Source organism: Cohnella silvisoli, from assembly GCF_021190915.1.
GTDB lineage: Bacteria > Bacillota > Bacilli > Paenibacillales > Paenibacillaceae > Cohnella > Cohnella silvisoli.
This window is the reverse complement of record NZ_JAIOAP010000025.1, coordinates 1-57671: the sequence shown is the minus strand read 5'-3', so window position 1 is coordinate 57671 and position 57671 is coordinate 1. Positions and strand designations below refer to the sequence as shown.

The window sequence follows — 57671 nt, the reverse complement described above, 5'->3', positions numbered from 1 at the left end:
CATCGCCGCCTTACCAGACATGAATTTCATTGAATCCGGGCCGAAAGTGATCGCCATTTTGCCGCCCATACTGCGCATCACGCCTCCGCCCGCGCCGCCTCCGCTATCCGACGGCATCGAGATGCTGCCTGACTTATACCCGTCGATAACCGATTGGAAGATCGACTTCCACTCCGGCGACTCGATCGATACCGTCCCGGCATCCGCATCCGCATACGTCAGCCCTTTCGCCTCGCCGATCGCACGTATGAGATCAAACGGATTCGTCGTCTGGGTGGACTGAGACAAACCGAGCAACGCGTCGTCTCCGTCTTTCTTCACGGGGAATCTCGCCGCCAACTGCATGACTTCTTCCCAACTCATCCCGTCCGTAGGGTAAGGAATGCCATATTTATCGAACATGTCTTTGTTATAATAGAGCGCCTGAGTAGAGAAACTCGGGCTGAGGCCGTACAGCTTGCCTGCCCCGCGCGCTTTGAGCAGTTCGATGACGGAAGGATGAAAGCTATCCAGATCGAACTCGTCCTGTTTAACGACGGCATCCAGATCGTATAGCAAGCCTTTGCCGGCCAGTTCCGCATATTGTTCTTCCGTCAAGTACAATGCGTCCGGCTGCTGCTCCTTGACAAGCTTCTCCATCTCAGCCACCGGGACCTCCGCATTGAATACGGATTCCGTCGAGATAACTTCCAATTGAATATTGGGAAACATCGCCTGAAAAGCGTTGCCATACTGCATGTAAAAGGCCTCTTCGTTAAAATAGGCAACCTTTAACGATCCCTTATCCTCCCTGTCTAAACTGTTTAATCCCGACTTATCTTTGCCGCCCGACGACGTACAGGCCGACAACGCAACCGCCAATGCGAGCGCCCATATCAGCAAACCCGATTTCTTCCCCAATTTGTTTAACACTTCTATCACCCTCTACTTTTAATTGATACATTGCCAAGTATGGTTGCGGATTCTTAGAAATCGGTTAGAGAAGCTGAACGTTAGCTTAAGAGATACTGAAAAGAGAATAAAAAAAGCTGCAGCAGGGAATTACTCGAAAAATCCGATTAACTCGGGTGCGGTAGCGGGCTGCGGCAGAGAATTACTCGAAAAATCCGATTAACTCGGTGCGGTAAGGGGCTGCGGCAGGGAATTACTCGAAAAATCCGATTAACTCGGGTGTGGCAAGGGGCTACGGCAGAGAATTACTCGAAAAATCCGATTAACTCGGGTGCGGTAAGGGGCTGCAGCAGGGAATTACTCGAAAAATCCGATTAACTCGGGGGCGGCAAGGGGCGACGGCTGGGAATTACTCGAAAAATCCGATTAACTCAGGTGTGGCAAGGGGCTTCGGCAGGGAATTACTCGAAAAAACCGATTAACTCGGGTGAGGGGCTGCGGCAGGGAATTACTCGAAAAATCCGATTAACTCGGTGCGGCAAGGGGCTGCGGCAGGGAATTACTCGAAAAATCCGATTAACTCGGGTGCGGTAAGGGGCGGCGGCAGGGAATTACTCGAAAAATCCGATTAACTCAGGTGTGGCAAGGGGCTGCAGCAGGGAATTACTCGAAAAATCCTGTTAACTCGGGTGCGGCAAGGGGCTGTGGCAGGGAATTACTCGGAAAATCCTGTTAACTCGGGTGCGATAAGGGGCTGCGGCAGAGAATTACTCGAAAAATCCGATTAACTCGGTGCGGCAAGGGGCGGCAGCAGGGAATTACTCGAAAAATCCGATTAACTTAGGTGTGGCAAGAGGCTGCAGCAGGGAATTACTCGAAAAATCCGATTAACTCGGGTGTGGCAAGGGGCGACGGCAGGGAATTACTCGAAAAATCCGATTAACTCGGGTGCGGCAAGGGGCTGCGGCAGAGAATTACTCGAAAAATCCGATTAACTCGGGTGTGGCAAGGGGCTGCGGCAGAGAATTACTCGAAAAATCCGATTAACTCGGGTGCGGATTAAAAAACCTCCGTCTCGTCGAGAGGTCGGAGGTTTTCCGGTTAACATTGACAAATCCTTTACTACAAAGGCAATGTAATATAAACACGCGTACCGGTTGAAAGCTTGCTTTCCAGCCGGATTTTGCCTCCATGACGCTCAACGATCCATTTGGCAATGGCTAGGCCCAGACCGGTACCGCCTTCTTGCCGCGTTCGGGCTTTGTCGCCGCGGTAGAACCGATCGAACACATGAGGCAAATTGTCAGGCGAGATGCCTATTCCGGTATCCTCTACTTCAAGATGGACGGAGTGAGTGTATTTTCGGCAAACAACGCGGACAACGCCGCCCTCCGGCGTATATTTGATCGCATTGTCGAGTACGGTCACGAGCAGTTGGTGAAGGCGCTCTTCGTCCGCAACCATGGGGACAGGCGAGTCTATCCCGCAATGCAGAATGATGTCCTTGACTTCCGCCAGCATCTGCATCTTATTCACGCTTTCCTGGACAATCCGGTCGAACTGAACCGGTTTTAGCTCCAACTCGAGTTGATTCGAATCCGATCTAGCCAATGTCAGCAGTCCGCCGACTAGCTTGCTCATCCGCCGTGCTTCCTGCAACACGTTGGAAATATGTTTGCTGTCCTGCTCGATCGTATGATCGGGATGACGCAGCAACAGCTCCGTATGAGCTTGGATGACGGATAGCGGAGTACGCAGTTCATGGGAGGCGTCCGAGACGAACTGCTGCTGCTTCTCTAGAGAGAGCCGGATCGGGATAAGAGCTCTATTCGCCAAATAATAGCCAGCTGCAACGGCGACGATAAGCCCCAAGCTGCCGCCGATCAGCAAAATATCGCGTAATCGGTGGAGCATGCCGATTTCCGCGGAGACGTTGCTAAGCAACTGCTGCGTTGAGATTTTGTATGAGGTTCCGTCTGCGCCGATCAGCCCCCCGACGATGTCCGGGTTATACACATTCAGCACTCGGAAATACTGATCGCTTATCTTCACGGTCTGCGGAGAAGAACCGAAAAGTTTCGGTTGGAGCTGCTTAAGATGTTCCTCGCTAAATTCCGTGCTCCCCGGCATAGGAACCGGCTGATCATCCTTTGTCCAATACAATTGGATAATCGGCCGATCCATCTTACCTACGCGAAACAGGAATGCTTTCTGTGCGGGAATCGCCAGAGAAGGAACGTCCAGAGAAGGAACTGCCTGAGAGGAAACAGACACCGAAATATTGTCTCTCATGCTTGTGATAGATAGGTCGATTTGCTCAAAGAGCATCTTCTTCATAATGATGAAAACGAATAAATTCAACGAGATTAGAATGACTGACAGAACGGCGGCGTTGCGGATCGTCAATTGGATACGACTACGATTAAACATCAGCTTTTCTCCTTCAGCATGTAACCGACTCCGCGGATGGTATGGATATAACGGTCGCAATCGGAAGGCGCCAATTTTTTACGCAAATAATGGACATAGACGTCCACGACGCCCAATCCCGCTTCCGAGTCGATTCCCCACACCCGGTCAAGCAGCTGTCCTTTCGTCAGTATCTGCTCCCGGTTTAGCAGAAAGTACTCCATTAGCTCATACTCTTTCAACGTAAGCTTGAGAGGTCCGCCTTTTGCATACCCCTCCATGGATTGGCATTTCACGGTGAGTTGTCCATAATGGAGCTCTCCGTCCGGAGCACCTAGGGACAGCCGGCGCAACAATACCCTGATTCGCGCTAATAGCTCAGGTGTTGCAAAAGGCTTGACCAAATAATCGTCGGCACCGGAATCCAGTCCTCTGACGCGATCTTCCACGCTGTCCCGCGCCGTAAGCAGCAGGATGGGCATAATGATCCCTTGCGACCTCAGCTCGGAAAGAACCGACAAGCCGTTCATGCCGGGAAGCATAATGTCCAGCACGATCAGATCATGGACGCGCTGCTGTGCTAAATACAATCCATCCGAACCATTATCCGCTTCATCCACTTGGTACGCTTCTTCCTTAAGCACCGTCACCACCGCGTCGAGCAGCGGGCGGTCGTCTTCCACTACTAAAATTCTCAATGGGTCTGCCCCTTCATATCAGGCTTATTTACGTATAGTCAGCAGACCTATTCTAATGTACGAACCTTAACGAATACTTAGAAACTATTAAATGTATCCTGAAGTCCCTTTTTGAGACGAGTTGGAATATAAAAAAGCGCTAGCCGCTGGGGCTAACGCAGGAAAGTAGAAACATGTTATCATCCTTGGAATCTATCAGGGAACACCCGACTCAAATCGATATCCATGCAGGAAAATAGGGGTGATGTCATTCGACCGGAAATGAGATGAGTTTCAAACAGATCAAATTTGCCGTTGTTCAGGATGAACTGATCAATTGTTCGGTGAACCGGGTCAACGATCCAATATTCCTTAACGCCATAACGTTCGAATTGACGTTTCTTGCGAACCTTGTCGTTGTGGCTAGTAGATGGCGACAAAATTTCCACAACGAGGTCCGGAGCGCCTTCGATCCTCTTCTCCTTGATAATCGCCGCATTCTCATGAAGAATATACACAAGATCAGGTTGAAATTGATTTTCCGCATCCAAGTATACGTCAATCGGAGAGTACAGAATCGTCCCGTTTGCATGACAAGTATGGTACAACATAATGTACAATGATCCGGAGATTTGCTGATGGGTCACAGTTGGAGCAGGCTTCAATTCATAACGAATTCCTTCTACGATCTCATAACGATCCTCTTCCATCCCACACCGCCTTTCCGACTTTTATTTCCAGTTTAGCAGATCGGACATGTTACTGACACAATTCTCTTCTATATTAGATCTCATGCGGAAAAACGAATATCTATCCATTCCAAGCGATCTGCTTGTATAATTCAGAGGGTATGCATAATTCGAGGAGTGGAGTCCAAGCCATATGCAAACAAGAACGCTTAAACGAAAAACACTGCTTAGACATTGGACTTTTAGATATGTAGTCACTCTGTTCCTGGGCTTGTTTATTATCGGAATCGTATCTGTCATCTGGATTCGGCATACGACCATGAACGAAAGAATGCAATCGCTGCAAGGCTTTTCCAAAGAAGCAGCACAATATGTCGTAAACGAGAACGGAGTCATCATCATTCCCGCGCAGTTCTACGAATGGATCGATAGGACGCAGCGCACGTATAAAATTCCCAGCCAATTTAGTCTAACGGTATTCGATGGCACAGGAAAAACCCTATTCTATAAAGCGGGACCTGGACAGAACAATCCGAATCCGGATCCTAACAGCAGGAGTTCCTTATCCGCATTCGATCCTATATTTCCATCCGCGCCTCCTCTGATTGATCGAATCCACGCTGCAAAAGTGGATGGAATGTATGCCCTGTCCACTCCCGTCCATTACGGGGAGTCCGTTATAGGTACAGTAGCCATTTCCTATTCCTATCAAAGTCTTACCAATGTGGATAGCCACTACGGTTTAATCGCGGCTCTGCTTTCCTGCTCCGGCTTGTTAGGTTGGGTCATTATTTATTTGCTAACGGTTAATTTAAGGAAGCCGATAACCCAGCTGTCTTCGGCGTTGAAGAAAATAGAAGACGGGGAATACCGGATGACCGTGCAGGAGAACGTTAAAGAGAAGGAAATCCATGATCTGCTTGTTTCCTTCAAAGCTATGGCGATACGGCTGGAGCAATTAGAAAAGCTGCGAACCGATCTGCTTGCCGGGGTAACCCATGAGTTAAGGACGCCCATTACTTCTATTCACGGTTTGATTCACGCCGTACGGGATAAAGTCGTGACAGATTCGGAAGCCGAGGAATTTCTCGACATTTCTCTTAAAGAAAATGCGCGGCTGCAGCAAATGGTATCCGACCTGCTCGATTTTAATGCCTTTGCCTCCGGGAAAATAAACATCCACAACGAATCCATCGACCTCGGAAAATTTCTTGCGGAAATCGTCTATCAATGGGGGCTTGTCTATCAGGACGATGCGATAGAACTGTACATTGATATCCCTGATCAATCGTTCATTGCACAGGGTGATGCCAGTCGAATCCAACAGATCGTTATCAATTTGTTGAACAATAGTAAACAGGCGCTTAAGGAGCGCGGGAAAATTATCGTCTCCTTAGCCAAGCACTCGAACACCGCAATTGAAATATTGGTTAAGGATGATGGCACGGGCATACCTGAAGACGAGCAAATTAATATTTTTGAAAGATATTATCACGGCGAGAAAAAAAAGCTTACCGTCGGCGGTCTAGGACTCGGCCTTACCTTCAGCAGAATGCTGGCAACCGCGATGAATGGCCAACTTAATCTGAAAGAAAGCTCTCCGCAAGGTACCACCTTTCAGCTCCTGTTACCTAGTGCGAGTTCGTTCGTTTCGTGAAAACAAAAAACGCCCTTCGTCCGCTTGGGACGAGGAGCGCTTGCTCGCGGTGCTGGTTGATTATCGTTGATTTCTACTTCTTGCCGACAAACCGAATATCATCCAGCCAAATGGCACTGGTCTGGCCATGCCAGAAGCTCATTTGCAATTGTCCAGGAGCGGTTAATGAAACGCCCGCCGCTTTTAGATCGATGACGATGTCTTTATACTCTTGCGTAATCGGGTCGCCCGTCCACTCGCTGAACTTTTTCTCCACCTCGCCGATTTTTAACATAAAGCCGTTTTGTTCCCCGCCAGATGCCCCTTTGATACGGAGCATCAAATACGGATAATCGATCAAGTCGGTCTCGACGCTGCTGCCGAGCCAGCCGTTCCCTTTGTAGGTCAGCTTCAACGCTCCATTGTCTATCTCCCCGCCGTCAACCACGAAGCTGTTTGCTCCCGCCCATTTACCTAGATCATTGGTGCCGGGCCAAACCGGATTGTTGTCGAAGTTATCTAGAGACAGGCTCTTCATATCCGAACCGTTCGGATCGATGTTTACAATCGGCGCTTCTTTCGGTTGTTCGGCTTGTTCGTTATCGCTGATTCCAGCCGTTCCGGCAGTCAACGTGATCCGATCCAGGTCAGGCGTATAGCCCTTCGTGTTGAAAATCCGAATCGTGTTGGCTCCGGCTTTCAAACTCACCGCCAGCCTGGATACAGCCACAACATCCCAACCTCCGCTGGGCTTGAACCGGAAGGGTACAGGTTCCGCCGCGTTTACGCCGATTTCGGCGGAGCGGAGTTCTCCGGCGATATAATGCATGGCGAGTGTGTAAGCTCCCGCTTTGTCAACGATTACGTCAAACGTAACGGCTCCGTCGTTGTTACCAATATACCCAGCTTTGTAGCCCCCGGAGCAGGACGGACACTCTGAACGTACCGCGGCTCCCTTCAGCTTGCCGGATTCGGTTTCATACGAAATGGATGCATCGGGGACGATTTTAAGCGGTCGGCTCGGCAACGAAGCCGTACCCTTGACATCGATCGCCTTCACTGTGTACACGTAGATCACACCTGCTTTTACACCGCCGTCTTTATAAGACGTCCCTTTTACGGAGCCTATTTTGACACCGTTCCGATAGATTTCATACTGAATCGCCTCCGTACCGGTGTCAGCTGCGCTCCAGGATAAAGTTACGCTTTGGCTTGTCGTGGATACTGCAAGCAGGTTGAGGGGCATCCCCGGAATGGCAGCTTGGCCCGTTCCGTCAGATAAGGGGACAAGGTCGTCGTAACTTGCCTGGATCGGAGCGGTAAAGACCCGTCTTTCCGAATCCAGCTTAGCCCCCGTCCATTCCGTCAACCATTTAAGAGGCACATACATTCGACTGTTAATCCCCCAAGGCTTGACTTGCTTATCGTCGGCTGCCACAATCACATTCTTTCCATTCAGGATCAACCGGAAGCTCCGCTCCGATTGTACCCACTCCACTGTGCCGCCCATCCCTTCAATAAACGGCCGGACCGGCACGTAGGTGACGCCATTTCGGTCAATAGTGGAAACTTCCCATTTCATGGTGGAACCGGATACTTTAAAGTCGGTCAACGACAGCCAATTTTTCAAATTTGCGTCCTGTTCTTTGTTCGCAAATTTCAACGGTTTGCCCTGTGCAAGCGGATTTACCGCTCTCATGACCAGAGTATAGTCCCCACCAGGCAGAGCCAGATTGGGAATCGTATAGTCCATTGTTCGGTCTGACTCTCCCGGAATGACTTCCGATAGCTTCCAGCCGGCGGCCTTCCACTTTCTGACCAATGCGCCTTTACGGGTGACCGCTCCCAATTCGATGTCCCAATTGTAGTAAAACGGCGCAACGCCGGTGTTACGCATCCGGATGCTGACGGGCAGCGACCCGTCCCTGCTGGCGGCGGGCACTTTGACCGCCGACACGGACAATTCATAACCTAGCTTTTTGGATCCGGCGAGCGCTCTATCATAGGCATCCCCACTCGTGGGGAACGCAGCCAGAAAAAGCTGATGGGCGTTCAGCCAGGAGGCATGGGTCGTCTCTACGCTCGTTGCAAAGCTTTGCACCACCTTGTTTGGATCCACCGGACTATCCACCGAGGTATTGTTCAGAACCGAGCCGTCCATTTCCGCCGCGGTTTGATCCCCGTCCGGGTTTGCCCAGATCGAAGTTTGAATGGCCGGACGAAGCTCTCCGCCGATCGGTTCTTTCTTCCAAACCTCCGTGGCACCGTAATCCTTCAAACGGTTGTAAAAATAATAGCTTTCCGTACCCAATGTCTCATAAGCGAAAGAGTCGTCATGAAAGCCGATATTTTGCTTGACGTTGTTTGAATCCGGATATCGTGTCAACAGCTTGGTGATATCGAACGCGTCGTCGAATGCCTTGTGGACGTCGTTCTGGGTTTTGGGGGAAGCCATCCAGTCCGAATTCGGCCACGTATGCCATTCGCCCCAAAAACCGATCAATCCCGTTTCGATAAATCCGATTCGCGGGTCCCCGTCGTATTTTTCCCCGAACGTATGGATGAAAGAGGTGAGCGCCGCGACAAGCTTAGGATCGTCGTAGTCAGGAGAGTGGACTTTGACATTCCCGAGCTCCGCGATCGTTTCTTCACGAACCTGCAATCCTCCATCCAGCAAAAACTGCGGAATCCCGGAGCTTCTGTCAGGATAATCCAGATAGAACCGGAACACAGCCTGGTGTCCTCTTGAAGCAATTGCGTTCAGAATCGGCTCTAAACCGGTATCAAACGTGTAATGATTCGGCCCGTCCATCACTTCTTTTAACGGGATGTAGAACCATTCCAAACTGTGAGGAAAAGCAGGCTTTACTGCAGAATCATAGACGCTCGTATACGGCATGAATCCTTTCAAAGGATTCTCAAGCAGTTCCGGGGAGGAATTGTCCGGGGTCAAGTTCACCCACGAAGGTTGGCTAGCCGGATCATTATCGGCGGCTGCGAAATTCACCCCGAAGGAAAAAGCAACGATAACGGACAGCAATCCTATTCCTGTTCTTCTCCTCATCTTCTTCAACATGATTTGCACCTCCGCATTAATTATGTTTTACCTTCCGCGATTTTCTCGTACCATGGCAGCCTGGATAAGGGCGAATCCGTCTCCCACTCACATGGGCCTGTTACAACTATTCCATCGTCGCCCATCCACCGGCCATCGGGAATAACTACCTTTCGCTTCACGGCCCCCTTTTCAAGAACAGGAGCGACGAGAATCTCGTCACCTAGTAGAAATTGGTCGTGAATCCGTTCATATCCTTGTCCCGGAAATACGTAATCCATCGCTCGCATGATCGGTTCGCCGGTAAGTGAAGACTGTTCGGCGAGGGCGACAATCCGGTCCCCCATACGCAAATGGAGACGCGCAGCCTCCACGCAGTAGAACAGATTCTGCTCATTCAGCAGACGCCAAGGGGCCGCGGAAAATTGCATCATAGGGAACAAGGCGGAACATTGCGCATAACGAACGAATAGCTCCTCATCGAATGAAAAGTCGGGATGAATGAAGCTTTGAATGTCTCCTCCCCCGATCATATCCGGGCAGTTAAAGGCATATCCCGCCAAACCCTGGGCCAGAGCGCACGGAATTAACGTAGCCAGCCCCTCTTGTTCCCATTGATGATATTTATCTTTCAACCTCTGGACGATCGGTCTGCCCGCCAGTTTCCAGCATGCCCGGTATTCGTTCAATGAATAGGACAATCCCACCTCGCCCCAAGTCTCGCAATGCCGGTTTTTATCGGCTGGCTTTGCGGATAAATCGGAATCTTCGTAAAATTCCGGATCGCCTCCGTCGAATTTAAACCCGTCAATTCCATAACGGCTCATCAACCCATTCAAACGGCTGCGGAACCAGGCAACCGCTTCCGCGTTCGTGCAGTCCAGAAGTGCGCTGTAACCGCTCCACCATTTGCGGATGGCGGTTTCTCCCGTACGATCCTTCAGCAAATACCCCTTGTCTTGTAGCATCCGGAAAGTTACGGTGTCCGGAGTAATGAACGGACTGACCCACAACATCACTTGAAACCCCATCCTGTGCAAGGTATCTGTCAAAACCGCCGGATCGGGAAACCGTCCGGGGTGAAATTCAAGCGAGCCGTAGGAGTCGTGCCAATTGTCATCGATCATGAGCACTCCCGGAGGAAATCCGTTCTGAAGCAATTGCTGCGCATAAGCGATCACTTTATCTTGCGAAGGTTCATACATCATTTCAATCCACAAATTATATTGAGGGGCTTGGAACAACAGCGGCTCAGGCATTGCGCCGTCGGGTGGAAAGAATTGCCCCGAAGCAAATTGGAACGCTTCTTTCAAAGTGCTGCCGTGCTGTCCGAACTGAATATCCCCCTTGCTCCAAATCCACAATATTCCTTTATTAAAGACATAGCGAAACGGTGCATCCGACCATATATACCGGCCCCGATTGGATATCAGAAATGGAACGCCCTGATTCATATCCAAACTGACAGAAAGGTCGCGTTCGAAAGTCAGGTTGTTAAAGGGCATCCTCACCCCATCGTTGACGGCCCCGCCCCACCAGCATTCTTGTTCGAACAACTCGATTGCAGTCTCTTTAACGCTCATAGGCTTAATACATCCTTTCATCCTTACCGCCCGTCTCCCGGATACACATTACGGCATCTCCAAGACGGAGATGCCGTAATGGCACATCGATACGGATTACGGACCTTTATTGTCCTAGTAAGGTATTCAATTGCTGTTGAATATCCTCAATCAGTTTTTCTTGTCCAGCAGCTTTTTTCTTGTCGATCATCGTCTTGTAGCTGCTTTCCACATCGCCTTTGACAAATCCCAGTCTTAGAGGCAGCTCGTATTGGTTTTCCACGTCTTTAAGCGCAGCTTGCTGGGACTTCGTGTTTTCCAAATTCGGAGCGAAGTTGTTCAGCTTCGTATTTATCGCGCGTCCCCGGTAAGAGGTTTGCACCGCATCGTAATTGCTCAATCCGTCGCTCGGCGACAAGTAATACTTCTCATTTCGCCATCCCCACGGGCAAGCGGCATCGGGCGGATAGCCTTGGCTGGCGGGCAGCAATACCAGCTTACCGTCCGCGCTTACGTCCCAATGCTTCCCTTTGAGTCCGAAAGTCGTCGTCTGGTTATACCATTCGTCGTTCCGGAGCAGGTCAAGCAGCATTAACGCGCGTTCCGGATTTTTGGACTTGGGGTTGATGGCCATCGCATTCGCCATGAATGAATTTGCTACGACTTTTTTTGTAGTGTTGGCGGGATAGAAGCGTACATCCCATTCCGGATGATTCGCTTTAACCGTTTGATAAGTGGCGTTGGCTTCCAACAGGTTAGTCAGGAAAGCCGCGCTTTTGCCGCTAAGGAAAGAATCTTTGGACGTCACTTTATTGACGAGGGCGTTTTTGGAAATATAGCCTTTCTTGTTCCAATCGGCCATTCTCTTGTACAGATCGATGGCGCCTTGATCCGGATTCGCAATATCGTCAATGATCTTGGCCCCGGGATCGTTCAAATCCACCCTCAACCCGAGATTGCCCGGCTGATACTGTTCTCTCAATTCCTCCAATTGCGTTTTGGCGATGATCCAATTGTCATAATTCGTCCCTTCCCAAGGAACCATGCCCTTCTCATTCTTGACGACGGCATCCAAATACTTCTCGAAATCATCAATTGAGTCGATGGAAGCGATGCCGTATTTGTCCATCAAATCTCCGCGAACGACATAACCGTTGATCGTAATTTCGTGATAGTTCATGGGAAGCGCGTACTGTTTGCCTTCAACCTTGCCGGCCTCGAGCACTTCCGGCAAATTGTCCGAATGTGTTCTGGGTGCATACTTTTGCAACACATCGGGAGTAATCTCATAGAACGCACCTTTGCGCGCATTATCGGCGAATTGCGCCCAAGTGGCGGTTATAATCAGATCAAAATCGTCGCCTGTCGAGAACAGCAGCTGGTATTTCTGGGACCAATCCGCCCAGGACAGGAACTGTACGTCTACTGTCGCATTAATGTCCTGCTTCAGCTTTTTGTTGAGTTCGTCGTATACCGCTTTGGCGTCCGGAGCTCCGTCGCCGATCAACACCATTTTCAGCTTCACTTCTTCAGAAGTATCGGGGCCGGTCGGCTTCGCTGACTCGCCGGATTGCACTGCGGCGGGTAAAGATGCATCTGGAGATGCCGGCTGCGACTCGGAACCGTCGTTATTGCCTCCGCTGCACGCGCTGATGATGGAAACGAATAAAGCCAATGCCAGTAAAAGCGGGAACTTCTTTCTAACCTTTTTCATTTCGTTAAAACCTCCCCATATCGTTTTTATATAAAATCAGTCTCCTGATTTTATCCCTTAACTGCTCCCAAAGTAACCCCGCTCACGACATACCGTTGCACGAACGGATAGACGAACATAATGGGAGTAATGACCAGCACGGTCATAGACAGCTTGACCGTTTCTTTCGGCAATTCGGTCATCGGTATGCCGGTTTTTCCTGCCAGATTATTGAGCGCTTCCGCTTTGTTGACCAGGTTATACAGGAAAAGCTGAAGCGGAATCAAATTGTCTCTGCTGATGAAGAGCATGGCGCTGAACCAGTCGTTCCAGTAAGCCAAAGCGATAAAAAGCGATATCGTCGCAAGCCCCGGTTTGGCGATTGGCAACACTAGCTTCAAGAAGATCGTGAACTCGCCTGCGCCGTCGATCTTGCCGGATTCGACAATCGCATCGGGTATCGAGCGGAAGAAGCTTTTCATGATCAGAATATAAAACACGTTAAAGAGCAAAGGAATGATTAGCGCAAGAAAGTTGTTTCTCATATGAAAGGTATTGACCATCATGATGTACCAAGGAACAAGTCCGCCAGTGAAAACGGACGTCAAATAAATGTAGAACGAAATGACGTTGCGGTATTTGAAATCCCTGCGCTGAATCACATAAGCCGTCATGGCGGTCAGGAATACCCCGCATGCGACTCCGACGGCAGTCAAAGCGACCGAAACAGTCATTGAAAGGATGATCGCCTCCGGCGCCTCGAACATCATCTTGTAGCCAGCGACGGATAAATTTCTCGGAAGCAACTCGTAGCCGTGCCGAATGACATCTTCCTCACTGGAAAAGGAACCGGAGAAAATGAGCCATAACGGGAGCAAACATGCTAAGGAAAGGCAGCCGAGATACAGGTATCCAAGAACTTGGAAGAGAGCCCTGTCTTTGGATCGATGCCGCATTTCGTCCCTCCTTCTAGAACAGCGAATAATCGGGTTGAATCTTTTTCACAATGAAGTTGCTTAACATAATGATTGCGAAGCACAGCGCCGACTGGTACAAACCGGCGGCGGCAGACATTCCGATGTCCTGCGAATGGATTAAGGACCTGAACACATAAGTGTCGATGACGTCCGTCGCATCGAACAGCAAACCGTTATTGCCGATGATCTGATAGAATAGGTCAAAGTTCCCGCGGAAAATATTGCCGATAGAGAGCAGGAGCAAAATCATTATCGTAGGAATCATCAACGGAAGCGTGATGGTCCGAATGCGTTGGAAGATGCTCGCCCCGTCTATTTCCGCAGCCTCAAACAAGCTTCTGTCGATGCTGACGATAACCGCAAGGTAGATTAAAGAGTTATAGCCGATATATTTCCAGTTGTTGAAAAATACCAGAATGTATTCCCAATAATCCGTATTGCCGTAGAAATCTACTGATCCGATGCCAAAATACTTCAGCATGCCGTTAATGGAACCGAAATCATAGTTGAATAAATTGTAGACAAACGATCCGACAACAACCCAAGAAAGAAAGAACGGGAATAGCAGCGTCGTCTGCATGAACTTTTTGACATACCGCCCTGCAGCCTCAGCCACGACTATGGCCACAAGAAGCTGTAATATCAATCCGCTCACGATAAAAGCTACATTGTAAACAACCGTGTTGGAAGTGATCAGCCAGGCTTTGCCCGATTTGAAAAAAAACTCAAAGTTCCTGAGTCCCGCCCATGGGCTGCCGAATATCCCCGAGTCGAATCGGTAACTTTTGAAGGCCAGCACCATACCTGCCAGCGGTAAGTATGAGAAAAGAAAATAATAAAGCACTGCCGGCAGTACCATAAGAAAAAGAACCTTATTTTTTGTCCACTCCCTAATCAACGAGCTTTTGCTGTGCATGTTTCACCTCCCCCTGATGACGGACAACTTGTGCAGACTGTTTGTCTACTCTTTATTATAGAGCGCTTACAAATCACGCAAAGGGTGATAAATTATGAATCGGGCGGTCAATCGTATAGACTTCTTCAGATGGAAAGAAAGCGATTGCAGATGAAGAGATTCATAAGATATGATGACGAAAGAAGGGGGGAAATAAGATGTATAAGCTCATGATTGTAGACGATGAATTCAAAACCCGTCAAACGTTATACCGCTACGTTCCATGGCTCAATATGGGGATTACGAGTGTGGAACAAGCGGAGGATGGGAAGCAAGCATTGCAAAAATCCATAGCCTTCGCGCCTGACATCTTGTTGACTGACGTCCGCATGCCCCACATGAATGGCATCGAGCTCGCGAAGGAGCTGCGTACCCTTCTTCCCCGTTGCAAGATCATTTTTTTAAGTGCCTATTCCGATGTGGAATATCTTAAAAATGCGATTAAATTGCAAGCGTTCGATTATATTGAAAAGCCGTTAGATCTGGAAGAAATCGAGTGTGTAATCAAATCCGTCGTTTCCGCTTGCTCGGAAGATCAGCAACAATGGGAGATGGAGAAGAAGCTGCAAGAACAGGAAGATGAACAATTGATGGTTAGAAAACAGCATTTGGCCCTCTCTTTATGCGGAATCGGCGAAAAGCGGGAACCCGGAACAATGACCGTAGATCTGGATCACAAGGACATACGTTTTCCATTGACCGGTACTTTCGTTTCCATCGCCTTTCAATACCGGGCTGCCGAATGTTTCAGTGGAGAACTCTCTTACCGTCCGACCCCGGAGCTGCATCAGTTGGAGTGTCAGTTGTCCGATCTGGGATTCTGCTGCTTAACCGGTCCTATTAAGCATGGGCACTGGGTGATGCAGGTCAGAATGCCTTCGCCGTTAGCCATTCCCTCTCTTCGACAAGCCGCCCAAGGCTATATCGAGGATTGCCGGAACAAACTGACGGACGTATTCGTAGCCATCGGCGGGGCTGTCGACGACTTATTTTCCCTGCCTTCCTCCTACAAGCAGGCATCTTCCTTATCCAAACGCTCATTCTATTTGGGGTATTCGCAAGTTCTGGTTTTTGAAAACGATTCCTCTCCCGTTTATTCTTTCGATCCCCTTCTTACAGAACAATGGTTTCACCATCTTCGAAAAGATCAATTTAAGGAAGCTGAGAATCAGATTCGTCAATTCGTCTCGGAATTGCGGCTCTGTCCGGATACACCGGTAGAGCAGATCAAAAATGTATTCTATTCTCTATTTCATCAGCTCCGCCAATGGAATCAGAAATCCGCGGGCTTATCCGTCCGCGTTAGCGCCCAACGTCTGTCGGACGCCGATCTGATGGATTCCCTGTCCACTTTGGACGAATACGAGGAGTTTCTTCTCAGGGAATTGCAATCCGTTTCATACGAGGAACGGGGTAAAACCGGAAGCATTGTTTCCCGAATCGCCCATATTATACGAGAGCAGGCTGGCAACCAAAATCTCACGATTAATTCCATCGCGGGACAACTGTTCCTTACTCCCTCATACATTTGCCTGTTGTTTAAGAACGAGACCGGCATGACGGTCAATCAGTATTTGACGTCCGTTCGAATGGAAATGGCCAAAGCACTAATCGCCCAGCACAAAATTCATGAGGTGGCCAAACGGGTCGGTTACACGGACACCAAATATTTCACGAAAATATTTAAAAAAGAAGTCGGCTGGACGCCTTCGGAATACAGGGAGCGCCTTCGTCCATGATGCGCCTGTTCGACTTTCTCAAGCTTCACCAAAAATGGATGCTCGCTATCTTCAGTCTCATCGTTGTCCCCTTGGTGGTCTACACTTATCTCTCCTACACCAAGATGGCGGATTTAGCCAAGAGTCAAACGATTCAGTTAGCGGAGCAAACGACGCAGAACACGGCTTCGGAGCTCGGATTTCTGACGGCAAGTTCGATTAACGCGCTAGACTTCCTCAGCTTGGACCGCAGCATGAACGAGATGTTATCGCGGGAACCGGCCAATAATGACATCCCGCTGCAGTTGCGCGACTATGCCAACATCGTGAATTTCGCCAATACGCTTCAGCGCAACAAAGACTTTTATCGGATTCGGTTGTATGTACACGACGACTTTGTCTATGCCAATGACCACATTAATTTATTCGGGATGTCGCAAGCTTCGCGCGAGCAATGGGGAAACGAGTTGATCCATTCCGGACAAACGGCTTATTGGTTTGTCCCGGGAAAGGGTGAGCAATCAGGCGGCACGCCGCCGCTCGTCTCGGTGGTCCGAAGAATGCTGAATTTGGACAACTTTACCCTTATGATAGGAATTTCAAGAATCGATATCCTGCAATCAACTCTTACTGACAAACTGACCCGCACTAAAATCACGGACACCGGTCTAGTCTATCTTCAAAACGCACGAGGGCAAATCATCGCACGTTCGGATCCTGAGCGCGGATCGGACGGGATACTAGATGCGAAAGAATGGCAGAGCTTGCCCGCTAATGAATGGAATACCCGGCATATCGGCAACAAATCCGTCATGTTATCGCATCGAGCGATAGGAAAGAGCGATTGGATGCTGGTAACAGTCATTCCCGTCAACGAAGTGCTTGCCGGAATTACGGCGCTTCGTGATCAACTGATCGCCATCTTGCTGTCTATCGTGCTGATCGCTTATTTTCTGGCCTATTTGACATCCAAAGCTGGCACCAAAAAAATTAAATATTTGATCAAACGCATGAAACGGGTGCAGTCCGGCGATCTGAACGTTATTATTACCCGCTATGGAAAAGACGAAATCGGAGAACTTGTCGAGAACTTTAATTTTATGATCTTGAAGTTGACGGGTCTCATGAACGAGCATATTCAGCTCGGGATTGAACTGCGAAGCGCCGATCTGCGCACGCTTCAAGCACAAATCAATCCCCATTTTCTATACAATTCGTTGGATCTGATTAACTGTACAGCCATCGAACACAAAGTTCCGGATATAACGACCATGGTTAAAGCACTTACTAAATATTACAAGCTCGGCTTGAGCAAGGGAATGAACATCGTTTCCCTGGAATCCGAGCTGGAGCATGTGAAAGCGTACGTCCAAATCATGAACATGCGCTATACCGATGCCATCAAACTGGCCATCGAGGTCGACTCCCCCCTTCTGTCATGCCGCATTCCTAAAATTACGCTTCAGCCGTTGGTCGAAAATGCCATCCTGCATGGCATTTTGGAAAAGGCAGAAAAACGCGGTACAATCCGAATCACCGGCAAACAGGATCGTGCTGCAGTTTATCTTTATATAGAGGACGACGGAGTCGGGATGGACGCTGAAAGGCTTAGCACGCTCCTTGACTATGATCATCAAGACCCCAATCATAGCGATAACGGTTTTGGTGTCAAAAACACCCATGACCGACTTAGGCTCGCCTATGGAGATTCCTACGGGTTAGGCATCAAAAGCGAACACGGGAAGGGTACGAGCGTAGAGATTCGCTTTCCCTCCGATCTGGATTATGAGGAAGAGTGAAAACAGATGCAGAAAACTGGCTATCCATATTCTGAACGGATAGCCTGTTTCTGTTCTGCATAAAGCGCTTGGTGGCGGGTCAAATCAGTTTGGCACGAAAATAATGTCCCTTAAGTAATTCGCATCGTACAGAGCTTGGGTTACAGGCCGTTGTCCGAGCGTCGTGCCGTATACTCCCGCATGGGCTAACCAGGACAAATGACTGCCGTTATTTCCTGCGGAAGACATCGAGTTGGTTTTCATGGCGTAATACCGACCGGAATCGCTCCCTGTCGAAACGGACAAGGTATAATCGGTGTTGACGGAAATATTAAGATCAGCAATATCGAACGTCTGCCATCCAGTCGTACTGCTGAAATTCAACGTGTATGGCCCCCCAATCAGGGATCCGTCCGAGTTTTTCCAGTCGCAGCTTCTGAATGAATTCATGATTCCAGGTTTTATCGTCCTGATTGCCGTTCTCTGCCTTTCCGATCAGTGGAATCCGCTCAGGCGTCACACCAAGGCCGATGACGATTTGCTTTAAATCCGGACGCCCATCCTTGTTATAGCCATGGGTGATCCGCAAGTTCCTCCGTATCCGGGTAATCACAATACATCGAGAAGGACCTAGTGTCGTTATGAAAAGTCGTGAGCGGAAGTCCGAGATGCTTCAAAGAAGCCAGCGCCAGACCGGAATACACCTTCCAACCTTCCGCCTCGTAGAGGACATCGAGAGTGCGAGCTAGAGCATCATCATTGAAATCGCTAGCCTTTCTCCCCGAACCAAACAGAAGCTCAACATCTAATTGTTCGTAGAACTCTTCAACACGGTATCGGGGTGTACGCGAGCATAAGATATTGATAATCAGCGCTTTTATGTGAGTACCCGGAGTCACTTTCCAATAAGAAGGATGCCTGTCGACTGACTCGTTGATTTTTTTCTCCAGTCCACTTTCATCACACAGCGCAGCGATTAATTGGCTGGGTCCCGCTGCGATAGATATCATGGATTTGATCTGCTATCATTTATTTGCTGCGGAAAGTGGGCTGTTCCATCATCTCGAAAGATTCGGATTAAACGAATAGAAACCGCCAACCTCTCGCAGATGGGCGAGTATTGGCGGTTTCCCTTTGTTATGCTCTATTCCATTCGAAGCCGACCTTATTCAGAAATGCTCTTGCGAGAACGGCGTGTCCCGCTTGCGACGGATGCACGCGATCCCAAGCCAAGGTAGCGGAATATAAATCCTTGAGCACCACGTTAAACGCCGCTTGGGTATCCACGAATAATACCCCGGTTTCCTCGGCGATTTTCCTTACGATAGCTCCATACTCATCCATCGTTCGGCGCATCGCGTCCTGCTCGTTGCTCTCCAGGTAGAAAGGCGTCATCAGAACCACGTTGCGAACGTGCGGCTTCGTTTGTGCCACTAATGCACGAAGCGTTGCTTCATACTTATCCGCGTAAACATGCCAATCCTTAATGAACGGGGTATCGTATTGGCGCCACACATCGTTTGTTCCAATCATAACCGACAGCCAATCCGGCTTCCTGTCAAGCACATCCTCCTGCCATCTCGCCTGCAGCTCGAGAACGGTATTGCCGCTTATCCCCGTATTCACGACACGAATGCCCAGTTCTGGATATACGGCTTGCAGCAAAGCATCAACCATGGATACATAGCCTTTCCCCAAAGCTCCGAATAACCCTTCTCCCGCAGGCTTCGCTCTCTCGCAGTCCGTAATCGAATCTCCGATGAAAAGCACCTTTTGACCTTTTTGCAACAACATTGTCTTCTCTCCCCTAAACGAATCAATTTTTCATCATGACGTGACGGTTTGATGGAGTCATCTTGTTCACTCCTTGTTGCTTTCCCGTCAATATTTGATATTGTTGCTTAAAACCATGCCGGAGCCTGCATTGTTGACGATGTTAAGCACGTCCTTGCCTGCGGACCCCGAGATACTTGATCCGGTGACGCCTGGCGAAACGGTTAACTGCGCACCTGTGCCGCCCGGATTTTGGAACCAGACGCTATTCCACTGGGTCGTGCCTCCCGTAATGACATTCTGACCCGGGTAATAAATACCCTGGAATACCGAATTCCCGCCTGTCACGGTGATGCCCGGGTTGTCGTAAAAAACTTTCGCGCTGGTGAAGTTGAAAAACTTGGCGGTTCCGCCATTCATCTGGATATGCCTCGAGTTTGCAAAATACGTAGATGTCTGGGAATTAACGACATTCAGGCCGGTCGTCCCGGTGGCATCAACCACGATATAGTTAAACGCTCCGTCCGCAGAATTATTGATCGCAGTTACATTGCCGCCGCTTCCCCCTTGCGCCACATATTTATAAGAGGTATTCGCACCGAATATAAAGTTGTTCAGCATATGCTCATTGTCCGTTTTGCCGATCAAATAACCGGTTTGTTCGCTCCATGTAAACGGGAAGATGAAATCAAAAACGTACTCCTCACGGATTCTATTGGGAAGTGTCGTTCTGACCGCGTATCCCGCGTTGAAGAGCGTGTCTTCCACCCAGCCTTCCGAACTGTTTCCAATCGCAATGGCATTTTTAAATGAACTTCCCTTCACATTACTGATGTAGTGATTGTCAGCGGAACCTGTTGTATAACCGAAATCGATTCCTTTGTAGGCATTTACGAAATTCAAATTAATCGCATATACGCCGCTCGCATTTCCCCTTATCGCCCACGGATAAGTCATGAACGTACCCGACGGACTAATGCTATTCGTTTGTTCCGGGTAGTAAAACGTGAGGCCCCTTACTCCCGAATTGGTTCCGCTGAGCGTAATAAAAGCCGTATCGCTGTCCGGCGTAGCGGTTCTGCGTCCTTCATATGCGGATAACACCGAGCCCATTGCATCGCCCTTATGAGGCACATCCTCAACCCCTCTAAGCTCTACGTTGGCGGGAACGGTCAGGTGCGTGTTGATTTTGTATTGTCCTGCAGGTAAAAACACGGTTCCCCCGCCAGCAGTGCCGGCAGCATTCAACGCGTTTTGTATGGCCGCCGTGTCGTCCGTTACCGCATCTCCCTTCGCGCCGTAAGCGGTCTTCACGTTATAAATGTTCGTATTTGGCGGTTTGGGAAGCGACGTTTTGAACGTATGTCCGGTCACGCCATGCTGGGCGAAAGTATATCCGGTATGCTGCACCTTTACATCCCCAGCGCTTGAATTATCATAAAAGAAGGTAGAACTGCCGGTAAAAGTATTGCCGAGCAAAGCAGCCGATGAAAGCGAACCGGACAGGTTGACGGCCTTCTTCGATGAGGTAAGCGTTGGCGTAAACGTGCTGCCCTCAACTGTTAATGAGCCGTTATTCGCAGTGATGGCATAAATTCCGGTCCAATTGTCGAATGTGCAATTGTTGAGACTGACAAAGGAACTTGTCGTCAATTGCAAAGCGGTAGCAGCTCCTCCGCCAATCGTGGAATTGTTGAAAATAAATGGCGCAGGGATATTGTTGTTCAACTGCACAGCCACCGGATTCGTTCCCTGATTGGCCTTAAAAGTGGAGTTCGAAAATACGAATCCGACTTGGGGACTCGCCAGATAGTCTACCTTCAAGGCTACGTTGCTATTTTGGACGTCAAGCCCGAAAAAGGTTCCGCTGCCGGCCGTCCGGGATCCGTTGACAACATGAACGCCTATTTGATAATCATGTAGCGATATATTGTAAAACTCGCTGATCTCGATATCGCCTATTTCCAATCCCTTGCCCTGCGCTCTGGTGAAGGTGTCCAAGGCTGTTCGGCTCTGCGGGTTAAACCCTGCGGGAGCATCGGCCCAATAGGAATTGTTAAACTTGACATTGACGACCTTGCCTACATCTGCAGAATTGTATAGCCTCATCGCCTGTTTGAGCACAGTGCCCTTGACGTTGTTGAAGTAGTACTCTTCCCCGACGGATAGATAGGCTGTAGTATTGGATCTGTAGGCACTGATGCCCCGGTACGAGTTGAGCAATGTAACATTCTGCACCGTTTGATGCATGTAATCCTCGACATGATAAGCACGTCCTGGCAATTCTATCGTATAAGGGTAAGAAACCGGACTTGCGGCAGACTGGTTGGGATAATAAATGGTGACTCCTTTGAGCCCACCGCTGCCGCCAATCCGGATCAAACCGGGCAGTTCCAGTGTGCTGCTAGGGACATTCGCCATAATAACGGTTCCGTAGTTCGTCCCTGCATCCGGATCTTGCCAATCGCCTCTCAGCGTCACATGTGCGGGAATAGAGAGAGAATCCGTTATTTTGTATTTGCCAGCCGGCATGAACACCACTCCACCGCCGGTTGCGTAACAATCGTCCAAAGCTTTCTGTATAGCTAAAGTTGCGTCGTTTACACCGGTGCTGTCGGCATTATACGGAGCCGCCGTAACATTGTACGATGCAATAACGATATCGTCGGTCGGGTACAGAGTCGTAATAACACCCGGATTCGGGACATCGGAAATTGGCGAGCCGTAAACTCTGAATTCCTGAATTCTCGCTTTGCCGTCCCCCCCGGTCTGAGTGCCCTGCGTAATGTTTAATCTCACATACCTGCCGACTACGGAAGCGAAACCGCGATCCGTCGCTTTTTCCGTATTCCCGCTAACCGTATCAACATCCGTAAAAGTCGTCCCGTCGTTACTGACCTGAAGCTTGAAATCCTTCGTATTGTTTAGATCGTTCCCCCAGTTGGCGCCTGCATGCTTAACGACCCACCTGTCGAGCGTATGCTTCTGTCCGAGATCCACAGTTAGCGATTGGGTTCCGGTTCCGGATGAACGCCAGCCCGTGCTCAAATTATCATCGACCGCGCTGCTTGGCAGCGTTCCCGCGTCTGTCGAACTGGCCGTGACGATTTTCTTTGAGGTGACAGGCGTATCCTTCCCATAGAGGTCTCCGTACAGCCCGAGGTCCACTAGTCTTACGAACCCATCTGAACCGGGCTGCGTGCCCTCCGTAATGTAAAGTCTGAAGTACCTTCCAACCGCTTCGATATTCCGATCGGTAACGGCAGCCGTATTGCCCGTGACGGTATCTACATCGGTGAAATTCACTCCGTCGCTGCTCACCTGCAACTTATATGCCCTTGTATTATAGGCTGCCGGATCGCCTCGGACGGAAGCATTCCAAACGACCCACCGCTTAACTTTATATACTTTGCCCAGATCGACTCTTAACCAGTTCGGGGAAGGAGCATTGCTCTGCCAGTAATTGTACGATCCGTCCACCGCATTCGCCGGCTCTACTCCAAGCTGGAAGGAGCTGGCCGTTACGGGTTTATTCATCGAAATGCTCGCTTCCGAGGAGGAGAATACTTCAAACTCGCGAATTCTCACGAAACCGTCATAGCCGTCCTGCGTACCCTTTGTTATATATAGCCTCACATATCTGGCATTCACGTTCACATCCAGATCTGTTATGCCGGCGGTATTGCCGGTTACTATTGCGGCATCAGTGTAAGTGACTCCATCCAAACTCGTCTGCAATTTGAAATCGCGCGTATTATACGCCGGCAAATCGTTGAAAGAAGAGGAGTGCCATACCGCCCACCGCTTAATATTGTAAATCCCCTGCAAATCGATCTCAACCCAATTCGGAGAAGCTGCTCTTGAGTGCCAATATCCGGTCAGGCTTCCGTCTTCCACATTTTTAGGCCCGCCTACTTGCAGCCATGGGTCTCCGGTAATGTAGGATGAGCTCGCTTGAGGGATTCCATAGAGAGCGGTCGGAATCATCGTTGTCATGGCCGAAGCGGACGTATAAGCAGAAAGTTCAACCGTATTCAGAGTAGCATCAGATGCTTCTTTGAATATCACTTTCTTGACGTTTCCGTTGCCGTCCGTTACCACGATGTTATCGTAATACGCAATTCCAACGTTATTCGGGTCGTCGTTTTCTCCGGCTGCCATCCATTTCGCAGCGACTTTACCGATCATGGAAGCGGGAACGGCAAGCTTCCGATGATACCAGTCCTTATAGGCCAAAGAGGATATGTCCGATGTAGGATGACCGTAAATTCCATTCTGATCCGTCCAAACAACATCTCTGAAATTGAAGCTGTCCGTAGTCGTGACATCAATGCCTCCCAGCCCCGCTGAATAGTTTTCCAACTGGGTGTCATACTCGATATAATCTCCGGTCTGGAAAGTGTAGGCTTGATTTGAGAAGCTACGATATAAGTAGTGGTTATTAACGGTGCCATCATTGGTAACCGCCAATCGCAGAGCTGTGCCTATGTTTTCTTTGTCCAGGTTGTCAACAACCTTTGCCAGGGAGGATGACGAAGTATAAGCGTTTAGTTCTACGGTATTCAAATTGGCGTCCGCAGCATTGCGGTAAACGACCTTCCGAACCGTTCCACTCCCATCCGTGATCGAGATATTATCGTAACGCGCCGCATAGACATACAAAGGATTATCAGCCTCGCCGGCTGCGAACCATTTAGCGACTGTCTTGCCAGTCAAGGAACTTGGGATAGCAAGTTTTCTATGGTAAACGCTTTTATAAGCATAAGCGGACAGGTCAGCTGCAGTATGGCCGGAAAGACCGTTCTGATCCGTCAAGCCGGAATCTCTGAGATTTTGGCTTGTTGTCGTCAAAATATCGAGCCCTCCGATGCCCGCGACCCGTTGATCAATGCTTACATCGTATTCGAGATAATCGCCGGTTTGAAACGTATAAGACGAATTCGAAAAACTTCTGTAGAGATAATGGTTGCCTGTACTTCCATCGTTCTTCACGATTAATTTGAGCGAATCTCCTAACGGAGGTGCGGCAACCGCCGTACCTTGCACACTATAAATCGAGAAAAACGGAATGAGCAGTATTGCCATCATCAAACAAACAAGGATCGTGGACATTGGCTTTTTCATCTCATTGGTCCCCTTTCGATTTGAATGCATAGTAAACGCTATCAAAACATAGTGAACGCTTTCATAGATGAGGAAGAGATTAGCGAAAGATTGCGCCAATCTCCATGCATCAAAGAATGTATCGATCAATTCAACTTAGCCCTTCACACCTCCCGATAATGCCTCGACAAAATAACTCTGAAATCTAAGGTAAATGACGACTAACGGAACGGATGTGATCAGAATAGCGGCAAACATGTAGTTGTACTCCACTGTATAAGTACCCCTGAAATCGAGCAGCCCGAGGGGAATGGTAAAGAGCTCTTTATTTTTCAGCAAAATTAATGGTCCCAGCAAGCTGTTCCAGTTGCTCACGAACGCAAATATTCCCAAGGTAGCAAGGGCCGACTTAATAAGCGGAAGCAGCACAAGAAAGAGATGCTGCCTGTCGTTGCAGCCGTCAATTGTTGCCGCTTCGCTAATTTCCTTCGGCAGCGTCCGCAGAAAGCCTACCAATATGAACACATTAAACGGCAGGCCTGTCGTAGCCCCCATTAGGATCGGACCAAGAAGGTTATTATAGAGATGGAGTTTCATGTACAGCTGCAGCAAGGTTACGAACCCTACGCCTGGAATGAGCATGCTGCCCATAATAATCGCATAGAAGAGCACTCCGATTTTCTTGTGGGCAATTTTATGCAGGCAGAAGGACACGATAATTGCGTTTAAGAGACTCAGTATAACTGCCGAACCCGTAATAATAACGCTATTAAAGCTGTATTTGGCAATGTTCCCCCGAGTAAATGCCTCAACGAAGTTTCCAATAATTGGGTATTCAGGTAAACCAAGCGGGTTTGTCGTTACCTCCCCTGCCATTTTCAATGAGGTTACGATAATAAAATAGATTGGCGCTATAAGAAACAGCGCATAAGCATATACGACCAGCCTTCCGCCAACGCTGCCGGTTACGTTTCTTTTTCTCAAGTTTTATCCCCCCCTTTAATGAATCGAATCTTCCACTTTTTTGGTGACGACGTACTGAATCAGAAAAACGATAAAGAGAATGGCTCCAAGAAATACGCCAATTGCCGATGGAAGCCCTAAATTCGACCCCAAAAGCCCTTGGTATATTTTCACGGCCCAGGTGTCGAACTCGTTTGCAGATCCCACACTGGAGCCAAGGATAAGGATATAATCGACGGCCAAAGCGCCAGTCACGACCGTTAATAGCGTAATTCTGAGCAATGCGGGCATCAGAAGCGGCAACGTGACTTTACGAAACTGCTGCATGGAAGTTGCCCCCTCTATTTCGGACACTTCATACAAATCTTCGGGTATCGTCTGAAGCGCAGCAGTCAAGATGGTCAATGGATACCCAATATTCGCCCAGATATGCACCATCACGATGCAAAAAATGGCCCTTACCGGTTCCCCGAGCCAATTAAACGATTCAAGACTTTTTATTCCGAGTGCACTGAAGATTTGATTCAACATACCCAGATTGGGGTCGAACATGTAACCCCAGGTCAAGCCTACCATGACCGACGAAAATACGAGCGGCAAAAAGAAAAACGTGCGAAAAAATCGGTTTTGTCTCGTATTTCTTTTCAATACGACCGCAAGAAATACCGAGAGGACAGTCTGAATAACGAACAGAAACAGGACATACAGCACCGTATTTAATAAACCATCTTTGAATGCGGAGCTCCGATAGAAGGTTTCGAAATTTTGCCATCCGACAAACACCTTGTTCGGAGAATACCCATTCCATTTATAAAACGCCTGCGGGAATACCTCAAGATGAGGCCATATCGAAAGAACGAACCACACTATAAGTCCCGGAAGCATAATCAGCACATACTTATAGGTAGATAATTTCTTTCTCAGGCTGCTCTGCACAATACAACACTCCTTTAATTAAGGCCCTATGATGCATGCCATCAGGAGCCTGCATCATAGGGTTAAACATCATTCTATTACTTTACATTCTTAAGATCTGCCTTCTTAAGCAATTGTTCGAAGGCGGCTATTTCCTTGTCCACATCTGCACCTTTGAACAAAATGTTCGTTTTCATTTCTTCATAGTCCACCTGATAGCTTTCCATGTTCGGAGTGGCGAAGATCGGAAAAACATGAACTTCTTTTTCCATCTGGGCCGCAAGAATATCTGCGCCCGAGAAATTCGCCTCTACATCCTTGACGGTTGTCGTCATTTTCGCATTATTGACATAGAAGGTAGCGTTCTCAGGCGAGCCCAGGAAATTCACCCATTTCTTGGCGGCTTCGATATGCTTCGACTTTGCATTCACGACGGAAATCTGCGCAGGTTCCGCATAACCGACTTGTGTTCCTTCAAGCGTAGGAATCGGGAAAATGCCTACATCGATCCCCGGATAATCCGTCTCCTTGGTTCCGAAAGTCCAAGTCCCGATAATAACCATAGGGGCTTTCTTTTGAGCAAAAAGCGACAACGATTGCGGATACTTCACCCCATCGGAATTCGTGTACAACAAACCTTGTTTGTTGTATTCGGATAGAGTCTTCAGAGCCGTATAGATCTTCACATTATCTCTAATCGTCTTAATGCTGCCATTGTCTATTCCCTCAGCAAACGCCTTATAGTCCGCAGGACTCATCAGTTCATTGGCAATGGCGTTGAATAACCAAACAGCCTTCACATCGGCTCCGGCGTAGGCAATTCCGCCCTCGCCCTCGGCTTTAAGCTTATTCACAATACTAACGAAGTCATTCCAATCCTTAGGCACGTCAACATTGTGATTCTTAAATATCTCCTTGTTATAGATCACGCAGATCAGGTTGACCGCATGATTAAATCCGTAAATTTTACCGTCAATGGTTGTTAGCGCTTTGGGCCCGTCCTGATAGTTAGCCACGAATGGCTGATCCGACAGATCGGCAATGACCCCGTCCTTAGCGAAATCCGTGTAGTTCGTATTCGGATGCAGATCGAAAACATCTGGAGCCTGTCCTGAAGCTATGTTAGCTTTCAGCGTCTGGTAGTAGGCGCCAGCGTCCTTGTTCGTATCGAATTTCACAGTAATCCCAGGGTTTTCTTTTTGGAACTTATCGATTAATTTCTTGAAAATCTGCTCATCTTCAGCTCTGAATGTAGAATAAGTAATGGTGACGGGCTCCGTGTTTGCCTCTTGCGTCGATGCGGACTCTCCCGTACTCGGCTGCGTTTCTTTCGTTTCATCCTTCGTGCCGCCGCAAGCAGCCAAGGAAAATAATAGGACGAAGCAAAGCGCGGAAACGAGCCATTTGGACCGTTGTTTTCTGATTGTCATTTCTCGTACACCCCTTCAATTTGAATGATTGCCTCTCGCGAATGTAATCGCTTTCTATAAAGTTCATTTTTGTTTCGGTTGGCAGGTGTCTATCCATCAATCCAACAACCATTCCCCAACCATTTCTCAATCACCTCCGATATTTATACAAATATACAACTAGTATTATTGTATATAACGAATATACCACTTCAAAAATGGAGTGTAAAGAACTATTTCAAATAGAATAATAATTAGAGAAAATCATGAATAATTACACCAACAACAACTGAAAATCAATTAAGATCCCTGTACATCTAGTTTAACAAGTTGTATATTTGTTATAAAAATTAGTTACCTGCATTAAGGAGCGAAACAAACGATGGCTAAAGCTTCGCAACGAATCCCGCTTTACACCCAAATCCGCAAATATATCCAGGACCAGGTCACCCAGAAAATATGGCTTCCTAACGACCGGATTCCCTCCGAGAATGAGTTGGCCAACCAATTTGGAGTCAGCCGGATAACTGTGAAAAATGCGCTTTCCGAGCTCATTGAGGAAGGCTTGATTTTCCGGGTGCAAGGTAAAGGTTCCTTCATATCTCCAACCCCTTCCGGGGAACCGCTTATTTACCGTCCCGACCCTGCAAACCTTTCAAGTAAACCGTTGATTGCCTATCTCATGCCCCGTCTGGAAAATATGTTTACTGCCCGATTGCTTAGCGGCGTTGAAAGCGAGCTGTCCAAACAAGGTTACCGCCTGTTGTTTTGCCGAACTCTTGATTCTTTGGAAATCGAAAAAGAGATGCTGCGGGAAGTCGTACAGCTCGGTGCAAAAGGGATCATTATCTTCCCTGTAGAAGGAGAGACTTATAGCGATGAGATTTTACGGTTAACGTTAAGTGAATTTCCGCTTGTTGTTTTAGACCGTTATCTGAGGGGCGTCGAAACGAATTGCGTCTGTTCCGATAATGTAGAGGGCGCGCGTGCAGCAACCTCTCATCTTGTTGAGTTAGGGCATATAGGAATTGGATTTATTTCAACATCCTGCCAAGGAACAACCAGTATAGAAGACCGATTAAGCGGTTACGAGAAAGCTTTGGCTGACCATAACATTCACGTAAACCACAACCTTCGTCTTGTTCATTTCGATAACGAACAAGTAAATACGATTTTACAAGAGGGGAGTGCCAATGAAGACGTAAAGCGTGAAATGCAAGCATTTCTCAAGAAAAATTCTGAGATGACGGCTGTATTTGCGATTAATTCAGCGGTCGGACTGACCCTCATCGAAGCAGCCACAGAGCTTGGGCTTCGCGTGCCTGAAGATTTATCCGTCGTTTTCTTCGATAACTATGAACTATCGGCCCTATCTAGCATTCCTCCGACCTGCGTAAGCCAACAAGAGAAAGAACTTGGAATGGAAGCAGCCAAACTGCTTGTTTCGATCATCGATAACCCCAAACAAGACAGAAAAAAAATACTGCTCCCAACCAAACTTATCGTGCGAAAATCGACCGCGCCAAACAGAGTGAAAGCAATACGATAATTTAAAGGATACCGACAAGCGCTAACCGGCAATTGGTTCCCTTGCAATCGGGTCTATCGCCGTGTATGACTTCCATTTCAAATTCGTGCGTCCCGTAGATCAAGTCCTCCGCTACCGTATACATCCTGTACCAGCCGTCATTACCGCACCAGTCAGGACGCTCCCGAACCGAAATCTCCCATGGTCCGTTATCTAGGCGATACCGGAGCTCCGAGGAAGTTTTGCCGAAGTCAAATCCCAACGACAAGCCCCGGCCCACGAAGCTGAATTTTAACTTCGCGCCGATTGCCGATGTTTCAAGCACCTGATCCATCCACTCCAAATGCGGCCAACGTCGGATGACCCAAGGTCCTTCGGTTTCCAATTCGGACAATGGCAAACTTGAAGCCTTCTCCCAGTTGTCCGGATTAAGCGGAGTCGGCAGCGAAAACTTTTCGTCCGGCTTAACGGCATGCCGCGACTCCGACAGCTCGTTCTCCAGAAACGCGATTACGCTTCGGGCATAACTCAAACTTCCTCTCTCTGTCGGGTGCAAGCCGTCAGGAAGCCATTCTTCCCAGCGCATCCTTCCCCGCCGCACCTCTTCGAGCGCGTGCATCCCCATCCCTACCGAACCTATTCCATAGTGTTCCGCCAGATCTTCGAAATCCGCGACGGACGCAGGCGTTCCGCCTTCGCTCATCTCGCGGTAGAAGGATTGGCGGAACGTATGGACGATCACGACATCCCTGCGGCCGTCAACCAATAATTTTCGCAGAAGCCCTTCCCTTGTACGCATCCTTTTTTCACTCGGTTCGTCTTCGTCGTTCACGGAGTAATCCACAAAAACCAGGTCGCATTCCCGTTCGATCAATTCATGCTCGGCCCGAAACACGGCCAGTTCGCTGCCCGTCGCCCCGATGGCGGCATTTTCTATAAATAACCGTACATGCGGGTAACGCTCCTTAAACCATGCAATGACGGGCTCGGGCCAGTTATGGCGCGTTCTGGCATCCGTAATCGAACCGCCGATAAATCCCAATCGTACCGTACCGGAGTCCAGCGCTTGCTGTGTATTCCGGAGAGGTCCTCTATGTTTCCAAATTTGCTCATTCATCATTCGCTCATGTTTCCTTTCAATTAACGATCTATTTGTTTATTGATCCTTAATTGGCGCACTTCCCTTTCTCCAGTGCCATTCACTTTCTTCCCGAAATCTTGACACCCAACCTTCAGGCGGCTTCTCCCAGTCTCTAAAATCTAAAATGGCTTTGCAAAATTGTTCCGAATGTTCACTGGATGGCTTTTCAAGTAATGTGTCGATTATTTCTATTAGGTTATCCGGCTTTTCTTTCGCATTTCTTAACTCCCACATAAACCATTTATGATATGGATATAGAATTTTATTATGTGCTAATATCATCCTGCCTCCATACATCACCAGTTCATTAGTTGCCCACATAAGCAAATATTTATCGTTTCGTTTTTCTGCCTCTGGAATACCGCAACGCATTGCTTCCAAATGAGCATAAAATGACTGTATCTTCTGCTCTTGTTCACTATGTTGATATTCTCTTATTTTGCTTATTACATTCTCGAGTTCTGGGATTTTGGAAAATGCAATAAACGCACCTATAAAAGCTGCTCTCGAAGGTTCATTTCCTCTCTCTGCAATTTCATGCAGGAAATTAATATCAACTACCGAACCATCGATATATCCGTCAGGATAATCAGATAAATCTGTTCGAAAGTAATGAAATTCCTTAGTTTCTTGTCTTCTTTTGAATTCTTCTTCTGTAGCTATAACAATAACGTCAACATCCGAATTTTCGAGTTCTCTCCCTTTTGCTATAGAACCGCCTATTATTAAGGCTAGATATCGACTATCATTTTTCATTTCATTTACTAATTTCGATATGGTTTGTTTATGATGTTCTTTCACAGAAACACCTCGGTTTAGCATTTTGTACTTGCGGGTTTCACATAACGTCTATTTTACCGCGAATTTCGACCAACCATTTGTGCAGATCATGCCGAAGCCTCGAAACCACATCAGGATATTGATGCATAAGATTGATTTGTTCACTAGGGTCGACACTTAGATCAGATAGATGAACGGGCTCTGCAGCCGTTCGTGAAATATCGAGCTTACCATCCAACACAAGCTTCCAATTCCCCTCGCGAATAGCCGATTGTCCGTTATATTCCCAAAAGATTTGTCGTTCTCTCATTTCAGCTTCACCGCGGAGAACGGGCATGACATCAAAGCCGTCTAGACTACTGCAGCCGCTATCAGGCACTACCCCTGCCAGTTTCAGAAAAGTCGGGAAAATATCAATCATCGCAAACGGTTCGGACTTCACCTGCCCGCCTGAAACATACGCAGGAAAACTCAGAATCGCCGGTTCGCGTATGCCTCCTTCGAACAGACTCGCTTTGTGTCCTCGGAAAATACCTGCACTGCCTCCGTAGTATAGATCTTCAGTGCCGTCAAGAAAATTGCGGGATTCAGTGGACGGACCGTTATCGCTGGAGAAAAAAATAACGGTACTCTCGGCATGCCCGGTTTTCTTTAATTGTTCCATTATCGCGCCTACGCCATCATCGACAGCGGAAATCATCGCAGCCATTATGCGACGGTCCGGCGGCAGTCCGGGATATCGGTCTACATATTTAGCAGGCGCATGCATCGGATAATGCGGCGCATTGTACGGAACGTACATGAAGAAAGGCTGCTCCTCTTGCTGCCCGATAAACTGTACGGCTTTATCCGTAATTACATCCGTCAAGTAACTGCCGTTAAGCCATACTTCCTGATCGTTATGCCATAAATCATGGACAGGATTAATTCCATCGCCCTGTCCCCAATAAAAAATATGCGAATAGTAATCCACGCATCCCGCAAGAAATCCGAAAAATTCATCGAAACCATGGGTATTCGGATTATTATCCGCCGATACGCCAAGATGCCATTTTCCGAACAAGGCTGTTCTATAACCGCTGGATCGAAGCGCTTTCGCGAGAGTTGTCTGATCATCCGGCAGCCCGGATGTTCCCCGTTTTCCGCCAAGAATTTCGCATACTCCGGTTTTGGCCGGATATTTGCCCGTTAGCAGGGACGCCCGGGAAGGCGAACATACAGGCGAATTAGAGTACCAGTCGGTGAATCGCACCCCTTCGCTTGCCAATTGATCCAAATGCGGCGTTTGGATGACATCAGAACCGTAGCAACCCAAATCGCCATATCCCAAATCGTCGCAATAGATAATAATAAAGTTCGGCCTTTTCAATATATTCTCTCCCCATGGAGGTTTCGTTTGTATCTATAGTCGAGTTTTTACGGAATCCCGAACGACTATTTGCGGTTTCAACGAATACTGAAAGGTCAAGTTTTTTCCTTCCCTGCATTTCATTAAACCATCTATACAAAGCTTGCTCATTTCATCAACAGGAATATTAACGGTCGTAAGCGGAATGAAATCCAGCGCTTGAAGCTCGATATCATCGTATCCAACGAGCGAAACATCATCCGGAACGCGAATTCCCTTTTCCCTCAACCCCTTGTAAACGCCCAGCGCTACTGTGTCATTGATCGTCACGATTGCCTCCGGGAGCGAATTGCCGTCCTCCAAAAATCGGATGATCGCCCGATATCCGTCATGAAATGTATAACCGCATTCCTGAAACACGTTCGGCCCTACAGGGATATTCGATTCCTCAAGCGCTTTTCCAAAGCCCTGGTAACGAATCTCCGTTAAATAATCCGAAGGGTAGCCGCCGAAATAGATCATCTTGTTCAGATTGTTATCCAGAAGATAACGGGTTATCTGGTACGATCCATCCTCCAAATCCGGGATTACGAAATTTGTCTTGTGACTGTTAAGCGAACGAAGCGGAGACATAATGACCAACGGCACTTTAAATTTCTGAATGCGCGAGATCACTTTATGCATATTCTCTTCCTGGTTAAAAGCAAGTCCCGTGGCAAGTATTACTGCGTCCACATTTTTATTAATGAAGTTGTCCACAATGCTCAGCAACGTGCTCGAATGCCCGTCCGTGTGCCCAAGAAGAAGATACAGGCTATTCTTCCGAGCGTAATATTCGAGATGGCGAATGATGGCTAACGTGTACGGCACGGAAAGATCCGGTACGATTAAGCCGACAATATTCGTCTTTTTTGCCAACAGTCCTTGAGCGAGCGAATTCGGAACGTAATTCAGTTCCTCTGCAATGCTCATAATGAGCTCACGCGTTTCTTTGCTGACTTTTTTCTTATTGTTCAGTGCATACGAGACAGTGGCGATGGAGACGCCCGCTCGCTTGGCGATTTCGTGTATGGACATGAGACCTCACCCTTTAACTTGTTACCTCTATTATAGATAATGATTACGCAGACTACCAATTTTCGGCGAATCAACGGCCGCCGCGCCATCTGCTGAATATTAGATGATGGCGCACGGCTCGTTTCTCGACTTTATCCTTTCCCGTGCCCTTAACTTACGAACGACACTCCCAATCGAAATCGACTATCGTCGAAGTGAGCGGAATTCCCGTCGGGCCCCAGAACATGACAACGAAATTCGTATCGTTCTTTGCCGACACCGCCCAATGAAGCGGCGCCGTAGAGCTAAGCTGGATATCGACAAAGCTTGGAACCCCGCGACCTCCGTGCGCCACTGTAATCTCGCCGCTCGTATTGGTAGCTACTGTCGATCTTCCGGACGCAAGCTCGACCGAAATCTTGCCCGTACCGGCGAAATGGAAGCGAACTGCCGCCTCCCATGAATCGGCTCATCCCGGTAACCTTGACGTTGCTGTATTGTTTCGCATATACGGCGGGTGCCCCAGTTGCCGCCAGGTTCCAGTCCCACGCGCTTAAATTGTGAATGCCTACGCGGCAGTAACCCTCGTCAATACGAATAGCGTTCCCCCGGTAATTCCGGAAATCGGCATTGACCAAATCAAGATCGCAGCTGTCTCCGTTGCATCGGAACCCGACATTATCCGATCCGGTGTAACCCGTCTCACCCTGGGCGGTTATGTTCGTGTATTGCCCGGTATGTCCTCGCGCTCCTGCTGTAATCACAACCCCGTTAGCGCCGCGGTCAAAGTCCCCGTTGACCAATTTCAGTTTGTTAGTCGTTCCGTTGACAGGATCCCCATCAATGAGCAGGCCGATCTGATGAAAGATGGTGAAGATGTTCGAGAAAAAAGGTCCAAGCGAAGTTAACAGTTTTCTGCGGCTAATCATAACCGGTTCTTTTTCGCAGTCGAAATCAACCTGCTCGTTTTCTCGATTCATCTTGTCCATCCTCCTCGAAAACGGGTTACTTGCCGGCTGCCTTTCTCAACTCCATCGTTTTTTTGTTCCAAGCTTCGACCGGTGCGATTAGCGCATTGACATCCGTTCCGTTAAATATCGGAGCCGCAGTTGTAAGCCATGGATTTTCCCCGAAAGCCGGGATCGTCGGTCCGGGCGCAATACAGCACATGTCTTTGGTCAGCTTGACGGCCTCCGTATTTTTACCCTTCCACATCGGGGATTCTGAAATATAGTTTGTCAGCTCCTCGCTAATGACCGATGCATTCGAGCCGTGGTCAACCTTCCATTTTTGTGCCTCAGTCTCGAATTGGAAGCTGATCCATTTCCATGCCGCATCTTTATTTTTCGACCCTGCCAGCATAGCGATCGGACCGAAAATACGGTGGGTCACCTGCGACACTTTTCCCTTCGGATAAGGCAATACGTCCCATTCGAATTTCGCGTCCTTGCGCAAGCCTTCGAGCACCCAATCCCCTCCTATGTCGAACAGCGTCTTGCCGTTCATGAACGAATTGACCGATTCGCCCAGTTTGGCCCCTTTCACCCAGCCGGGCAAAGAACCGTCTTTGGTCATCAGTTCCTGCACCCATGTAACGTCGGCTAGTACTTCCGGCTTGTTTAGCACGCTCTGCTCCAGCTTCTCGTCCATATAGGACAGGTTAGGCGCATGGCCATTGGCCACAGCCATCGCATTCAGAAAGAAAATGCCGAATAGCGCGTTATTGGTCAGACCGTATTCGCCGGCCACCGGATCGGTCGCCGCTTTCGCCATTTCGCGGAACTTGTCGTACGTCCAATCGTTCCCCGGCATTTCCAAGCCGTATTTCGCCATGAGATCCTTGTTAATAAGCACCCACGTCGGCACATCGACGAACGGTACCGCATACTGCTTGCCATCGGTTTCCATCGATTGGAAAAATCCGTCCGGCAGCTTTACGTTCTTCAAGCTTTCGTCGGAATCAATATACGGCTTCAGATCTTCAAGCAGATTGCCTGTACCGTATTGGCTCAAATCCGACAGCCAAATCAGGTCCGCAGGAGTGCCGGCAGCTTCCAATGCCGTAATTTTTTCAATAATATCCTTGTCTACGGCTGAAGCGATAATGATCGGCTCGATCGTAATCCACGGGTATCGTTCGTGAAACTTAGCGTACAGATCGCCATACGTGTTATTCCACGTAATGAGATGGAGCGTAACAGGATCATGGTGTTCTTCCACTGGCTCCGGTGTGCTGACCGGGCTGCTCTCCTCAGTTGCAGTCCCGTTAGTATTAGTTGCGGTGGTGTTATTTTTGCTGCATGCGGCAACGACAAGCGATAAAATAAGCAATACTCCGATTAGCGCCATTCCAAAGCGTTTTCTTTGCATGTTTTGCCCTCCTCAAATTTTTGTTTTACCGAACAGAAAAACGTGCGAACAAACTCCGGCATCACCTCCCTTATGGGGCGCATTTCCCGATTACTCGACCAGCCCGGTCCGTTCGATGCCCTCCACGAACCAGCGCTGCAGAAACACGTAAACGAGCAGCGGTGGAAAGATAATCAGAAACGCGGCGGCCATTTTCGGGGCTTCCGATACCGGGTTGCTGCCGAGTACCGCATCGACATACCCTTTGGGCAGACCGGTCAGCACCTCATCCAAACGGTTAAGACTGATCGAAAGCGGCAAATAATCGTTTTGCAGAAACATTGAAGGCTCGTAATACATGTTCCAGTACCAAATAAAGGAGAACAAAAACACGACAAGGCAAGCGGAACGGGCCAGCGGAAGCATAATTTTGAAAAACAAGCGACCCGACGATGCTCCATCGAGCTTCGCCGCTTCTTCGAGTGTGGCCGGCTGGGTTTTGAAAAACTGACGGAAAATAATGATGAACAGCGCGCTGCGTATTCCCTGTCCAAGAAAGGCCGGAATAATAAACACAAGCGGCGTATTGAGCAGTCCGAGCTTGCTGTAGACGACATATAGCGGAATAATAATAATTTGAGGCGGTACGAGAAACGTAAGCATGATGAGAAAAGTAACGATCCCTTTGCCCGGAAAAGGAAGCTTAGCCAGCGCATAACCGGTCATCGCGCAAATGAAAACTTGGATAACCGAGCAGGCCAGCGCAATCGTAATCGTATTCATGAACGCTTCGGGATAGTTCAGCCCGAGCCAGGCCGTTCGCAGGTTTTCCAGATCGATCGTGCGCGGAATCCATTTGACCGTCGGATCAAGCAGATCGTTCAAGTTTTTGAACATGGTGCTGACGATATAAAACAACGGCTGCAAATACAGGTAAGCCAGTACCGAAAGCAGAAAATAAATCATGATGCGGGCGATCCAGCCATCGTTCGTGTGTTGGCCGAGCGCCGCCATCTTTACCCGCTGCATGCGGCGGCTCCAGATGAATCGGTTTACATGGGCGGCAGTATTGCGGTATATCTCCGCTGCTTTCATCTCCCGTCCCCCCTTCGTTTGGTGCTGCGGTTGAACATCCACAATACGAGCGCAAGCAGTACGAAGATGATCGCGAAATAAATCCAGGCGAGCGCCGTCGCATAGCCGTAGCCGGTATCCGGCTTAAACATATTGTTTTTCACATGTTCCAGCACCGGGTTCAACGGAAACGTAAACAAATCGACAATCGTATAGAGCGCATTTAGGCTGATGAAAGGTACCATCGCAGGCAGAGTGATTTTCCAGAAGCTATCCCAGGGAGACGCCCCATCGATGCGGATCGCTTCGTAGACCGATTTCGGTATGGTCTGATATCCGGCGATATAAATGAGAATTTGTACGCCCGAATACCATAAAACGATGATTGTTTTGTTCAGCACGCTCAGGATTGGTTTCGCAAATTCCTGTCCTACATAACTGCGTATAACCGGCTCCAAATCGTACTGGTCGAGAAACGGAATTTTCCCCGCATTTTGCGAGAACAGCTCCGTCAACACCTGCCCGGTGGCAAAAATGACCGGAAGAAAAAAGACTGCACGGAACAGAAACCGCCCGGGAAAACTCTGGTTCAGCAGCAGAGAGACCAGCAGGGAGAAAATAACGATGACCGGAATCATGATCAGCATTTCCTGCACGTATTCGATCAGTTGGATCGGAAACACGTTGTCTTTAACAAATGCATCCTTGAAGTTCTGCAAGCCGATAAAGTTGTACTTGAATCCGCCTTGCGACGGGACCACCTTGTTGAAGCTCATAAACAAAGACCAGCCGAGCGGAATGGCGATCAGCATGCAAAAGCCGATGGCCCATGGCAAGATGAACAAGTAGCCGACCCCGTATTGCTGCAATTGATAACGGAGAAATCCTTTGTGCCGCTGTCTGGTTATTTTCACTGGTTACCTCCTTTGGCGACCTCGAACGACCGCTTGCCGTAATCGACCGTCACTTCCGTTCCGTCTTCATAGGTGGTTACGAACACTGTGTCAGAGCGCTTGTCATGTGCAACAATCGCCTGGTTAAACAGCGCAGCCAGCTTGTCGAAATCCTTGTACTCCTTCATCATGCGTTCCTTCCATAGGTCGAACTCGCTGCTGAACAAATAATCGGAAGCCGTGTTCTTCAGCAACCGCGACCGTTCCCATGTCACATAAAAAGCGGGAAGAGCGCCGTATTCAATCGCTTTGAGAAATTGTCCCTCGTAATCGTCCCGCATATTGCCGGCCGTCGAAGAATAAGACACGTAACCGTGAATCGCGATCGGATAAAACGGCACCGTCTCATCCACCATAAAATAATAGTTGCCCTCGAGCGGGAAATCGCTGATATGGTCCACCGCGCCAAGCGAGAAATCGCTGCCCGAATAAACGCCTGAGCGTCCCAGTTGCTGCTGCGTGTAGGCCAGCAGATTACGGTACATTTGCGATGTCTGCCTGCGCTCCGTCGGCGTCTTTTCATAGTCGCGGAACGTAAACTCGCCGAGCCAATTGTAATGAATGCCGTCAACTCCGATCGGTTTCAGCTTTTCAATCGTTTCGAACGCATAGGCTAGCGTCAGTTCCGGCTTCAACAGAAATTCGTTCGAGCCGTTGAAAAACACGGTGCCGTTGATGCCCCTTACCCCTTTCGATTTAGCGCTGATCGAAGAGCGGGCGTCGACGTAAACGAAATTATCTTCAAATAAGACAGTGAAGCCCAACTCGTGCATCCGGTCAACAAACGTCTTGGCTGCTTTACTGCCTCCTAGCCCATTCTCGATCGGAAACCGTTTGGCGGCATTAAAGTCGCCGCCGTCCTGCCACCCGTAGTAAACGATACGAATATTAGACATACCGCTGTCGCTCAACTCCGTGACGATCCGCTCCGCTTGCTCGAAGGTCGTCACAGGAATATACTGTTCGCGGTTATAAGCATCCTGGGAGTTGCCGCCGACAATATTCAACGTAAGCGGAATATGCTCCGCCGGCGCCATCTTGTCGCCGAGTTGCCCGCTAGCCTGCAACTCCTCGCGGTAGGAAACGGCCATCCCGGTATAATTCGCCTCTTTACCGATCATAAACCGGTATTCGACCGTCCGGTCGAGCTTCATCCGATCCGACTCCACCGTCTTGAACGGCATGCTCAAAATCCCGTTTTTACGCAAAAATTCTTCCCGGTACATGAAGCTTGCATTGACGTTGTAATAAGTCGATTTCAAGCCGGCCGGCATGGCCTTGATGACGGTTTCTTCCTTCCCTTCCTTAATAATGGCCAAGTATGCGTTATCTCCGCGCTTAACTCCGAACACTGGGTACGTAATCCCTTCACTGATCGACCCGCGACTGCTCTTTCGAGAATCCGGACGAACATTGGAGACTTCGCTTCCGTAAATCTGATTGCTATACCCCTGAGTCAGACTGGAGTGGGGAGCATTGAATTTAATGATCCCGCCGGGTCCATCCGGCAGAAGGATATAGCCATCCTCTCCGGGTTTGGCCGCGCCAAAGTACGGTAGTACATCCAGCGAAAAGATCGCGAACTCGCCTTTCTCCGTAATACCGTCATCGGGCACATGAACGATCAACCCGTGATCGGACAGCTCGTACTGGACGATTACTCCGATCTGTTTATCCGTAAATTCGTATGAAACCTGCAGTCCGCCTTCGTAGCGAAGAAACGAGATTCGCAGTTTCTTGCTCGTCGTGTTGAGGAGGTCTCGTCTCGCTTTATCGCCGAATCCGAAATAGTCCATGACGAGCGGCGACTTCAAATTGGACAGCAGCAATCCCTTTACCTTCTCGTCCGCAAGCTTCTCTTCCGGCGGGTTGCTTCGCCATTCATAACCACTCCGTTTATCCGTAACGATAATTTGGGTCGTCTGCGGATGAATGCGCAAAGCGAAATTCTCGTTCTCGATCGCGGTCACATAACCGGCAGCATCGCCACCCTGCGGCAGCCAAGCTTCACCGCTGCGTACCTGCAGTTTAGTTTGAGCTTGCGGCTCCAACCCCATCTCTTCAAGCGTCGGCAATTCACTTCTTTCGAGCAGAACCGTCAAAGCAATCACACAGGCGACAGCGGCCAAGCCAAGGGATATCCACGCCTTTTTACCCGGCCGTCGGATGCTAGCCATAGAAGATCACCTCCCGGTAAAGTTGACGGATGAAATCATAGAGATTAAAGGTTAGCCCGGAGACGATAAAGGCGAAAAACCAAATGATAATAATGGCAAACAAGCTGATGAGAGAATTGCGTATCGTTTCCAGAAAATCGAAATTGTGAACGACCTGCGTGCTGACGAATAGCAGGACAAGCAGCCAGATCAGCATCGCCTGATTCCACAAATCAACGATAACCCGCTCCTCCAACACGACGATGTTCGACAATACGATAATCGGAAGAGAAAAGATAATGTAAGGCGCCAACGCATACGTACTTGCCTGAATCACTTCCCGCAGCCGCCCTTCTCCGCCCTTCACGCTGCAGACTAGATAGTTGGCTATTATCCATGTCAGCCACGGAATGACAAAGAAGGCGAGTTTATTGAACAGATTAATTTGCGAATTGTCGACGGGATTAAATACAAACCCGGTAAAGTAAATATGAAGCAGCTTGATCCCGACGGCGAGCAGCAGAATGAATACGATAATCGCCCACGAAGAGGTGCGACCTTTCAACTTATAGAAGCCGGAATACGGATGCAGCAACACATGACGGAAATCTTTGAGATCATCGCGGTAGCGGATTAGCAGCGGCGGCCAGGAATGTTTGGCGGTTAAGCGGCGAAGCAGCCGGTAGCCGTACTTGACCGCCAAATAAGCAGCGGTCAACGCCAATATCAGATAGATCAGGTTGCGCTGCAGCCACGCAAACCGGATTTCCCAGAACGCCCGGGAATATCCTTCTACGTCATACGCGATTTTGAAGTTTTCCAGCGACTGCGAATAGCGCTTTTCCTCGAAGTCGATCCGTCCAAGACCTTGAAATGTCAAATTGTACATATCGTTCTGCTCATGCACCTTTTGCCAGTAGGGTTTGCTTTCCGTATACTGACCGTTCATATAAAGCATCGTCGCTGTAAGCACATGCTCTCCGAAGGAGGTTCGCTCGAAAGTTTGTATATTTTTGAGCTTGCTATCCGTGACCCAAATGCTATGTTTACTGTTCACCGCAATGCTCGTCGGAAAGCCGAAAAGCCCTTGCTGCTGCGAATCGGAGTCGATGTCGCCGAACGCAAAGAGAGCGTCTCCATACGGATCAAACAGCGTCACCGAAGCGGAATCCGAGTCGATGTCATATATAAAACCGTTCTGATCGACAGCTACATCGATAATGCCGATTGTGTTCCAGAAGCCTCGTCCGCGAAAGCTGTCATAACCGCCGGCATTCAATTTACGGATGCTGCCCGAATAAGACCCCGGCGACGCGGTAAAGAAAAATCCATCCTCATCTATCGTCACGTTGGCGATAGGCCGCGGCCGATTCGCGATTTCTTTGGCCAACTGCTCCTTGTTCAGAATCAGCTTCTTCAGCCAGTTCGAGTACGATTGCTCGGCTTTGTTGGCCCCGAAAGCACCGGTAAAGACACCGTCCGGGTCCAGCCGCATCAGTCCCTGATCGGAACCGCTTAGTATGATATACATCACGCCGCGCTTGTCGACGACAAGCTTGGATGGAACGAAGAAGGCGTCCTTGGCTAAATAGGGAGAATCCGGTTTTTTGTATTCTCGCTTGAAAGTACCGTTGGAAGAATACACCGCAATGCGCTGGTTGCCCGTATCCGCCACGTACACGATGCCCTCCTTGTCCACGAACACGCCTTCCGGCGCGTTTAATGCCCCCGCGCCATCGGTATCCCCTATAGAGCGCAGCTCGTTTCCGTCGGGATCCACGATTACAATACGGTTCGTTTTACGGTCCACAACATAAGCAATGTCTTTATCGTCGATGAACAGATCAACGGGCTCCTCCAGCGACAGCGTAATCGTTTTGCCTGGCACGTACACAGCCTGACTAGTGTTCCAGTTTCCGGAATTAGAATCCATATAGGCGGTGATGTAAGGCAGTTTCGCGGATACCGGAGAAGGCGTAAGCGATAATAACAAGCCGAAAACAAAGAAGAGCGGAAACAGTCGTTTTATCATTATCATCGCTTCCTTTATGATCATGGCTACTTCACACCTGAATGAACCATCGTCGCCAACACTTTTTTCTGAAACAACAAGAACACGATCAAGTTCGGCATAAAGATCAGCAGCCCGGCGGCAGCTGCGATATTCTGCCCGGCTACGCTGTTATGCAGCCCGCTCAGCAAGCTGTTGACGTAAAACGCCAGCGTCCGCATCGTCTCGTCTTGCATATATAGCGACGATGTTTCGATATCGGACCACACGCCTTGAAAGGTGAAGATGGAAATGGTCGCAATCGCAGGCGCGGACAGTGGCAGAATGAGCCGTCTGAATATGCCTGCCTCCGATGCGCCATCGAGTTTAATCGCCTCGATCAACTCGTTCGGAATTTGCGAGATGAAGCCGATGAGCAAGAATACGGCAACCGGAGATGCGAGATAGGGCAAAATATGGCCGAAATACGTATTGGACATGCCGATTCCGCTAATGATCAGATAACGCGGAATTTGTACCGTCTCGGGCGCAAACATGAGCGAAACGAGAATAAGGGCCATTGTAAGCGATTTGAACGGAAAGCTTTTTTTGGCGATCACGTAGGCCGCCATCGAGCTGAAGACAATAACCAGCAAGAGAGTAACCGATGTGACCAGGATGCTGTTGAACAAATACCGCGTGAACGGCACGACATCGCCGCCCGACTTCAGAAAGAGCTGTTCGAAGGAATGGGTAGTCGGATGCTGGACAAAAAAAGTCGGCGGAAACAAAAACAGTTCGTTTAACGGCTTGAACGCATGATTGAAAATGAAAATGATCGGAAGCAACATAAACAACGCCAGTGCGGTCAGCCCGATAATAAGCAGCACATCGAATAGGGAAGTTTTACGCAAGCTTCTCCATGCCATTATTCTCCCTCCTTCGTTGCAAACAACCGGTAAGCGAACCGCATCGCCAGAAAGGAGATGATGAGCAGCACGACGGAGATGGCGGAAGCGTATCCGAGTTGAAATCGGATGAACGCAAAGTCGTCTACATGGTTAATAATCAGATGACCCGCATATAGCGGCGTAATCGGCAATCCGGTCAGCTGCACTGAAATGCCGCCCGCCTTGAGCGTCGAAACGATCGCCATAACCGCGCTGAACAGCAGTTGCGGTTTCATAGACGGAATCGTAATATAGAAAATTTCCTGAAGGCGGTTATGGATGCCATCGATTCGTCCTGCCTCGTACAATTCCTTGTTGACGGTCTGGAATCCGGCCAGCATCGACAGAAATCCGACGCTGAAGCTGATCCAGAGCGAGACAAGAATCATAATGTTGAGTAAATAACGCGGGTCCTGCAGCCAGAGACGGGGCTGTTCAAGCCAACCGGCTTGGATAAGGAAGTTATTTAAATATCCGACCCGGTCACCGCTGAAGGCGGCGATCCAGACGACTGAGAGGGCTACCGCTCCAGCCATCGACGGCGCATAAAAGGCGAGTGTATAATAATCGCGCAGTTTTTTGGGCAACTGATGGATGAGCCACGCGAACAAAAATGCAAGCACATAGCCGCCCGGACCGACGATGATTGCAAACTTCAATGTATGAGGCAGCGCATATTTCAAAAAGACGATGTCCTGCGTCAGCAAGGAGATGTAATTGTTGAAGCCGATAAACTTCGGAGAAGCGAATCCGTCATAGGAGGTAAAGCTTAAAAAACCGGCCATGAATACCGGAATGACGATAAACAGCATAAACATCGTCATAAACGGGGCAAGAAACAGATAGCTCGTACGCGCCCGCCAGATCTCCATCCCGAAACCCCTCATTCTTAGCACAACAAGAGGCGGAGTCCTCGCAACGCCAGACTGCGGCAGTGAAGTTTTTAGTTCTGTCATGGTGCTCCGCTCCCCCAATTAAAAGGTTCCGTAATCGCCGGCACTTGCAGATTGTCGCTGTTCGTTATGCCGAAATCATCCTGCCGTCGCTGCATTTCCCGCTGCAGCGACACTTCCGTCTCTTCAAGCGATTCCTTAGCCGGCTTGCCTTCCACGACCGTACGAATCCATGCGAAATCCATCTCCCTTGCCAGAAAGTAATATCCCGGCACATAGGGCACATTTTTTACCCAGCGGCCTTGCTCCTTGATAACCCGGATATCCCTGCTCGGCCAGGATAACGTCTCAAAAGCGTTTAGATTGGCAGTATTCCAGCGATATTCCAGTCCGTAATACGACTCCATATCATTGCCGTACTGCGACTGTACTTGATCCGACGTCCACCACTTCAGAAACTTCCACGCTTGATCCTGCTTGTCGCTTTTTTTCATGATCATCGCCCCGGACAGCCCTTGCGCCGTCCATCGCGCGACTTCGCCGTCAGGCTGCCGGATGCCTGGCACAGGCGCGATCTTCCACTTGCCGGTAATTTCCGGTGCGGCCACCTGCAACTGCAAATAGGTATTGAAATCGGCAATTCCGATCGGTATGTCACCATTTCGGAAATGATTGAAGAAGGCCGGCGCTTCCAGAGGCAAATAATATTTCGTGTACAAATCGGTCCATTGCTTGAATGCCTTCAGCGCATTTGCGCTGCCGAGGTTGTTCGTTAATCCATCGGAAGTATAAAATTCAGCGTCGTTTTGATAAAAGAACGGCGTAAAATCTTTGGTCGGATAATACATCGTCATGCCGTTTTCCTGCAGCGTTGGCAGCATCTTGTAAACATCGTCCCACGTATCCGGCGCCTCCAACTTCAATTGCTCGAATATGTCGGTGCGATAATAGAGGACGTAAAAGTTTTGCACCTCCGGTAAAGCATACGTGCCGCCGCCATAGGCAAATGAACGCATGGCTCCCGGATTGAAGCGCCTGAACACCTCGTCGAATTCCGGCATCCCGGACAAATCGACAACGGCATCCCGCATCGCGTAATCGACTGCCGTCTCCATACCGACCCCAAGCGCGATGTCCGGCTGATCGCCTGCCGCATTGCCCAAAATCAACTGGTTCGGATTCGGCATTAGGTTGACGTTCACCTCAATGCCTGTCCGCGGGGTGAAATCCGTATCGATCATTTCCCGCAGCAGTTCGGCATAATCCCGGCCCCGTTGTACCCACACGGTAATCGCGTTAGCCTTATTGAGCTTGCGCGTATCGTAATCCTGATAAAAAGTGCGTGCGAAATTCAGCGCCGCATAAGGAATGCGTTCCAGCTTGGTTGGTGATTTCAAGCCCGTTTTGGTGTCGGGAGTGCGGACCACGATATAATCAAGCATGACCGACTGATAGTTGAGCTGGGCAAGCCAAGTTCCGATATTGTTCTGCATCACGGAAAAATCCATAACTCGATTCGGGATGCCGTTCACGTCGTTTGCCATTTTCGTCAGCATGTCGACAGCTACTTCAATGGCATCTGTTATGTCGGTTTTATGCTGATTGATGCCATTTATATAGTCGGCAACCTGACTAAATCGACCGCTAAGCGCCTTTATTTTGTTCACCAGCTCGGGATCGTATTTCAGCAAATCCCATGTGCGCTGCGTGTCGAGATTTAGCGTGGCCGATACTCTGCCTTTACCGTAATTTCCGGTTATTTTGCTAATGGAAAGATCGAGCTCGTTGACCTCGTCCAAAATATCCCGCAGCGCCAGCAGCGCCGGCTGCATCGGCGAGGCGTCGCTGATCAGACGCAGCGTATGTTTGCCCTTGGTCATATAAAAGCGGTACGGATGCCCGTTATCGTCTTGAAAGGATGCGATCTCGAAGTTATCGTTCGCCGGCAGCGCATAATGCAGCATTTGCCGGAACGGCACGACGCCGTCGATCATCAGCGTCCGAAACGCCTTGAAATCGCCTCTGTATCCCTGGTAAAATTTCAAATCCAGAACGTACCAGCCGTCAGTTGGCACGTCCATCTTCCATTCCACCCAGTCGCCGGGATTCCGCCAACGATCCCCTCCGAGCACGTTGTAAACGATGCGGCCTTTAGGATCTGGAGAAATATGCGGTTCGGAGGTGAAGTTCGTCTGGATAGACGTATTCGACTTTTGCAAATATTGCTCAGCCTCGATCACTTCGTACCAGTCGGGCTGCTTCGTATCGGGTTTAGTTTTTTTGTATGCGTCGTAATCAGGGATTTCGGTCACGGGCACCCATCTAAGCGACCGGATTGCTACGGGCTCCTTCTGGCCGATCAGACGGAAACGATGCAAACCTTTCGTAAGCGTAAATTGCAGAGGCTGCGACGAAGCCGCATAGTTGGCCGCCGCCGTCGTCCTCCAGCCTTCGATTTCCGTCTGTACCGGACGGATTTCCTGTCCGATCGCATTGCGGTCGTAGGGAAATTTGGCGTCCTTCCAATACCGCTCCAGCGTCAGGTTCTCCGCTTCGACAAAAGGAGTTTTTCCGTCGATTTGCAAGCCCCTCACGACGTTGGAATAGCTGCCAGGCAGCGGTAGATAGTCGATTTCCAGCCGGTACGCTCCGGTTGCGGGCACATCCGCCGTCCATTCCACCCAGCCATCGTCGTTCTGCCAATACAGAGCAGGCTGACCGTCGCGCTTCAATTCAATATCGGCGTCCTCGGATGCTGATGCGTATTCAGCCCCATCGATTGCGAACGCATTGACCGGGTTCAAATCACCGCCGGAAGTCGTTCGCTTGAGCTTTACGTACGGAACCGTTTCACCTGAAACCGAGTAGTCGAGTAAATCATCGGCGCTCACCTGACTGACGAAAACATCTTCATCCGCGGATAAAAATAGGCGCAATATTGCAGCAACCAGCACAATAAAGACGACCGTCATCGCTATTTTTTTGCCAACCTTCCGCTTCATGCTCCCGCATCCCCCTGAACGCGTAACGAGCCCCCGGTATTTTGATCAAAGAAATGCGACTTATTCATATTGAACTGCACCTGCACGTTATCCCCGACCCTCACTTCTGTATGCGCTTCCATTCGAACGATTAGCTGGTTATCTCCGAGCGAGACATACACAAATGTATCTGCACCCATCAGTTCCATCAGCTCCACGACAGCGTTTACCGTCCACTGTTCGTTTCCCCGGTTTTCGCCCGTTACGACTGTCATCTGCTCCGGCCTGATTCCCAATACAACCTGTCTTTGACGGAAATCGTTATTTTTTAAATAAACGGCATGTTCGATTGGGATCGGCAGTTTAAGCCGCTTGTTTACAAAGTAGTTCACCCCGTCCTGACGGGTAATGCTTCCCTTGACCAAATTCATTTGCGGCGACCCGATAAAGCCGGCTACGAACAAATTAACCGGCGCATTGTACAGCTCATGCGGTGAGGCGACCTGCTGAATGATGCCATCCTTCATGACAACGATACGTGTTCCCATGGTCATGGCTTCCACCTGATCGTGCGTCACGTATACGGTTGTCGTTCGGATCGTGCTGTGCAGCTTGATAAGCTCCGCCCGTGTTTGTGCCCGCAGCTTCGCATCGAGATTGGAAAGCGGTTCGTCCATCAGAAACACCTTCGGCTCGCGTACGATCGCCCTTCCCAACGCAACCCGTTGCTTTTGTCCACCGGATAACTGATTCGGCTTTTTCTCCAGCAGGTGAGCCATCTCCAGAATGCGTGCCGCCCGGGTAACGCGCAGCTCAATATCATGTTTGGCCGTTTTTCTTAATTTGAGGCCAAGCGCCATATTTTCATAAACCGATAGATTCGGGTACAACGCATAATTTTGAAAGACCATGGCGATATCTCTATTTTTGGGAGATGTGTAGTTTATAAACTTATCATCAATGTATATCTCCCCCTGTGTAATGTCCTCCAGTCCGGCAAGCATACGCAGCGTCGTCGATTTTCCGCAGCCGGACGGACCGACCAGTACCAGAAACTCCCCGTCATCTACGGACAGGTTAAAATCATTAACCGAGGGACTCGCTTCGCCTTTATACTGTTTGTACACATGCTTAAACGTGATGCTACCCATGCTTCATCCCCCTTTCCGAAAATGGTGCCAATACAGTAATTGTGCAGATCAGCTGCCGTTCGATGCTCTTCTACACCTGTGGGGCAATATTTTCGGTTGTAATCACCACCTTGATGGTCTGTCCCTTATCCTCTTTGCATAGGGTCATCGCTTGCCCGATATCGCGAAGCGGAATGCGGTGGGAAATGATCGTATCCGCAGAAATGGTTCCATTCTTCAACATCTTCAATACAATTGGATAATAGAGCGCGGGACTGGCAAAGCTGCCCCTAAGCTGAAGCTTCCGGTAGTGAAAGTCATTCGCATCGAATTGTATCGTCCCGTCACCGGTTCCGATTCCGATATAGGAGAGAACTCCCCCGTAAGCCAACAAGGAAAGGGCTTGCGGAATAATCTGAACTGGAGCGGTAACTAGCACCCGATCAAACTGGTGGTGAAGCTCCGTGTGAGCTGACAGAGCTAGGTCGCTTGCGACCACCTTTGCTCCCAGCTTCTCAGCCGCCTCCAACCTTTTGCTGTTTCTTGTGCGCCCAATGCAAACCACTTCGTCTGCGCCGCTTTTTAGCGCCATGGGAATAGCCATTAATCCGATGGGCCCCGGTCCAATGAGACAAACCTTGTCGCCATGCCGAATATCCGCAGTTTTGATCATGTCGTACGCGACTCCCGCCGGTTCCGCCAAGCTGGCCGCTTCCGGTGTCAGGCCGTCATAACGGACTACGCAGCATGCGGGAGCAATCATATACTCGCTGAAACCCAAGGAAGGTCCTGCTTTCCAGAAGTTAGGGGCTTTATTGCACAAATCCACTCTGCCGTCACGGCATGAATCGCACCGGCCGCAAAATCCCGATGACTCCAGAACGACGGTATCACCGACATGCAGGCCGTCGCATTGCGAGCCTAATCGTTCGATTACACCCGCGATTTCGTGACCGAACGGCTGCCAATCGTCCAGCTTATCCTCCGCATGGCTCAAATCCGTGCCACAAATGCCGCAAGCCTCAACCCGAATAAGCACATGAGCATCAGGAAGAAAATCGGGAAGTTCAAGTGTACGAAGCTCGCATTTCCAGGGTGATTTCAAATAAGCGCTTTGATAGTGCATAGGAACACTCCTATTCGTTTCTAGTTGATGTATTTAGAATCTATTCATTATTGAAAATGCAGACAAAACGTTCGAATTTCCCCTTCCTTCATTACGCCTATTTCCATGATGTTTCCCTTGCCTCGCCCAATAGTCCGAATCGGGTCCTCCAACAGATTGACCTCTTCAACAGCCGTAATTGGAAGCGGCATCCAAATTCGTAAACGGGACGCGCTGCCGTGCATCTGAACGAGTCGAATCGTCTTCCCGATACATCCTTCGGCCTTCTCGGATGGTTTGAAGGCGGTGACGATCGTACCTTGCGCATTCACCCAGCCATCCGGAGTCAGTTCCTCTACACGCAACGCGCAGAACGACGCAACTTTCGTTTCGCTCTCCGCGGGAAGCAGATCCGCTTTCATAGGCTGGTTAAGCTCCCACCCCATTCTTTCGGAATGCGCTTCCCTCCAGTCTCCGGAATGAGGATAGATGGAATAAGTAAAATCATGCCGTCCAACATCCGCTGCGTTATCCGGTTCATAGGAGCTGCGGATCAGCGTCATGGCCATAGTATGACCTTGAATCGAATGCCCGTATTTTCCATTATTGAGCAATGTCATCCCATAACCGTTCTCTTTGTCCGATTCGGAAACATCAATCCAGTGCAGAGCAGGCGCTTCCGCACCGTCCGCCGGGCGTCCGATCGTACCGAACGGAATATTGTAAGTATGTTCTGAAGCCATGACGTGCGGCGTAAACAACACCTTTAACATAGGAGCGTCTTGTGACCCTGAACCTTGCTCCTGCCAGTCGACCGTAGTCGGAAAATCGATACGGCTCAGTTCCCGGTAAACGCGAATTTCCTGCCGTATTTCCGATTCATTGAACCGATGCACCACTTCCGCCGATTGAAATACCGGACCCTGGTGAAGTACGCGAACGGTTGCCCCTTCGAATAACCGTTTCGTCTTGGAAATCGTGCCTATCGTCCATGCGGACATGCCATGCGGCGCTTCATATTGAATTTCGAACAAATTCAGTTTTCCTTTCGGATATCGATCCGTCCATTCCAGCGGGTAACTATAATGCTTGCCAATCGATCTATCCGCCAAGCTGATGATACTTCCGGACTCATGGTCGATTTCCATTCGATAACGGCCGATTTCCAATACCGGGTTTCCGTAATGCGACAATTGAACCGCGGTACCCGGATCTTTCTCCGATTGATCGGATGCCCCCCGGTAACGATACGTCGTAAACCCGTTCGCGGGGACTCTCTTCGCCACGAATACGATTTCGTCACCCGCACATTGAATCTCGGCGCGCCCGCCTTCTTCATCCTCAAGCCAATCGCCGTCCCGCCAATGCTCCGCGCCAGGATAATCCGCTCGTCTCAATACAACCGCATCGGTGCGATCCCATGACAGAGTATTATAAACTACGATGATTGATTGTCCGTTGCTCCCATTGGAATTCGCTTGATCCGACGATGCTGGAGCAGGGTGTAACTGCCGAATAATTCGGCCGCTGGCTAGGTCAGCCGTTTTCTCTGCTTGGGCGGCAGCCGGCACGGCTTCGGTATAGGTGGATCGGATTGAGCAGCCGCACACTATATCATGGAATTGGTTAAAGCATTGCCGTTGCCAAGATTCTCGAATCTGCTCCGCGACTTGGCCGCCGCTCTCTCCTTCAGCCGGAACCTCTCCTTGAGATAGCATGTAAATATCTGCAATCGACGAAAGCGTTTCCGCTTGCACGAGAGCATGCTCCGTTCGGCGGTTCGCTTTCTTGATATCCCCGTGGCTCGTGTAACACCCCGTGAACATCGGGTTAAGTTCACCCTGAATGACGGGAAAATGGACGCCGGATTGTTCAAGCTCCTCGTAAAAATCGACGGTTTTGCTGAAAACAAACCGGGGAAGCAACGGGCTTTCATCCAACCTGATCGCTCTCAGCACATCCTGACGCGTTGCTCCTCCCCCATGATCGCCTATGCCGTAAACGTACATATCCGTTTTTAACCCGTATTTTCGCGTTATCTCCGTCAATCCGGGTACGATCCGCGTAGCGAAGATCCTGCCCATGTAACCGGTCGAGCTGGGCTCGTTATAGACGAGAATACGGGAACCCTCCGACCCTTCCCACCAGAAGATAGGAATCCCCCGGCCGGCCCTGCTGTGGTAATAGTACTTAATGCCCGCTCTGGCCAGCACATGCGGCATCGTTGCCGGGTGTCCGAACGTGTCCGGCTCCCAGCAGACGACCGGATCGACGCCGAGCTGTTCCCGTACGTACGACTTCCCAAGAATGAACTGGCGAATCAACGACTCGTAACCCGACATGTTCAAATCGCCTTCTACCCAAGTGGCAGCCGTCACATCCCAGACGCCCCGATCGACTTGACGCTTCACGCGCTCCCAAAGCTCAGGATACCGTTCCTGAACGACCCGGTACGTTGCTGCTTGACTGTGCGAGAAGCAGACTTGAGGGAAGTCTTCCATAATTCCGAGCATCGCTTCGAAGTCGCGGACGATCAGGTTCTCCGTTTCGCTCCATGGCCATAGCCAGTTCATATCGATGTGGGCATGCGCAACGAGATGAACCTTGTACGCCTTGGCATAAGGCCGAACATGGGCCAACCTTGACCGAATATGCTGCATGTCCGATGCGACACGGTCCCAGCGATTGTCCGCCAACGCGCCATAATCGAACGCCTCCAGCGCCTCATGCAGCGAATCGGCAATAGTCTCTTCCACCATGTCTCCGTTCTCGATCAGAAATTGCACGAACCCCAATTCCTCATTCAGCGTATCCAATTGAAAAATCCATTCGTCAAGCGCAGCGATACGAATTTCCGCCAACGGGAAAAATCCGAATCCATCGCCTTGCTTGCATTGAATAAAAATATGGAAAATATCGTTTCCGTTTGCCGCCTTCGATAACTCGATCGGCACGACCTGCGTATCTGCCCAATAATCGACCTGGTATGAAAGCTCTCCATTCACATAAACCGTTGCGCCAGTGTTCATCCAAAGCTCGAAGCCGACATTAGAAGACAGCAGCGGGATACCCATATACTCGGCTGGCACCTCTATACGGTTATAGAACATCCGGGCGCCGTCCCGCGGCGACCATGCATAGACCAGAGAATGCTCCTGCCAGTCCGTGTAAGCATCTAATGCTTGCTGAGGGGTCATTTCACCCGTCGTTGTCCGCCACGTATTCAATTTGAATGCATCCTGCAGCGCCTTATATTTGGCTTGCAGCGCTTCTCTGATACGCCCGAGTTCTTCCCTCCATTCAAGCTTTTCCGTTTTGCGGCTCATATTCATTGGGTAACAACTCCTTCCTTCTGACTATGAATTCCTGCCGCCGCAAAGATATCGTCGATTAATTGATCTACGGCGAAAGCTTCTTCAACCGTTGCAAGCGGAACGCTTTCCCCTGACAAAGCTTTTTCGATCAAGCGATATTCTTCTTGAAAATTATCGACCATTCCCGCATTGAACGATTCTTTCGCTTTGAGAGATTCATCCCACAATTCGGCTACCGGCGATTCGAATTGCGGTCGCTCCCACCAGGTCGTATGAAGAGTGGCCAATCCCTCATCGCCGCGAAGTTCAATGAGTTCGTCCCAACCGTTTTCCCTTCTGCCGACCCCGAACAACGAAAGCCAACCGCATTCAACGGTTACGGTCGCTCCATTCTCCATTTCGAGAAGCGCGTGGGCCATTTTATCCACTTTTGGATAACAACCGTCATGATATTGCATGCGAGCCGCCAATACCTTCTTCACCGGACCCGCGAATTGGAGCAGCAAATCTAGCATATGACTTCCGGAATTAACAAACACGCCGTCCATGGGGGATCCCGGAGATAACGCGAGATGATTCGCAATCATCGGCCAACTTGCGTCCGGCATCGGATGATATACTCTGACCAAGCCGCTTCTCATTTGTCCGATTCGCGATGAATAATCAGCAAATTTCTGAACCGTCGGATGCAATCGTTTCATATACCCGACGAAAAAAGGCCGTCCGGTTTGTTTGACAAGCTCGACCAGTTGTCTGGAATTCTCGGACGAACGCGTCATCGGCTTTTCGCACAATACGGCGTGCCCCGCCTTTACGGCTGCCGCAGCGACATCGTAATGGTAAGCGTTAGGTACGGCAACGGTAACAAGATCGGCTTGTTCCGACAACAGCGAATCGGTGCTTGTTGTCCATCGGCAGCCATACTTATCCGCCAATGCTTGCGCTGATTTCTCATTGAAATCAGCCACCAAGCCCAATTCATGTCCAAGCGCCTTAATGGAACGCGCATGATACTCAGCAATATTTCCTGCACCAACGATGTTTACTTTCATATTTTAAGCTCCTTGTATTCTCAATTTTAGTTAAAGCTTTAACTATACAAGCGGAATTTCCGCCTGTATCTAGAGCTAAATTCCTTTTACTCAAACAGCAATAGGTCCGAATACAACCAAAGGAAATCCCAGTTCATCTCTTGCGTTAATGACAGGATTCAGTCCCGATCCGTGGCATAAGCTGCAATCGGCGGGAACCGGGGTTTCCAAGCGAAGTACGATTCGACGATTATCTTCCGACAGATGAGCTTCGAGAGGCAGAGGTATGCTACCGCTAACCAATAGAAAACCGAATAGTCGCTCTACCGGCCGGAATGCCCCGTTTATCCCCGAAAAATCCAATAGTAATTCCGTTCTGTCATCGTTCCATACGGTTCTTGAAAGCCGGGGTCCGGTTTGAGCTACAGGTCGATCGTAAGCGCTTGCAAGTGCAGCCCAAGCCATTCTCTTGCCGATCTCGCGCAACGAATCCGTTGACAAATGAATGAAATCATCTAACTTGGCATCGATCGTCGGCACGAGGTACATATTCTCGAGCTCGCTCTCCATTCGGAGTTGCTCGTGCTGAATTCTGTTCCATTGGCTCTCTTCCGGCCAAGCCGGAACCGTCCCAAGCGTTATCATGACGGGCCCTAACTGGGCGTAAATAAAAGGCAGGCTGGAATCGTTCAAGTCCCGGCGGAGGCTCTGCACGAAATTTCCGAATCGATCGTAATAAAAGGGCGCTTCGTCGCTTGTCGTATCACTTTCGCCCTGATACCACAAGCATCCCTTCACCCTGCCACCGACGGCTTGCACGACGCGCAGCATCGAACCGTACAACGAGCCTCCGCCTAGATGGGCGAGTGCCGGATCCCATTGCGCCATTGAAGTTGCACCTTGCGCAACCATAATGAGCCCCACGGGAATACCGGTCTCGCGAAGCAGATGCTTGCCGAAAGCAAGTCCAAGCCCGCTGCCCAGTACCCGATTTCTGCGAATCTCTTGGATTTGTTGTTCCCTGTTACCCGTATTGCCCCTATGAACCGGATCGTCAGATTCTAATTGCCAGCTTAACGGTTCAACAGCCAAGTCCCAGCGGTCTCCGAAGTAAAAGCAACTGACTCCCGGCTGCGGCTCATCCACGTCAATCAGTTTACCGCAGCCTTCCATATTCGATTGCCCTGCCAAGAGCCATAAATCTCCGACAAATATCGGTCCAATCAAGATTTCAGCTAAAACTTCATCCGCTTGTTCACTGACAATCCGCGCACTCAAGTTATGCTGTCCAATGGGGACGCTCTCGATGAAACCTGAAAATTGCCCAATCTGGCGCTCAATTATCCCGACGGTTTTCCATGATGTGGCGGACGAGCGGACTTCCAACCTCCCTTGAATCGCCTCCAAAATGCTGAGCGAAAATGGAATTGATGCCCTATTGTCCGAGTCCCTCTGGAATACGCGGTACGGAATTGGCTCTTCTACAAGTATCTTTGATTTCACAGCTAGTCACTCCTAAAATATTAGTGGAAATTTTCATCCACTTAGTTAAAGCTTTAACTTAACTGATATATGTATCATACAAAATACTGTTTTCTTCTGTCAAGAATATTATTTAATTCTAATGCCAGACTTTAGTCGAGGCCGAAATTGAACCCGAGTCGATTGTGCCGGTCCATTTCATGGGTTACGATATCTCAAGGTTCTCGACTAATTTCATTCCCTTCACAGGTTCAAGTAAAGGCAGGTATTTTTTATGTTCGAGTCTTATCTTTTTCCGATTTCGTATGCGTTCCTATCGTTTCCGATTGCGGCGGCACTATTTACTTTGCCGTTTCTGATCGTACAGTACCGGAGGCACGGATATATTAATAAGTACCGGAGTTTTCTGCTTTATCTGTTTCTTCTGTACTTGATGAATGCGTTGTTTCTGGTCATTCTTCCGCTGCCCGCGACGTTACACAACGATCCGCCGAACGTTTCCTCTTACATGCAGTTGGTTCCGTTCCATTTCATCGATGATATCATAAGGGAAACCGGCGTCAAACCAGAAAGCCCCTCCACCTACTTGCATCTTCTGAAAGAGCGGGCGTTTCTGCAAGTGCTGTTCAATGTTATTCTCTTCATCCCTTTCGGCATCTTCTTACGGTACTACTTTCGATTCCGGTGGGTGACGTGCCTTTTCGCATCCTTCGGCTTGTCGATTTTCTTTGAAATCACGCAAGTGACCGGCATTTACTGGGTATTCGATTATCCATACCGGTTATTCGATGTGGACGATCTGTTAATGAATACGATCGGCGGCATGATCGGATTTGTGGCGGCTGAATGGTTGTCGGTGCTCCTTCCCCGCATCGACAAGCTGGACGAAAATACAGATTTGACGAAGAAGCGCATCAGCTATACTCGCAGATCGCTCGCTTTCCTTCTCGATTGGGTTATTCTTTTGCCCGTTCTCGCAGTTGTGGCTGTGTTCAAGATTCCGTATGGTTATGCAACGCTAATTGTCGGCTACTTTATAGTCGTCCCCTATGTCACTAACGGCCTAACCTTTGGCAAATGGATCGTCCGCATTCGTCTGAAGGGACAGGGGGAGCGTATCAACGTTCGTGAGCTTGTCATCCGGTACGGTCTTCTTTATTTGCCTGCGGGAGTGCTGAATGTCCCGTTGTTCAGTTATTGGCCCCCGGCACTTCTAAGATTGTATACCTTAGCGATACTCTTGTTTTACGCCGCACTCGCCTTCAATCTGCTTCGATGCGTGTTCAACCGGAACCGGAGGCCCTTCTACGAAACTAAGAGCGGCACCAATCACGTCATCACATTGGCCAAGTTGAATCAGAAAACGTCTTCCGTTAATTTTATACATGAAGGCAAAGTCAACCGCGATTCCGATCAAAGCGGCAATCAGGTATTTTAGCTGGATTTCCCTCTACGATTGGATTCGGACACCGAATTCGCCTGTGCTCCGGTAATTTTATACACCTTTGTATACAAGATTTCTTCAAAAAGGGCAAACTTCGCTTCAGTGAGAGATTGAGGATAACTCATCATTTTGAGCGGCAAATCAGGCTGCCCTTTCTGAAGAGGAGGCTGCACATATTCGAAAAGATTGAAATGAAACCCCAATCGCTCATAAAAGTTTACTCTCCGTTGTGCTAAGTCCGTAACAGGAGGTTCCACTTCCAATAGAATGGGCTTTATTGACTCTCCGATATACGCGGTCATTAATTTCCCCCCTAAGCCGCTGCCCCGTATGGCTGGATCGACAGCAATGTGTTCCACAAACCGAAACGAAGGAAATTCCCACACGGCAAGAAAAGCGCTTATATTGTTGTTGCCATCCGTTTCCGTAATGAGTCGGTAGTGCGGATCGGACAGCAACTCCTTCTGTCCGGCATAAGTTCTCCGTTCACTTGCAGGAAATGAAGCCTTCATAATCGCGAATACTTTATCAAATTCTCTGTCGTCCAAGATTCAGATTCTCCCTTATCTAAACTGCTTTTCACTATAAATACTATTTTCTTTTTTAAGACTTATATACATGAACCTCCCCTACTTATTCGCTAAGAAGTAGGGGTTTCTTACCAGCCATACCGGTACTTTCTGCAAGCAAATAGGTTGGCTACTTGCTTTCGCTGCTGGCAGCGGAAATCTAACGGTAGGGTTCAGTAAGCAACACTTTTGCA

41 protein-coding genes (1 of these 41 running past the window's edge) are annotated in these 57671 nt (G+C 49.3%); 5 read left to right on the top strand and 36 right to left on the bottom strand.

Features of this window, described 5'->3' with window-relative positions:
• The 4 genes from K7P76_RS30955 to K7P76_RS30940 all read right to left on the bottom strand — a co-directional run.
• Window positions 1-912: the 5' portion of an extracellular solute-binding protein gene (locus K7P76_RS30955; RefSeq protein ID WP_232189970.1), read on the bottom strand. 579 nt of this gene lie to the left of the window's left edge; only the first 912 of its 1491 coding nucleotides appear in the window; it begins with the start codon at window positions 910-912; its stop codon lies beyond the left edge, outside the window.
• Between the two features lie 1101 nt (window positions 913-2013).
• Window positions 2014-3321 carry a sensor histidine kinase gene (locus K7P76_RS30950; RefSeq protein WP_232189969.1) on the bottom strand — a complete coding sequence of 436 codons (1308 nt, stop codon included), beginning with the start codon at window positions 3319-3321 and terminating at the stop codon, window positions 2014-2016.
• Window positions 3321-3998, bottom strand: coding sequence for a response regulator transcription factor (locus tag K7P76_RS30945; protein WP_232189968.1), 678 nt, complete (start codon window positions 3996-3998; stop codon window positions 3321-3323). The genes K7P76_RS30950 and K7P76_RS30945 overlap by 1 nt, the downstream gene beginning before the upstream one ends.
• 179 nt (window positions 3999-4177) lie before the next feature.
• The gene (locus K7P76_RS30940; RefSeq protein ID WP_232189967.1) at window positions 4178-4687 is read right to left on the bottom strand and encodes a Uma2 family endonuclease; all 510 of its coding nucleotides are present in this window, start codon (window positions 4685-4687) and stop codon (window positions 4178-4180) included.
• A 172-nt stretch (window positions 4688-4859) separates the two neighbouring features.
• Between K7P76_RS30940 and K7P76_RS30935 the strand changes: the two genes are divergently transcribed.
• The gene (locus K7P76_RS30935) at window positions 4860-6323 is read left to right on the top strand and encodes a HAMP domain-containing sensor histidine kinase (RefSeq protein ID WP_232189966.1); all 1464 of its coding nucleotides are present in this window, start codon (window positions 4860-4862) and stop codon (window positions 6321-6323) included.
• 73 nt (window positions 6324-6396) lie between these two features.
• On the opposite strand, the gene K7P76_RS30930 is transcribed toward K7P76_RS30935, so the two are convergent.
• The 5 genes from K7P76_RS30930 to K7P76_RS30910 all read right to left on the bottom strand — a co-directional run bounded on the left by K7P76_RS30930 (window position 6397) and on the right by K7P76_RS30910 (window position 14505).
• Window positions 6397-9378 carry a stalk domain-containing protein gene (locus K7P76_RS30930; RefSeq protein WP_232189965.1) on the bottom strand — a complete coding sequence of 994 codons (2982 nt, stop codon included), beginning with the start codon at window positions 9376-9378 and terminating at the stop codon, window positions 6397-6399.
• A gap of 20 nt (window positions 9379-9398) precedes the next feature.
• A complete protein-coding gene (locus K7P76_RS30925) occupies window positions 9399-10940 on the bottom strand; it encodes a glycoside hydrolase family 31 protein (protein ID WP_232189964.1) in 1542 nt (513 codons plus the stop codon).
• Between the two features lie 106 nt (window positions 10941-11046).
• Window positions 11047-12633 carry an extracellular solute-binding protein gene (locus K7P76_RS30920; protein WP_232189963.1) on the bottom strand — a complete coding sequence of 529 codons (1587 nt, stop codon included), beginning with the start codon at window positions 12631-12633 and terminating at the stop codon, window positions 11047-11049.
• A 50-nt stretch (window positions 12634-12683) separates the two neighbouring features.
• The gene (locus K7P76_RS30915) at window positions 12684-13568 is read right to left on the bottom strand and encodes a carbohydrate ABC transporter permease (protein ID WP_232189962.1); all 885 of its coding nucleotides are present in this window, start codon (window positions 13566-13568) and stop codon (window positions 12684-12686) included.
• A gap of 13 nt (window positions 13569-13581) precedes the next feature.
• A complete protein-coding gene (locus K7P76_RS30910; RefSeq protein WP_232189961.1) occupies window positions 13582-14505 on the bottom strand; it encodes an ABC transporter permease in 924 nt (307 codons plus the stop codon).
• A 197-nt stretch (window positions 14506-14702) separates the two neighbouring features.
• On the opposite strand from K7P76_RS30910, the gene K7P76_RS30905 reads away from it, so the two are divergent.
• The gene (locus K7P76_RS30905) at window positions 14703-16283 is read left to right on the top strand and encodes a response regulator transcription factor (protein ID WP_232189960.1); all 1581 of its coding nucleotides are present in this window, start codon (window positions 14703-14705) and stop codon (window positions 16281-16283) included.
• The gene (locus tag K7P76_RS30900; protein ID WP_232189959.1) at window positions 16280-18061 is read left to right on the top strand and encodes a cache domain-containing sensor histidine kinase; all 1782 of its coding nucleotides are present in this window, start codon (window positions 16280-16282) and stop codon (window positions 18059-18061) included. Before K7P76_RS30905 ends, K7P76_RS30900 begins: the two co-directional genes overlap by 4 nt.
• A gap of 84 nt (window positions 18062-18145) precedes the next feature.
• Here K7P76_RS30900 and K7P76_RS30895 read toward each other — a convergent pair whose 3' ends face one another.
• From K7P76_RS30895 to K7P76_RS30860, 8 genes are all read right to left on the bottom strand, one after another.
• Entirely contained in the window at window positions 18146-18424 is a 279-nt protein-coding gene (locus K7P76_RS30895; RefSeq protein ID WP_232189958.1) for a hypothetical protein, read from the bottom strand.
• A complete protein-coding gene (locus K7P76_RS30890; RefSeq protein ID WP_232189957.1) occupies window positions 18378-18629 on the bottom strand; it encodes a hypothetical protein in 252 nt (83 codons plus the stop codon). The genes K7P76_RS30895 and K7P76_RS30890 overlap by 47 nt, the downstream gene beginning before the upstream one ends.
• Window positions 18607-19050 carry a DUF4277 domain-containing protein gene (locus K7P76_RS30885; RefSeq protein WP_232189956.1) on the bottom strand — a complete coding sequence of 148 codons (444 nt, stop codon included), beginning with the start codon at window positions 19048-19050 and terminating at the stop codon, window positions 18607-18609. Before K7P76_RS30885 ends, K7P76_RS30890 begins: the two co-directional genes overlap by 23 nt.
• Before the next feature lie 127 nt (window positions 19051-19177).
• Entirely contained in the window at window positions 19178-19834 is a 657-nt protein-coding gene (locus K7P76_RS30880; protein ID WP_232189955.1) for an SGNH/GDSL hydrolase family protein, read from the bottom strand.
• A gap of 87 nt (window positions 19835-19921) precedes the next feature.
• Complete coding sequence (locus K7P76_RS30875) at window positions 19922-24937, bottom strand: discoidin domain-containing protein (RefSeq protein WP_232189954.1); 5016 nt, start codon at window positions 24935-24937, stop codon at window positions 19922-19924.
• Window positions 24938-25072: 135 nt separating this feature from the next.
• The gene (locus K7P76_RS30870; RefSeq protein WP_232189953.1) at window positions 25073-25900 is read right to left on the bottom strand and encodes a carbohydrate ABC transporter permease; all 828 of its coding nucleotides are present in this window, start codon (window positions 25898-25900) and stop codon (window positions 25073-25075) included.
• A 15-nt stretch (window positions 25901-25915) separates the two neighbouring features.
• On the bottom strand, window positions 25916-26815 hold the full coding sequence (locus K7P76_RS30865; protein ID WP_232189952.1) for a carbohydrate ABC transporter permease: 900 nt from the start codon (window positions 26813-26815) through the stop codon (window positions 25916-25918).
• A 77-nt stretch (window positions 26816-26892) separates the two neighbouring features.
• The gene (locus K7P76_RS30860) at window positions 26893-28224 is read right to left on the bottom strand and encodes an ABC transporter substrate-binding protein (RefSeq protein WP_232189951.1); all 1332 of its coding nucleotides are present in this window, start codon (window positions 28222-28224) and stop codon (window positions 26893-26895) included.
• Between the two features lie 361 nt (window positions 28225-28585).
• On the opposite strand from K7P76_RS30860, the gene K7P76_RS30855 reads away from it, so the two are divergent.
• Complete coding sequence (locus K7P76_RS30855; protein ID WP_232189950.1) at window positions 28586-29752, top strand: GntR family transcriptional regulator; 1167 nt, start codon at window positions 28586-28588, stop codon at window positions 29750-29752.
• A gap of 1 nt (window position 29753) precedes the next feature.
• Here K7P76_RS30855 and K7P76_RS30850 read toward each other — a convergent pair whose 3' ends face one another.
• The 18 genes from K7P76_RS30850 to K7P76_RS30765 all read right to left on the bottom strand — a co-directional run bounded on the left by K7P76_RS30850 (window position 29754) and on the right by K7P76_RS30765 (window position 55485).
• Window positions 29754-30851, bottom strand: coding sequence for an SGNH/GDSL hydrolase family protein (locus K7P76_RS30850; protein WP_232189949.1), 1098 nt, complete (start codon window positions 30849-30851; stop codon window positions 29754-29756).
• Between the two features lie 36 nt (window positions 30852-30887).
• Window positions 30888-31673 (bottom strand): nucleotidyltransferase domain-containing protein, encoded by a 786-nt coding sequence (locus K7P76_RS30845; protein ID WP_232189948.1) that lies wholly within the window; start codon window positions 31671-31673, stop codon window positions 30888-30890.
• A gap of 37 nt (window positions 31674-31710) precedes the next feature.
• Entirely contained in the window at window positions 31711-33021 is a 1311-nt protein-coding gene (locus tag K7P76_RS30840; RefSeq protein ID WP_232189947.1) for a sulfatase-like hydrolase/transferase, read from the bottom strand.
• Window positions 33022-33054: 33 nt separating this feature from the next.
• A complete protein-coding gene (locus tag K7P76_RS30835) occupies window positions 33055-34077 on the bottom strand; it encodes a LacI family DNA-binding transcriptional regulator (protein WP_232189946.1) in 1023 nt (340 codons plus the stop codon).
• Between the two features lie 284 nt (window positions 34078-34361).
• Entirely contained in the window at window positions 34362-35036 is a 675-nt protein-coding gene (locus K7P76_RS30830) for a hypothetical protein (RefSeq protein WP_232189945.1), read from the bottom strand.
• 25 nt (window positions 35037-35061) lie between these two features.
• Window positions 35062-36426 (bottom strand): ABC transporter substrate-binding protein, encoded by a 1365-nt coding sequence (locus tag K7P76_RS30825; RefSeq protein ID WP_232189944.1) that lies wholly within the window; start codon window positions 36424-36426, stop codon window positions 35062-35064.
• Between the two features lie 90 nt (window positions 36427-36516).
• Window positions 36517-37500, bottom strand: coding sequence for a carbohydrate ABC transporter permease (locus K7P76_RS30820; protein WP_232189943.1), 984 nt, complete (start codon window positions 37498-37500; stop codon window positions 36517-36519).
• Window positions 37497-38393, bottom strand: coding sequence for a carbohydrate ABC transporter permease (locus tag K7P76_RS30815; RefSeq protein WP_232189942.1), 897 nt, complete (start codon window positions 38391-38393; stop codon window positions 37497-37499). Before K7P76_RS30815 ends, K7P76_RS30820 begins: the two co-directional genes overlap by 4 nt.
• A complete protein-coding gene (locus K7P76_RS30810; RefSeq protein ID WP_232189941.1) occupies window positions 38390-40609 on the bottom strand; it encodes a DUF5696 domain-containing protein in 2220 nt (739 codons plus the stop codon). The genes K7P76_RS30815 and K7P76_RS30810 overlap by 4 nt, the downstream gene beginning before the upstream one ends.
• Window positions 40602-42620, bottom strand: a complete 2019-nt coding sequence (locus K7P76_RS30805; RefSeq protein ID WP_232189940.1) for a YIP1 family protein — start codon at window positions 42618-42620, stop codon at window positions 40602-40604. Before K7P76_RS30805 ends, K7P76_RS30810 begins: the two co-directional genes overlap by 8 nt.
• Before the next feature lie 26 nt (window positions 42621-42646).
• Complete coding sequence (locus K7P76_RS30800) at window positions 42647-43507, bottom strand: carbohydrate ABC transporter permease (RefSeq protein ID WP_232189939.1); 861 nt, start codon at window positions 43505-43507, stop codon at window positions 42647-42649.
• Window positions 43507-44484, bottom strand: coding sequence for a carbohydrate ABC transporter permease (locus K7P76_RS30795; protein ID WP_232189938.1), 978 nt, complete (start codon window positions 44482-44484; stop codon window positions 43507-43509). The genes K7P76_RS30800 and K7P76_RS30795 overlap by 1 nt, the downstream gene beginning before the upstream one ends.
• Window positions 44481-47423: an extracellular solute-binding protein gene (locus K7P76_RS30790; RefSeq protein ID WP_232189937.1), complete on the bottom strand. Its 2943-nt coding sequence runs from the start codon at window positions 47421-47423 to the stop codon at window positions 44481-44483. Before K7P76_RS30790 ends, K7P76_RS30795 begins: the two co-directional genes overlap by 4 nt.
• Window positions 47420-48553: an ABC transporter ATP-binding protein gene (locus K7P76_RS30785; RefSeq protein ID WP_232189936.1), complete on the bottom strand. Its 1134-nt coding sequence runs from the start codon at window positions 48551-48553 to the stop codon at window positions 47420-47422. Before K7P76_RS30785 ends, K7P76_RS30790 begins: the two co-directional genes overlap by 4 nt.
• A gap of 70 nt (window positions 48554-48623) precedes the next feature.
• Window positions 48624-49658 carry a zinc-dependent alcohol dehydrogenase gene (locus K7P76_RS30780; RefSeq protein ID WP_232189935.1) on the bottom strand — a complete coding sequence of 345 codons (1035 nt, stop codon included), beginning with the start codon at window positions 49656-49658 and terminating at the stop codon, window positions 48624-48626.
• A gap of 47 nt (window positions 49659-49705) precedes the next feature.
• Window positions 49706-52969, bottom strand: a complete 3264-nt coding sequence (locus tag K7P76_RS30775; RefSeq protein ID WP_232189934.1) for an alpha-mannosidase — start codon at window positions 52967-52969, stop codon at window positions 49706-49708.
• The gene (locus K7P76_RS30770) at window positions 52966-54003 is read right to left on the bottom strand and encodes a Gfo/Idh/MocA family protein (RefSeq protein ID WP_232189933.1); all 1038 of its coding nucleotides are present in this window, start codon (window positions 54001-54003) and stop codon (window positions 52966-52968) included. The genes K7P76_RS30775 and K7P76_RS30770 overlap by 4 nt, the downstream gene beginning before the upstream one ends.
• A 90-nt stretch (window positions 54004-54093) precedes the next feature.
• Complete coding sequence (locus K7P76_RS30765; RefSeq protein WP_232189932.1) at window positions 54094-55485, bottom strand: sialate O-acetylesterase; 1392 nt, start codon at window positions 55483-55485, stop codon at window positions 54094-54096.
• 253 nt (window positions 55486-55738) lie between these two features.
• On the opposite strand from K7P76_RS30765, the gene K7P76_RS30760 reads away from it, so the two are divergent.
• Complete coding sequence (locus tag K7P76_RS30760; RefSeq protein ID WP_232189931.1) at window positions 55739-56902, top strand: VanZ family protein; 1164 nt, start codon at window positions 55739-55741, stop codon at window positions 56900-56902.
• On the opposite strand, the gene K7P76_RS30755 is transcribed toward K7P76_RS30760, so the two are convergent.
• The gene (locus K7P76_RS30755) at window positions 56899-57459 is read right to left on the bottom strand and encodes a GNAT family N-acetyltransferase (protein WP_373692547.1); all 561 of its coding nucleotides are present in this window, start codon (window positions 57457-57459) and stop codon (window positions 56899-56901) included. The genes K7P76_RS30760 and K7P76_RS30755 overlap by 4 nt on opposite strands.
• Window positions 57460-57671: the final 212 nt, after the last annotated feature.

Excerpts from the sequence above, each read along its gene's own strand:
- K7P76_RS30910 (WP_232189961.1), bottom strand. The coding sequence starts at position 14,505 with ATGCACAGCAAAAGCTCGTTGATTAGGGAGTGGACAAAAAATAAGGTT.
- K7P76_RS30925 (WP_232189964.1), bottom strand. The coding sequence starts at position 10,940 with ATGAGCGTTAAAGAGACTGCAATCGAGTTGTTCGAACAAGAATGCTGG.
- K7P76_RS30875 (WP_232189954.1), bottom strand. The coding sequence starts at position 24,937 with ATGAAAAAGCCAATGTCCACGATCCTTGTTTGTTTGATGATGGCAATA.
- K7P76_RS30780 (WP_232189935.1), bottom strand. The coding sequence starts at position 49,658 with ATGCACTATCAAAGCGCTTATTTGAAATCACCCTGGAAATGCGAGCTT.
- K7P76_RS30785 (WP_232189936.1), bottom strand. The coding sequence starts at position 48,553 with ATGGGTAGCATCACGTTTAAGCATGTGTACAAACAGTATAAAGGCGAA.
- K7P76_RS30810 (WP_232189941.1), bottom strand. The coding sequence starts at position 40,609 with ATGGCTAGCATCCGACGGCCGGGTAAAAAGGCGTGGATATCCCTTGGC.
- K7P76_RS30950 (WP_232189969.1), bottom strand. The coding sequence starts at position 3,321 with ATGTTTAATCGTAGTCGTATCCAATTGACGATCCGCAACGCCGCCGTT.
- K7P76_RS30855 (WP_232189950.1), top strand. The coding sequence starts at position 28,586 with ATGGCTAAAGCTTCGCAACGAATCCCGCTTTACACCCAAATCCGCAAA.
- K7P76_RS30835 (WP_232189946.1), bottom strand. The coding sequence starts at position 34,077 with ATGTCCATACACGAAATCGCCAAGCGAGCGGGCGTCTCCATCGCCACT.
- K7P76_RS30795 (WP_232189938.1), bottom strand. The coding sequence starts at position 44,484 with ATGACAGAACTAAAAACTTCACTGCCGCAGTCTGGCGTTGCGAGGACT.
- K7P76_RS30805 (WP_232189940.1), bottom strand. The coding sequence starts at position 42,620 with ATGATAAAACGACTGTTTCCGCTCTTCTTTGTTTTCGGCTTGTTATTA.
- K7P76_RS30830 (WP_232189945.1), bottom strand. The coding sequence starts at position 35,036 with ATGAATCGAGAAAACGAGCAGGTTGATTTCGACTGCGAAAAAGAACCG.
- K7P76_RS30920 (WP_232189963.1), bottom strand. The coding sequence starts at position 12,633 with ATGAAAAAGGTTAGAAAGAAGTTCCCGCTTTTACTGGCATTGGCTTTA.
- K7P76_RS30880 (WP_232189955.1), bottom strand. The coding sequence starts at position 19,834 with ATGTTGTTGCAAAAAGGTCAAAAGGTGCTTTTCATCGGAGATTCGATT.
- K7P76_RS30930 (WP_232189965.1), bottom strand. The coding sequence starts at position 9,378 with ATGTTGAAGAAGATGAGGAGAAGAACAGGAATAGGATTGCTGTCCGTT.
- K7P76_RS30775 (WP_232189934.1), bottom strand. The coding sequence starts at position 52,969 with ATGAATATGAGCCGCAAAACGGAAAAGCTTGAATGGAGGGAAGAACTC.
- K7P76_RS30885 (WP_232189956.1), bottom strand. The coding sequence starts at position 19,050 with ATGATATCTATCGCAGCGGGACCCAGCCAATTAATCGCTGCGCTGTGT.
- K7P76_RS30935 (WP_232189966.1), top strand. The coding sequence starts at position 4,860 with ATGCAAACAAGAACGCTTAAACGAAAAACACTGCTTAGACATTGGACT.
- K7P76_RS30800 (WP_232189939.1), bottom strand. The coding sequence starts at position 43,507 with ATGGCATGGAGAAGCTTGCGTAAAACTTCCCTATTCGATGTGCTGCTT.
- K7P76_RS30905 (WP_232189960.1), top strand. The coding sequence starts at position 14,703 with ATGTATAAGCTCATGATTGTAGACGATGAATTCAAAACCCGTCAAACG.
- K7P76_RS30915 (WP_232189962.1), bottom strand. The coding sequence starts at position 13,568 with ATGCGGCATCGATCCAAAGACAGGGCTCTCTTCCAAGTTCTTGGATAC.
- K7P76_RS30770 (WP_232189933.1), bottom strand. The coding sequence starts at position 54,003 with ATGAAAGTAAACATCGTTGGTGCAGGAAATATTGCTGAGTATCATGCG.
- K7P76_RS30825 (WP_232189944.1), bottom strand. The coding sequence starts at position 36,426 with ATGCAAAGAAAACGCTTTGGAATGGCGCTAATCGGAGTATTGCTTATT.
- K7P76_RS30860 (WP_232189951.1), bottom strand. The coding sequence starts at position 28,224 with ATGACAATCAGAAAACAACGGTCCAAATGGCTCGTTTCCGCGCTTTGC.
- K7P76_RS30790 (WP_232189937.1), bottom strand. The coding sequence starts at position 47,423 with ATGAAGCGGAAGGTTGGCAAAAAAATAGCGATGACGGTCGTCTTTATT.
- K7P76_RS30940 (WP_232189967.1), bottom strand. The coding sequence starts at position 4,687 with ATGGAAGAGGATCGTTATGAGATCGTAGAAGGAATTCGTTATGAATTG.
- K7P76_RS30820 (WP_232189943.1), bottom strand. The coding sequence starts at position 37,500 with ATGAAAGCAGCGGAGATATACCGCAATACTGCCGCCCATGTAAACCGA.
- K7P76_RS30900 (WP_232189959.1), top strand. The coding sequence starts at position 16,280 with ATGATGCGCCTGTTCGACTTTCTCAAGCTTCACCAAAAATGGATGCTC.
- K7P76_RS30850 (WP_232189949.1), bottom strand. The coding sequence starts at position 30,851 with ATGATGAATGAGCAAATTTGGAAACATAGAGGACCTCTCCGGAATACA.
- K7P76_RS30760 (WP_232189931.1), top strand. The coding sequence starts at position 55,739 with ATGTTCGAGTCTTATCTTTTTCCGATTTCGTATGCGTTCCTATCGTTT.